The 46,174-nt window shown below is 41.5% G+C and carries 63 protein-coding genes and 1 pseudogene; 43 read left to right on the top strand and 21 right to left on the bottom strand.

Going from position 1 to position 46,174, the window contains the following annotated elements; genetic code table 11:
- The 7 genes from ACM2FC_RS20855 to rplI all read left to right on the top strand — a co-directional run.
- Positions 1 to 68 (top strand): EF-Tu C-terminal domain-related protein (locus ACM2FC_RS20855; RefSeq protein ID WP_465270803.1); only part of this gene is annotated, 68 nt, incomplete at its 5' end.
- Between the two features lie 194 nt (positions 69 to 262).
- On the top strand, positions 263 to 451 hold the full coding sequence (locus ACM2FC_RS20850; protein ID WP_498482969.1) for a (2Fe-2S)-binding protein: 189 nt from the start codon (positions 263 to 265) through the stop codon (positions 449 to 451).
- An 83-nt stretch (positions 452 to 534) separates the two neighbouring features.
- Positions 535 to 1,011 (top strand): bacterioferritin, encoded by a 477-nt coding sequence (gene bfr / locus ACM2FC_RS20845; RefSeq protein WP_498482963.1) that lies wholly within the window; start codon positions 535 to 537, stop codon positions 1,009 to 1,011.
- Between the two features lie 230 nt (positions 1,012 to 1,241).
- Positions 1,242 to 1,640 carry a 30S ribosomal protein S6 gene (rpsF, locus tag ACM2FC_RS20840; RefSeq protein ID WP_498482962.1) on the top strand — a complete coding sequence of 133 codons (399 nt, stop codon included), beginning with the start codon at positions 1,242 to 1,244 and terminating at the stop codon, positions 1,638 to 1,640.
- Positions 1,641 to 1,646: 6 nt separating this feature from the next.
- On the top strand, positions 1,647 to 1,949 hold the full coding sequence (gene priB / locus ACM2FC_RS20835) for a primosomal replication protein N (RefSeq protein WP_498482961.1): 303 nt from the start codon (positions 1,647 to 1,649) through the stop codon (positions 1,947 to 1,949).
- 16 nt (positions 1,950 to 1,965) lie between these two features.
- Positions 1,966 to 2,193, top strand: coding sequence for a 30S ribosomal protein S18 (rpsR, locus tag ACM2FC_RS20830; RefSeq protein WP_000090471.1), 228 nt, complete (start codon positions 1,966 to 1,968; stop codon positions 2,191 to 2,193).
- Between the two features lie 33 nt (positions 2,194 to 2,226).
- Positions 2,227 to 2,679 (top strand): 50S ribosomal protein L9, encoded by a 453-nt coding sequence (gene rplI / locus ACM2FC_RS20825; RefSeq protein WP_498482960.1) that lies wholly within the window; start codon positions 2,227 to 2,229, stop codon positions 2,677 to 2,679.
- Positions 2,680 to 2,752: 73 nt separating this feature from the next.
- On the opposite strand, the gene ACM2FC_RS20820 is transcribed toward rplI, so the two are convergent.
- Positions 2,753 to 3,517, bottom strand: a complete 765-nt coding sequence (locus ACM2FC_RS20820) for a DUF481 domain-containing protein (protein WP_498482959.1) — start codon at positions 3,515 to 3,517, stop codon at positions 2,753 to 2,755.
- A gap of 206 nt (positions 3,518 to 3,723) precedes the next feature.
- Between ACM2FC_RS20820 and ACM2FC_RS20815 the strand changes: the two genes are divergently transcribed.
- Both ACM2FC_RS20815 and alr read left to right on the top strand, forming a co-directional pair.
- A complete protein-coding gene (locus ACM2FC_RS20815; protein WP_498482957.1) occupies positions 3,724 to 5,133 on the top strand; it encodes a replicative DNA helicase in 1,410 nt (469 codons plus the stop codon).
- Positions 5,134 to 5,146: 13 nt separating this feature from the next.
- Positions 5,147 to 6,232 (top strand): alanine racemase, encoded by a 1,086-nt coding sequence (gene alr, locus ACM2FC_RS20810; RefSeq protein WP_498482968.1) that lies wholly within the window; start codon positions 5,147 to 5,149, stop codon positions 6,230 to 6,232.
- A 20-nt stretch (positions 6,233 to 6,252) separates the two neighbouring features.
- Here alr and ACM2FC_RS20805 read toward each other — a convergent pair whose 3' ends face one another.
- Positions 6,253 to 6,672, bottom strand: coding sequence for a secondary thiamine-phosphate synthase enzyme YjbQ (locus ACM2FC_RS20805; RefSeq protein ID WP_498482955.1), 420 nt, complete (start codon positions 6,670 to 6,672; stop codon positions 6,253 to 6,255).
- Between the two features lie 291 nt (positions 6,673 to 6,963).
- Here ACM2FC_RS20805 and pgi point away from each other — a divergent pair, with 291 nt between their 5' ends.
- The gene (gene pgi, locus ACM2FC_RS20800; RefSeq protein ID WP_498482954.1) at positions 6,964 to 8,616 is read left to right on the top strand and encodes a glucose-6-phosphate isomerase; all 1,653 of its coding nucleotides are present in this window, start codon (positions 6,964 to 6,966) and stop codon (positions 8,614 to 8,616) included.
- A gap of 56 nt (positions 8,617 to 8,672) precedes the next feature.
- Here the strand turns inward: pgi and ACM2FC_RS20795 are convergent, their stop codons facing one another.
- The 4 genes from ACM2FC_RS20795 to ACM2FC_RS20780 all read right to left on the bottom strand — a co-directional run bounded on the left by ACM2FC_RS20795 (position 8,673) and on the right by ACM2FC_RS20780 (position 11,110).
- Positions 8,673 to 9,134, bottom strand: coding sequence for a chemotaxis protein CheX (locus ACM2FC_RS20795; RefSeq protein ID WP_237363749.1), 462 nt, complete (start codon positions 9,132 to 9,134; stop codon positions 8,673 to 8,675).
- Between the two features lie 10 nt (positions 9,135 to 9,144).
- Positions 9,145 to 9,603 (bottom strand): zinc uptake transcriptional repressor Zur, encoded by a 459-nt coding sequence (zur, locus tag ACM2FC_RS20790; protein ID WP_498482953.1) that lies wholly within the window; start codon positions 9,601 to 9,603, stop codon positions 9,145 to 9,147.
- A 207-nt stretch (positions 9,604 to 9,810) separates the two neighbouring features.
- Positions 9,811 to 10,359 (bottom strand): hypothetical protein, encoded by a 549-nt coding sequence (locus ACM2FC_RS20785; protein WP_498482951.1) that lies wholly within the window; start codon positions 10,357 to 10,359, stop codon positions 9,811 to 9,813.
- Positions 10,360 to 10,513: 154 nt separating this feature from the next.
- Positions 10,514 to 11,110, bottom strand: coding sequence for an undecaprenyl-diphosphatase (locus ACM2FC_RS20780; RefSeq protein ID WP_498482950.1), 597 nt, complete (start codon positions 11,108 to 11,110; stop codon positions 10,514 to 10,516).
- Between the two features lie 92 nt (positions 11,111 to 11,202).
- On the opposite strand from ACM2FC_RS20780, the gene ACM2FC_RS20775 reads away from it, so the two are divergent.
- Positions 11,203 to 11,583: a hypothetical protein gene (locus ACM2FC_RS20775; RefSeq protein WP_498482949.1), complete on the top strand. Its 381-nt coding sequence runs from the start codon at positions 11,203 to 11,205 to the stop codon at positions 11,581 to 11,583.
- Between the two features lie 71 nt (positions 11,584 to 11,654).
- Here the strand turns inward: ACM2FC_RS20775 and ACM2FC_RS20770 are convergent, their stop codons facing one another.
- Entirely contained in the window at positions 11,655 to 12,131 is a 477-nt protein-coding gene (locus ACM2FC_RS20770) for a hypothetical protein (RefSeq protein WP_498482948.1), read from the bottom strand.
- Between the two features lie 471 nt (positions 12,132 to 12,602).
- Positions 12,603 to 13,235: an outer membrane protein gene (locus ACM2FC_RS20765; RefSeq protein ID WP_498482947.1), complete on the bottom strand. Its 633-nt coding sequence runs from the start codon at positions 13,233 to 13,235 to the stop codon at positions 12,603 to 12,605.
- 714 nt (positions 13,236 to 13,949) lie between these two features.
- On the opposite strand from ACM2FC_RS20765, the gene ACM2FC_RS20760 reads away from it, so the two are divergent.
- Together ACM2FC_RS20760 and ACM2FC_RS20755 are read left to right on the top strand one after the other, a co-directional pair.
- Entirely contained in the window at positions 13,950 to 15,926 is a 1,977-nt protein-coding gene (locus tag ACM2FC_RS20760) for a methyl-accepting chemotaxis protein (RefSeq protein WP_498482946.1), read from the top strand.
- A 166-nt stretch (positions 15,927 to 16,092) separates the two neighbouring features.
- Positions 16,093 to 16,878, top strand: a complete 786-nt coding sequence (locus ACM2FC_RS20755) for a substrate-binding periplasmic protein (protein WP_498482945.1) — start codon at positions 16,093 to 16,095, stop codon at positions 16,876 to 16,878.
- Positions 16,879 to 16,976: 98 nt separating this feature from the next.
- Here ACM2FC_RS20755 and ACM2FC_RS20750 read toward each other — a convergent pair whose 3' ends face one another.
- From ACM2FC_RS20750 to ACM2FC_RS20735, 4 genes are all read right to left on the bottom strand, one after another.
- Positions 16,977 to 17,777 (bottom strand): substrate-binding periplasmic protein, encoded by an 801-nt coding sequence (locus ACM2FC_RS20750; RefSeq protein ID WP_498482944.1) that lies wholly within the window; start codon positions 17,775 to 17,777, stop codon positions 16,977 to 16,979.
- Positions 17,778 to 18,182: 405 nt separating this feature from the next.
- On the bottom strand, positions 18,183 to 18,644 hold the full coding sequence (locus ACM2FC_RS20745; RefSeq protein ID WP_498482943.1) for a hypothetical protein: 462 nt from the start codon (positions 18,642 to 18,644) through the stop codon (positions 18,183 to 18,185).
- A 158-nt stretch (positions 18,645 to 18,802) separates the two neighbouring features.
- A complete protein-coding gene (locus tag ACM2FC_RS20740; protein ID WP_498482967.1) occupies positions 18,803 to 19,051 on the bottom strand; it encodes a S24 family peptidase in 249 nt (82 codons plus the stop codon).
- Between the two features lie 185 nt (positions 19,052 to 19,236).
- The gene (locus tag ACM2FC_RS20735) at positions 19,237 to 19,692 is read right to left on the bottom strand and encodes a hypothetical protein (protein ID WP_498482942.1); all 456 of its coding nucleotides are present in this window, start codon (positions 19,690 to 19,692) and stop codon (positions 19,237 to 19,239) included.
- 278 nt (positions 19,693 to 19,970) lie between these two features.
- On the opposite strand from ACM2FC_RS20735, the gene ACM2FC_RS20730 reads away from it, so the two are divergent.
- Complete coding sequence (locus ACM2FC_RS20730) at positions 19,971 to 20,699, top strand: hypothetical protein (protein WP_498482941.1); 729 nt, start codon at positions 19,971 to 19,973, stop codon at positions 20,697 to 20,699.
- Positions 20,700 to 20,709: 10 nt separating this feature from the next.
- On the opposite strand, the gene ACM2FC_RS20725 is transcribed toward ACM2FC_RS20730, so the two are convergent.
- On the bottom strand, positions 20,710 to 21,423 hold the full coding sequence (locus tag ACM2FC_RS20725) for a hypothetical protein (protein ID WP_498482940.1): 714 nt from the start codon (positions 21,421 to 21,423) through the stop codon (positions 20,710 to 20,712).
- 352 nt (positions 21,424 to 21,775) lie between these two features.
- Between ACM2FC_RS20725 and ACM2FC_RS20720 the strand changes: the two are divergent.
- Positions 21,776 to 21,868 (top strand): annotated as a pseudogene (locus ACM2FC_RS20720) (major capsid protein P2); the annotation flags it as partial.
- 389 nt (positions 21,869 to 22,257) lie between these two features.
- Here the strand turns inward: ACM2FC_RS20720 and ACM2FC_RS20715 are convergent.
- Positions 22,258 to 23,070 (bottom strand): substrate-binding periplasmic protein, encoded by an 813-nt coding sequence (locus tag ACM2FC_RS20715; RefSeq protein WP_498482939.1) that lies wholly within the window; start codon positions 23,068 to 23,070, stop codon positions 22,258 to 22,260.
- Between the two features lie 248 nt (positions 23,071 to 23,318).
- Between ACM2FC_RS20715 and ACM2FC_RS20710 the strand changes: the two genes are divergently transcribed.
- Positions 23,319 to 23,453 carry a hypothetical protein gene (locus ACM2FC_RS20710; protein ID WP_498482938.1) on the top strand — a complete coding sequence of 45 codons (135 nt, stop codon included), beginning with the start codon at positions 23,319 to 23,321 and terminating at the stop codon, positions 23,451 to 23,453.
- A gap of 4 nt (positions 23,454 to 23,457) precedes the next feature.
- Positions 23,458 to 23,580, top strand: coding sequence for a hypothetical protein (locus ACM2FC_RS20705; protein ID WP_498482937.1), 123 nt, complete (start codon positions 23,458 to 23,460; stop codon positions 23,578 to 23,580).
- A gap of 348 nt (positions 23,581 to 23,928) precedes the next feature.
- Here ACM2FC_RS20705 and ACM2FC_RS20700 read toward each other — a convergent pair whose 3' ends face one another.
- Together ACM2FC_RS20700 and ACM2FC_RS20695 are read right to left on the bottom strand one after the other, a co-directional pair.
- Entirely contained in the window at positions 23,929 to 24,669 is a 741-nt protein-coding gene (locus ACM2FC_RS20700) for a hypothetical protein (RefSeq protein ID WP_498482936.1), read from the bottom strand.
- A 3-nt stretch (positions 24,670 to 24,672) separates the two neighbouring features.
- The gene (locus ACM2FC_RS20695; RefSeq protein WP_498482935.1) at positions 24,673 to 25,278 is read right to left on the bottom strand and encodes a LexA family transcriptional regulator; all 606 of its coding nucleotides are present in this window, start codon (positions 25,276 to 25,278) and stop codon (positions 24,673 to 24,675) included.
- 134 nt (positions 25,279 to 25,412) lie between these two features.
- Here ACM2FC_RS20695 and ACM2FC_RS20690 point away from each other — a divergent pair, with 134 nt between their 5' ends.
- The 8 genes from ACM2FC_RS20690 to ACM2FC_RS20655 are packed head-to-tail and all read left to right on the top strand — an operon-like array spanning position 25,413 to position 29,959.
- Entirely contained in the window at positions 25,413 to 25,664 is a 252-nt protein-coding gene (locus ACM2FC_RS20690) for a pyocin activator PrtN family protein (protein WP_498482934.1), read from the top strand.
- 11 nt (positions 25,665 to 25,675) lie between these two features.
- Positions 25,676 to 25,867, top strand: coding sequence for a hypothetical protein (locus ACM2FC_RS20685; RefSeq protein WP_498482933.1), 192 nt, complete (start codon positions 25,676 to 25,678; stop codon positions 25,865 to 25,867).
- A gap of 2 nt (positions 25,868 to 25,869) precedes the next feature.
- Positions 25,870 to 27,672, top strand: a complete 1,803-nt coding sequence (locus tag ACM2FC_RS20680; protein WP_498482932.1) for a replication endonuclease — start codon at positions 25,870 to 25,872, stop codon at positions 27,670 to 27,672.
- 33 nt (positions 27,673 to 27,705) lie between these two features.
- On the top strand, positions 27,706 to 28,023 hold the full coding sequence (locus tag ACM2FC_RS20675) for a hypothetical protein (RefSeq protein WP_498482931.1): 318 nt from the start codon (positions 27,706 to 27,708) through the stop codon (positions 28,021 to 28,023).
- Entirely contained in the window at positions 28,016 to 28,504 is a 489-nt protein-coding gene (locus tag ACM2FC_RS20670) for a hypothetical protein (protein ID WP_498482930.1), read from the top strand. Before ACM2FC_RS20675 ends, ACM2FC_RS20670 begins: the two co-directional genes overlap by 8 nt.
- The gene (locus ACM2FC_RS20665) at positions 28,491 to 28,805 is read left to right on the top strand and encodes a hypothetical protein (RefSeq protein ID WP_498482929.1); all 315 of its coding nucleotides are present in this window, start codon (positions 28,491 to 28,493) and stop codon (positions 28,803 to 28,805) included. The genes ACM2FC_RS20670 and ACM2FC_RS20665 overlap by 14 nt, the downstream gene beginning before the upstream one ends.
- Entirely contained in the window at positions 28,792 to 29,247 is a 456-nt protein-coding gene (locus ACM2FC_RS20660) for a hypothetical protein (protein ID WP_498482928.1), read from the top strand. Before ACM2FC_RS20665 ends, ACM2FC_RS20660 begins: the two co-directional genes overlap by 14 nt.
- Positions 29,213 to 29,959 (top strand): hypothetical protein, encoded by a 747-nt coding sequence (locus tag ACM2FC_RS20655; protein ID WP_498482927.1) that lies wholly within the window; start codon positions 29,213 to 29,215, stop codon positions 29,957 to 29,959. The genes ACM2FC_RS20660 and ACM2FC_RS20655 overlap by 35 nt, the downstream gene beginning before the upstream one ends.
- A 21-nt stretch (positions 29,960 to 29,980) precedes the next feature.
- On the opposite strand, the gene ACM2FC_RS20650 is transcribed toward ACM2FC_RS20655, so the two are convergent.
- Genes ACM2FC_RS20650 through ACM2FC_RS20640 form a run of 3 tightly spaced genes read right to left on the bottom strand, consistent with a single transcriptional unit; the run spans position 29,981 to position 32,309 of the window.
- Positions 29,981 to 30,838 carry a hypothetical protein gene (locus tag ACM2FC_RS20650; protein WP_498482926.1) on the bottom strand — a complete coding sequence of 286 codons (858 nt, stop codon included), beginning with the start codon at positions 30,836 to 30,838 and terminating at the stop codon, positions 29,981 to 29,983.
- A complete protein-coding gene (locus ACM2FC_RS20645; RefSeq protein ID WP_498482925.1) occupies positions 30,832 to 31,239 on the bottom strand; it encodes a hypothetical protein in 408 nt (135 codons plus the stop codon). Before ACM2FC_RS20645 ends, ACM2FC_RS20650 begins: the two co-directional genes overlap by 7 nt.
- 5 nt (positions 31,240 to 31,244) lie before the next feature.
- Positions 31,245 to 32,309, bottom strand: a complete 1,065-nt coding sequence (locus ACM2FC_RS20640; RefSeq protein ID WP_498482924.1) for a hypothetical protein — start codon at positions 32,307 to 32,309, stop codon at positions 31,245 to 31,247.
- Positions 32,310 to 32,556: 247 nt separating this feature from the next.
- Between ACM2FC_RS20640 and ACM2FC_RS20635 the strand changes: the two genes are divergently transcribed.
- The 11 genes from ACM2FC_RS20635 (at position 32,557) to ACM2FC_RS20585 (ending at position 37,149) form a co-directional block, all read left to right on the top strand.
- Positions 32,557 to 32,685 (top strand): hypothetical protein, encoded by a 129-nt coding sequence (locus tag ACM2FC_RS20635; RefSeq protein WP_284676579.1) that lies wholly within the window; start codon positions 32,557 to 32,559, stop codon positions 32,683 to 32,685.
- A 9-nt stretch (positions 32,686 to 32,694) separates the two neighbouring features.
- Positions 32,695 to 33,522: a major capsid protein P2 gene (locus ACM2FC_RS20630; protein WP_498482923.1), complete on the top strand. Its 828-nt coding sequence runs from the start codon at positions 32,695 to 32,697 to the stop codon at positions 33,520 to 33,522.
- Positions 33,523 to 33,531: 9 nt separating this feature from the next.
- Positions 33,532 to 33,813, top strand: coding sequence for a hypothetical protein (locus ACM2FC_RS20625; RefSeq protein ID WP_498482922.1), 282 nt, complete (start codon positions 33,532 to 33,534; stop codon positions 33,811 to 33,813).
- Positions 33,814 to 33,818: 5 nt separating this feature from the next.
- Positions 33,819 to 33,953 (top strand): hypothetical protein, encoded by a 135-nt coding sequence (locus tag ACM2FC_RS20620; RefSeq protein WP_498482921.1) that lies wholly within the window; start codon positions 33,819 to 33,821, stop codon positions 33,951 to 33,953.
- A complete protein-coding gene (locus ACM2FC_RS20615; protein ID WP_250612828.1) occupies positions 33,950 to 34,150 on the top strand; it encodes a hypothetical protein in 201 nt (66 codons plus the stop codon). The genes ACM2FC_RS20620 and ACM2FC_RS20615 overlap by 4 nt, the downstream gene beginning before the upstream one ends.
- A complete protein-coding gene (locus ACM2FC_RS20610) occupies positions 34,147 to 34,518 on the top strand; it encodes a DNAase (RefSeq protein WP_498482920.1) in 372 nt (123 codons plus the stop codon). The genes ACM2FC_RS20615 and ACM2FC_RS20610 overlap by 4 nt, the downstream gene beginning before the upstream one ends.
- A 3-nt stretch (positions 34,519 to 34,521) precedes the next feature.
- A complete protein-coding gene (locus ACM2FC_RS20605) occupies positions 34,522 to 35,007 on the top strand; it encodes a chemotaxis protein (RefSeq protein WP_498482919.1) in 486 nt (161 codons plus the stop codon).
- Entirely contained in the window at positions 35,004 to 35,735 is a 732-nt protein-coding gene (locus ACM2FC_RS20600; RefSeq protein WP_498482918.1) for a hypothetical protein, read from the top strand. Before ACM2FC_RS20605 ends, ACM2FC_RS20600 begins: the two co-directional genes overlap by 4 nt.
- 4 nt (positions 35,736 to 35,739) lie before the next feature.
- On the top strand, positions 35,740 to 36,354 hold the full coding sequence (locus tag ACM2FC_RS20595) for a hypothetical protein (protein WP_498482917.1): 615 nt from the start codon (positions 35,740 to 35,742) through the stop codon (positions 36,352 to 36,354).
- A gap of 2 nt (positions 36,355 to 36,356) precedes the next feature.
- On the top strand, positions 36,357 to 36,836 hold the full coding sequence (locus ACM2FC_RS20590) for a structural protein (RefSeq protein ID WP_498482966.1): 480 nt from the start codon (positions 36,357 to 36,359) through the stop codon (positions 36,834 to 36,836).
- 91 nt (positions 36,837 to 36,927) lie between these two features.
- On the top strand, positions 36,928 to 37,149 hold the full coding sequence (locus tag ACM2FC_RS20585; RefSeq protein ID WP_498482916.1) for a hypothetical protein: 222 nt from the start codon (positions 36,928 to 36,930) through the stop codon (positions 37,147 to 37,149).
- A gap of 2 nt (positions 37,150 to 37,151) precedes the next feature.
- On the opposite strand, the gene ACM2FC_RS20580 is transcribed toward ACM2FC_RS20585, so the two are convergent.
- Together ACM2FC_RS20580 and ACM2FC_RS20575 are read right to left on the bottom strand one after the other, a co-directional pair.
- On the bottom strand, positions 37,152 to 37,616 hold the full coding sequence (locus ACM2FC_RS20580; RefSeq protein ID WP_498482915.1) for a hypothetical protein: 465 nt from the start codon (positions 37,614 to 37,616) through the stop codon (positions 37,152 to 37,154).
- Between the two features lie 11 nt (positions 37,617 to 37,627).
- Complete coding sequence (locus ACM2FC_RS20575) at positions 37,628 to 38,692, bottom strand: tyrosine-type recombinase/integrase (RefSeq protein WP_498482914.1); 1,065 nt, start codon at positions 38,690 to 38,692, stop codon at positions 37,628 to 37,630.
- 137 nt (positions 38,693 to 38,829) lie between these two features.
- Here ACM2FC_RS20575 and dusA point away from each other — a divergent pair, with 137 nt between their 5' ends.
- From dusA to ACM2FC_RS20540, 7 genes are all read left to right on the top strand, one after another.
- Positions 38,830 to 39,834 carry a tRNA dihydrouridine(20/20a) synthase DusA gene (gene dusA, locus ACM2FC_RS20570; RefSeq protein ID WP_498482913.1) on the top strand — a complete coding sequence of 335 codons (1,005 nt, stop codon included), beginning with the start codon at positions 38,830 to 38,832 and terminating at the stop codon, positions 39,832 to 39,834.
- 166 nt (positions 39,835 to 40,000) lie between these two features.
- Positions 40,001 to 40,201 (top strand): envelope stress response protein PspG, encoded by a 201-nt coding sequence (locus ACM2FC_RS20565; RefSeq protein ID WP_498482912.1) that lies wholly within the window; start codon positions 40,001 to 40,003, stop codon positions 40,199 to 40,201.
- 109 nt (positions 40,202 to 40,310) lie between these two features.
- Positions 40,311 to 40,985, top strand: coding sequence for a TIGR04219 family outer membrane beta-barrel protein (locus ACM2FC_RS20560; RefSeq protein WP_498482911.1), 675 nt, complete (start codon positions 40,311 to 40,313; stop codon positions 40,983 to 40,985).
- A gap of 140 nt (positions 40,986 to 41,125) precedes the next feature.
- On the top strand, positions 41,126 to 41,356 hold the full coding sequence (locus ACM2FC_RS20555; RefSeq protein ID WP_498482910.1) for a hypothetical protein: 231 nt from the start codon (positions 41,126 to 41,128) through the stop codon (positions 41,354 to 41,356).
- Positions 41,357 to 41,471: 115 nt separating this feature from the next.
- Entirely contained in the window at positions 41,472 to 43,343 is a 1,872-nt protein-coding gene (locus ACM2FC_RS20550) for an assimilatory sulfite reductase (NADPH) flavoprotein subunit (RefSeq protein ID WP_498482964.1), read from the top strand.
- A complete protein-coding gene (cysI, locus tag ACM2FC_RS20545; protein ID WP_498482908.1) occupies positions 43,344 to 45,068 on the top strand; it encodes an assimilatory sulfite reductase (NADPH) hemoprotein subunit in 1,725 nt (574 codons plus the stop codon).
- Complete coding sequence (locus ACM2FC_RS20540; protein WP_498482907.1) at positions 45,061 to 45,837, top strand: phosphoadenylyl-sulfate reductase; 777 nt, start codon at positions 45,061 to 45,063, stop codon at positions 45,835 to 45,837. The genes cysI and ACM2FC_RS20540 overlap by 8 nt, the downstream gene beginning before the upstream one ends.
- Positions 45,838 to 46,174: the final 337 nt, after the last annotated feature.

The following is a 46,174-nucleotide window of genomic DNA, read 5'->3' as shown; positions in this document are numbered from 1 at the left end:
TACGTTTCGCAATCCGCGAAGGTGGCCGTACTGTAGGTGCTGGTGTTGTTGCTAAGATCTTTGACTAATATTTAGTTGAAATCTGCGATATTCGCACTGAGAAAGGGAAGCGTTATGCTTCCCTTTCTTGTTTTTTCTCTTTTAACTTTATATAAGTTCAGTTTTTATAACAAAATAGTCTAAATAAGCATCATCTTGCAATTGCCAATGATAACAATTATCGTTTATATTACTTGTTGTATTTAAACGGTTAGGATTTATGATGGTTGTTTGTGTATGCCACGCTATTTCTGATAAAGAGATAAAAAAACTAGTGATAGAACATGGGGTAACAGACATCCGTGGAATTAAGAAGTGTACTGCTTTGGGTAGCCAATGTGGTAAATGTGTAAAACATACTAAAGAAATTCTGACCGACACCACAATAAATCACCTCAAACAAGCAATATAAGATCTCGTCATCATTTTGCCGCGTTGACTCACTACTATTTCCTTCTACAGTTAAATAAATAACAACAAAGGAAGAAGTCAGCGATGAAAGGCGATCCAATTATAATTCAACACCTTAATAAAGTACTTGCAAATGAACTGATTGCTATCAATCAGTACTTCTTACATGCGCGTATGTATAAAGACTGGGGTCTCAAGCACCTAGCCGACAAAGAATATCATGAGTCTATCGACGAGATGAAACACGCTGATGAACTGGTTGAACGCATCTTATTTTTAGAGGGGCTGCCAAACCTTCAAGATCTGGGCAAACTCATGATAGGCGAAGATACTAAGGAAATGTTGGAGTGCGATCTTAAATTAGAAATGATGGCTATTCCTGATTTAAGGGAAGCTATCGCCTACGCTGAAGATGTTAGAGATTACGTGTCTCGCGATCTATTCCAAAAAATTCTTGAAGATGAAGAAGAGCATGTAGATTGGCTAGAAACTCAACTAGGGCTAATCGAAATGACTGGCATCGAAAATTATATTCAAGCACAGTTTGTTGATGAAGAATAACTCTATACCAATTCCATCAATTATTTAAACCTTCTTTCCAAGGTCAGCTTTTGTTCAATAGCTGACCTTTTCTTCCTCTATAGCTTTGTATCCCTACATTTATCTTGATCTGACTGCACTAATTCTGTACTATTCGTCGTCCTTATTCTCGGTCACTTATTTTTAGTTCCTTGCTTCCTCTGGACGACCGAGCCAATTGTGGAAGCTGAATAATCCGTAAGGAGCAAATAATGCGTCATTACGAAATCGTATTCATGGTGCACCCAGATCAAAGCGAGCAAGTTGCTGGCATGATCGAGCGTTACACTGGTTCTATCACTGAAGCTGGCGGTACTATCCACCGTCTAGAAGACTGGGGTCGTCGTCAAATGGCTTACCCAATCAACAAGCTTCACAAAGCTCACTACGTTCTAATGAACGTTGAAGCTGACCAAGCTGTTATCGATGAACTAGAAACTGCTTTCCGTTTCAACGATGCAGTTCTACGTAACATGATTATGCGTACTAAAGCTGCTGTAACTGAGCAATCTATCATGCTTAAGCAAAAAGAAGAGCGTGCTCCTCGTCGCGAAGAGCGTGGTGAGCGTCAAGAGCGTTCTGAAGCTAAGCCAGAAGCAGCTGCTGAGTAATTTTCTATGACCAATCGAATGGAGCTCAGTGGTGTTATTACTAAGTCTCCCGTTCGAAGCCAAAGTCCCAGTGGGATAGAGCACTGCCAATTTTGGCTAGAGCATCGCTCCACGGTACTAGAAGCTGGATTGTCAAGGCAGGTGTACTGCCGTATGCCAGTGATAATCAGCGGGCAAAGGTCAAACGAATTAACTCAACAATTAGTGCAAGGCAGTAACATTTCGGTAAGTGGTTTTGTTGCTTATCAAACTGGTCGAAATGGTCAGTCAAAATTAGTGTTACACGCCGACAACTTTACTCAAATTTAAGATCAGGAGATAGCCCATGGCTCGTTTCTTCCGTCGTCGTAAATTCTGCCGTTTTACTGCAGAAGGCGTACAAGAGATTGATTACAAAGACGTAGCAACTCTTAAAAACTACATCACTGAAGCTGGTAAAATTGTACCTAGCCGTATCACTGGTACAAGCGCTAAGTATCAACGTCAACTAGCTCGCGCTATCAAGCGTGCTCGTTACCTAGCACTACTACCGTACACTGATAAGCATCAGTAATCGGCGAGTTTTATTAAGAAAGAGGATTAAACAATGCAAGTTATTCTACTTGATAAAATCGGTAACCTAGGTGGTCTTGGCGATTCTGTGAACGTTAAGTCTGGTTATGCTCGTAACTTCCTTATCCCTCAAGGTAAAGCAGTTATGGCTACTAAAGCTAACCTAGAAATGTTCGAAGCACGTCGTGCTGAGCTTGAAGCTAAAGTTGCTGAGCAACTAGCTGCTGCTGAAGCTCGTGCTGAGAAAGTTAACGCTCTAGAAGCAGTTGTTATCGCTTCTAAAGCTGGTGATGAAGGCAAACTATTCGGTTCTGTTGGTACTCGTGACATCGCTGACGCGATCACAGCTGCTGGCGTTGAAGTTGCTAAAAGCGAAGTTCGTCTACCAGAAGGTGCTCTACGTAACACTGGTGAATTCGAAATCAGCGTACAACTTCACTCAGAAGTATTTGCTACAGTTAACCTACAAGTGGTTGCTGCTGAATAATATCAGTTATAAGCATTTGAAAAGCGCTGGCTCAGGCCAGCGCTTTTTTTGTTTTGAAAAGTGTTCAGGCGCACTAGAAGCTAAAGACGAGATTGACACTAAAAGTGCTATCGGCTTTGGCTAATCCAGCGGGTACTCGGCTGTGATAATTTCGTGTGTGCGTGACTCTCAACGCAATGTTTTTTGTAATGTCGTGCGTAGCACTCAAAACAGTATCTAGACTGGTGTTGCTATGTCCAGTTACTACGGTAGCGTTTGCACTAAGTTTCAAGCTTTTTATTACTTGCCAACTTCCACTGACATTACTACGGAATATTGGTTCTTCAACTGTGGTTGGAAAGATGATATCACTGGAGCCTATTTCATCTAAATTAGGTTTCTGATAGCGATAACCCGGGCCCGCTTCCAGTTCTAGTTGATAAGTTTCTGTGTAGTAAACTTGATAACCTAAACCTGCTGAAAGTGTGTCGTCTCTATAGTAGGCGCTGTATTTCGAATCGACACCTTTAAAGCTGCCGTAAAAAAATGATTTAGGGCCGAGTTTATAATCGCTTTGCGCTTCATAGGTAGATTGTCTTTTATCTTCTACGCCATCATCGTAGTTTAAATAGTACGCCCAACTAGCTTTAGAGCGCCAGCGCCCCGAAGTGTATTCACCACCGAGTTTTGTATTCAGGGTTCGAGAGTTAGTATTACCTGAGCGAGCTTGATAGCCAAACTCAACACCAGTTTTCCAAGGGGAAGGAATTTCAATTTTCTTGTCTGGCGGCGCTACCTCATCTGCATGAACAATGGGTACAGCTAAAAGACCCAGACTAAGTAACCAATACTTTGCCACCGACTTTTCTTTCCTTAGGTTAATCAAATGTAGCATGCTAAAGGCATGCGGTTTAAACTTGGTCAAAACGAAGTTAAATATGGCACTATCTCGACCTTATAAAGTTAATGCAGTGCAACTTCGCATTTCATAAAGTCCATCTAGCTGATTACAATTTCCTGTTTCAAGCTATAATGGACGGTCACTAAAAGTTATTGAGCAAGGTCATGGCTGAATCCCAACAAGCAAGCAACAAAAAACGCAACATCTCAGATGCACAAGTCGATGCAATAAAAGTTCCACCTCACTCACTTGAAGCCGAGCAATCTGTAATTGGTGGTCTACTACTTGATAATGAGCGTTGGGACACAGTATCAGAACGTGTTTTAACACAAGACTTTTATAGTCGTCCACATCGATTAGTGTTTGATGCGGTTAAATCTATCCTAGAAGACAGCAAACCGCTGGATCTCATCACGCTATCTGAGTATTTAGAGCAAAGAGAGCAGTTGGATGACGTAGGTGGGTTTGCTTATCTCGCTGACCTTGCCAAGAATACGCCTAGTGCGGCTAACATCAATGCTTATGCCGATATTGTTGCAGAAAGAGCATTGGTGCGTAACTTGATTGGAGTAGCGAACGATATCGCCGACGCGGGATATGACCCTCAAGGAAGAACATCGGAAGATCTTCTTGATCTTGCCGAAAGCAAAGTATTCGCCATCGCTGAAGAGAGAACGAACGAAAATGAAGGTCCACAAAGTGTCGACAACATTTTGGAAAAAACTTTAGAGCGCATTGAGCTGCTGTATAAGTCTCCTCAAGATGGCGTGACTGGCGTTGATACAGGGTTTACCGATTTAAATAAAAAAACAGCAGGCTTACAGGGCTCTGATCTCGTCGTTGTTGCTGCAAGGCCATCGATGGGTAAAACCACTTTTGCGATGAACTTGTGTGAAAATGCGGCTATGGTTCAGGATAAACCTGTCCTCATTTTTTCACTAGAGATGCCTTCAGAGCAGATCATGATGAGGATGCTAGCTTCTCTTTCACGTGTTGACCAAACTAAAATCAGAACCGGCCAGCTTGATGATGAGGATTGGGCTCGCATTTCGTCAACGATGGGCATTCTGATGGAAAAGAAAAACATGTTCATTGATGACAGCTCAGGCTTAACACCAACCGAAGTGCGTTCTCGTGCTAGACGCATTGCTCGTGAGCACGGTGGATTGTCCATGATCATGGTCGACTACTTACAGTTGATGCGCGTTCCTTCACTTTCCGATAACCGTACTCTGGAAATCGCTGAGATTTCGCGCTCTTTGAAAGCGTTAGCTAAAGAACTTAACGTTCCCGTGGTTGCATTATCACAATTAAACCGTTCCCTCGAACAACGTGCTGACAAACGTCCGGTAAACTCAGATCTTCGTGAATCTGGTTCGATAGAGCAGGATGCCGACTTAATTATGTTTATCTATCGAGATGAAGTTTATAACCCAGAAAGTTCCTTAAAAGGTATCGCTGAAATTATCATTGGTAAGCAACGTAATGGCCCAATTGGCTCTGTGCGTTTGACGTTCCAAGGACACTTCTCCCGGTTTGATAACTATGCAGGCCCTGCGTTTGATGATGAGTAATGCAATGAGTTATATGAAGGCTGCGACCGCGACTATTGATTTAAAAGCGCTGCAGTTCAATTTAGATAAAATTAAACAACAGGCACCAGAGAGCAAAGTGATGGCAGTGGTTAAGGCGAATGCCTATGGCCATGGACTAAGGCATATTGCCACTCATGCCCTCAGCGCTGATGCTTTTGGTGTTGCCCGTATTGAAGAGGCGCTGCAACTGAGAGCCAGCGGTGTCGTCAAACCAATCTTATTGCTTGAAGGGTTTTATTCGCAAACGGACCTACCCGTACTTGTCACTAACAATATTCAAACAGTCGTCCATTGTGTGGAGCAGTTAGAAGCTTTAGAAAGAGCGCAACTTGAAATACCAGTTGTGGTTTGGCTCAAAGTAGATAGCGGAATGCACCGTCTCGGTGTTCGTCCTGAACAGTACGAAGAGTTCGTACAGCGTTTAAGTGATTGTAAAAATGTCGCTAAGCCGCTGCGTTTTATGAGTCACTTTGGTTGCGCTGATGAGCTTGATAAACCTGTCACTCAAGAGCAGATTGCGTTGTTTACTAGTTTAACGGATGACAGCCAAGGCGAAAAATCACTTGCTGCGTCTGCTGGACTGATCGCTTGGCAAGAGAGTCATTTCGATTGGGTTAGGCCTGGCATTATCATGTATGGCGTATCTCCATTTAGTGACAAAACCGCCATTGAGCTCGGATACAAGCCAGTAATGACACTCACCTCTCATCTTATTGCAGTGAGAACAGTAAAAGCTGGAGAAAGTGTTGGCTACGGTGCGGTATGGACCAGTGAGCGAGATACTAAGGTCGGTGTTATTGCCATTGGTTATGGTGATGGCTACCCACGAACCGCACCCAACGGTACTCCAGTGCTAGTAAACGGCCGAACAGTGCCTATCGCTGGTCGTGTCTCAATGGATATGTTAACCGTTGATCTTGGCCCCGATTCCGAAGATAAAGTGGGAGATGAAGCCATTCTTTGGGGACAGGCTCTACCCGCGGAAGAGGTCGCTATGCACATTGGTACTATTGCATATGAATTGGTTACCAAGCTTACCTCAAGAGTAGAAATGAATTACGTAGAAGAGGGCGAATAAGCCCTCCACTCAACTCACCATTACTCACCTTGGATAGTCGCAACAATTTGACGTTTTCCACCGTGGTAGCGGTGCTCAGCCAAATAAATTCCTTGCCACATACCTAGAGCCAGCCGACCTTCGGTGATTGGCACAGATATACTACATCCCAGTGTTGAACACTTGATATGAGCGGGCATATCGTCAGCACCTTCGTACGTATGCTGATAATAGGGAGCATTTTCTGGCACCGATTGGTTGAAGTGCGCCTCCATATCAGAGCGAACCGTTGGATCAGCATTTTCGTTGATAGTTAAACTTGCCGAAGTATGCTGAATAAATAGATGTAATATTCCAACAGAAATACGCTCTATTTCTGGTATCTGTTGTGAAATTTCATCTGTGATTAGATGAAAACCGCGTTTAAATGCAGGCAATTGAAGCTTTTTCTGAATCCACATGAGTTTTCTCGTCGTTCAATAATGGCAAACTAGGATTTACCACATAATTGTGATGTTATTTTGCTCACGTATCAGTGTAAAATACCATCGATTAATGTGATTTATCTCAATTACGTCACCATGTTCGTCATACATAATTGGCCGTTGAAAATAAATTACAAAGAACAGCTGCGTTTTTTTTCTTAGCGGCACATAATACAGTCTCTCAATTTGAAAGCAGGGTCCGCTGTTTGAAGCCTTTTGGCCTAGAACGAGCTAGATCTAGCCTACTGTAATACCGGGATAGTTACCATGTTGAAAAATATCAACCCAACGCAAACTCAAGCGTGGAAAGCACTAACAGAACATTTCGAATCAGCACAAGACATGGACCTTAAGTCCCTTTTTGCTGAAGATAGCCAACGTTTTGAAAAATTCTCAACAAATTTTGGCTCTGATATCTTAGTCGATTACTCAAAAAACTTGATCAACGAAGAGACGCTAAAGCACCTATTTAAATTAGCGAACGAAACTGAGCTGAAAAGTGCAATCAGCGCAATGTTTAACGGTGAAGCGATCAACCAAACAGAAGGTCGCGCTGTACTACACACGGCTTTACGTAATCGTAGCAATAAGCCTGTTGAAGTTGATGGCGAAGATGTGATGCCAGCCGTTAACGCAGTTCTTGAGAAGATCCAATCTTTCACAACTCGCGTAATTGAAGGTGACTGGAAAGGTTACACAGGCAAAGCGATCACTGACATTGTGAACATCGGTATCGGTGGTTCAGATCTTGGGCCTTACATGGTGACTGAAGCGCTAGCACCTTACAAAAACCACCTAAACCTGCATTTTGTCTCTAACGTTGATGGCACTCACATCGCTGAAACGCTTAAGAAAGTAAACCCAGAAACAACGCTATTCTTAATTGCTTCTAAGACGTTTACAACACAAGAAACAATGACGAACGCGCACTCTGCACGTGATTGGTTCCTAGAGTCTGCGAAAGACGAGTCAGAAGTCGCGAAGCACTTTGCTGCACTTTCGACGAACGCTAAATCTGTAGCTGAGTTCGGCATTGACACAAACAACATGTTTGAGTTCTGGGATTGGGTTGGTGGCCGTTATTCTTTATGGTCTGCAATTGGTCTTTCTATCGCACTAGCAGTAGGTTACGACAATTTTGTTGAGCTTCTAGAAGGTGCGCACGAAATGGATAACCACTTCGTTGAGACGGATCTTGAAGACAACATTCCAGTAATTTTGGCGCTAATTGGCCTATGGTACAACAACTTCCACGGTGCTGAGTCTGAAGCGATTCTACCTTACGATCAATACCTGCACCGTTTTGCCGCTTACTTCCAGCAAGGCAATATGGAGTCAAATGGCAAATACGTTGATCGCGATGGTAAAGCTGTGACTTACCAAACTGGCCCTATCATTTGGGGTGAGCCAGGAACTAATGGCCAGCATGCATTCTATCAGCTTATCCACCAAGGCACTAAACTGATCCCATGTGACTTCATTGCTCCTGCAATCAGCCATAACCCTATCTCTGATCATCACCCAAAACTGATGTCTAACTTCTTTGCTCAAACAGAAGCACTAGCGTTTGGTAAATCTGAAGAGACAGTAAAAGCTGAATTTGCTAAAGCAGGTAAGTCAGAGCAAGAAGTGGCGGATCTAGTGCCTTTCAAAGTATTTGAAGGTAACCGCCCAACTAACTCTATTCTTGTTAAACAAATTACGCCGCGTACACTCGGTAACCTTATCGCGATGTACGAGCACAAGATTTTTGTTCAAGGTGTGATTTGGAATATCTTTAGCTTTGACCAATGGGGTGTAGAGCTAGGTAAACAACTTGCAAACCAAATTCTGCCTGAGTTAGCTGGTGGAGAAGAAATCGCTAGCCACGATAGCTCAACGAACGGTTTGATTAACGCGTTTAAAGCTTACCGCGCATAAAAAGTACCAAACGAAAATAGGCCAGCAAATGCTGGCCTATTTTTATGTTCAATTTGCTACTCAAAGCAAATTTCGATAAACGCGTTTCCCCATTCTGAAGAAAAAGGCATGATAATGATGGAGCCTTCACACTTATGACGAATGGTGTGGCCTTTACCTGATACGATCATCGGAGTTGCCATATCAAAGTCGAACCCACTTTCAGACAAAATTCGTTTAGCGCCACCAGTAACCATATTAGTGATTTCACCTACCATATCGGTGACTTCTTCGTTCACGCCTGCTGGACGCTCTCCCAGCATGTTCTGCATAATCTGTAGAGCAAGGTTCTCATCGAAAGTGATGGACATTGAACCACGTGTTTTATCGCCAACCATTCCTATCAACCCAGACACATCTCCACGAGCGATTTCGTCTTTCTTTACTCGTGGTTTTTGCGGCTTAAGCTCCAAAGAGGCCATCGTTTTTAGCACATTCATCAACGACGCTAAAAACGGATTTACAAATTCAGCTCGCATATTATCTACTTCAGTCCTTTGTTTTCACACAACATGTCCGGCATACTCCATGAGACTCGATAACATGATTCGCTATATGAATTCCATGCTGCTCGGCATTTTTCGAAAGTAATGACACGAGATGATCATCTTGTATCTCAGTGACATTACCACATACATCACAAATTAGTAGGTGAGAGAAGTGCTTATGAGCGTTTCCAATACAGCATGAAATAAAACTATTCGTTGATTCCACGCGGTGAATGAAGCCTTGTTCGAGAAGGAAATCTAAAGCCCTATATACCGTTGGCGGTTTTGCCTGAGGTTCAGCTTTTTTCAATTCTTCTAGTAATTCGTAGGCAGTTGACGCTTTTTTAGAGGAGCAAATTAGCTCGAAAACTATCCTACGTTGTGGAGTAAACCTCACTCCACGGCTTGCACATATCTCTTCCACTTGTTGTATTTGTTGTTGGTCCAAACTTATCACCATAACTATTGGACTTATATAATAATATACTATTTATCGATAAAATTCGTTTAGAGATAAAGAATTTATTATTCAAGTCATATGAGTGTCCGTTGAGTTGATACAAATCTGCTAGGCAATAGACACTATAGAAACGCGGGTAACGATCATATGAATGTATCATAAAGGGGTCAATAGCCACCTGACATTTACTATGCTGAGCTAGAAAAACTAAATGTTGCTACTGACGACGTACGGAAAAATAGCGACAATGATTCCACATAAACCGACGACAAAGCCACCGATGGTATATCGCCGTTGCTGCTTTTGTTTTTTATGGCTTATTTCTATGGTTTCTTTTAGGTGAGTAGTGATGGGATCAAGTAGGTGTTCATTGCCTTTTAATAGCCCTCGCAACCTTTCTAAATGCGCACGAATTTCAGTTGGCAACCCCTCAAAAGGCTCTTCATCTTCAAATCGTTTAATGTATCCTTTTATCAAGTCTCGCTCATCGGATAATTCCTTATTTCCGCCTACAAGTATTTCTCGGTGGCAGTTCTTTATTACTCGAATGGCATCAGATAGACAGAGATCTCTTGTTGACGCAATATGCTTAATATCAGACCAGTCAGGCGTTGATTGCGTAACCGCATGTTTAAAATCTCTCTCGAATCGTGAAGCTGCTTGATGCTCTTTGTAGATTTCGAATACCTTCAGACACACGTTACTCAAAGCCACAACTGCAATAAACAATATGATAGCTGGAATCCATTCGAGCATAATCTATCCTTACCTATACTGAGACGAGAACTGTTCAACATTCAATTGAAATAGTAACTCAAGATTGCAAACTATGCTGAATTCAAGCATAAACAGGTGGAGTTGACTTGGGTGCAGCTCTCAATTGATTCGAGGCTAACTCAGCCCCGTAGAGTTACTGGCTAATTTTTGCTTTTGGACAAATAAGTCGTAGTGTTTTTTTGTAAAGATTGTTTAATAACTTAAAAACTGGCTCGACGATATACGACTGCTTGTCTTTGCAAAGAGTAGCTGCCGCTATAGCCACGACAAAAGCACCAACCATGTCAAACGGATAGTGGACGCCTAAATATATGCGCGCCCAAGCGACAGGTAATCCTAAGAAAATTAGGAGTATGCCAAGTCGTCGAGTTTGACGCGATATAGCAAAGCTAACAGCAACAGACCAAAATAAAGTAAGGTGATCGCTAGGAAACGAGGAGTCGTTTGAATGAGGTAAGAAGTTTGTCCCTAAATGGATGGCAAATGGACGAGGGTGGAACCAGACCAAGCCAAAAATCACGTTGATTAGAAGACCAAGAACAGCAGAAACTCCAGCCATAACAACCAGTTTTTTCATATCATTTTTGCCAATAATCCAACCTAAAATCAAAATGATGGGTACGAGTAAAATGAAATATTTGGCGAAAAATAAAGCAATCTCTAGTGAGGCTTGAGAAGGATGAGTCGGAGCGTTTAATAGTAAAAACAGTTTTTGATTTAAATTGTTCATAATTGACGTAATCGTATGATTGAAGAGCAGGGAACTTTAACAAATATCTTCAATCTATTTTTTATCATTTTTAATGAAAATTTTGTGAAAGTATGTTGAGCAGTGAAGAGAAAAAGCGAGGGATTGGGCTAACTATTTTTTTGACAGTTGGTACTCTCCTGAGCGTTCTAGCCTTGTTTCAAGGCATTTTTTATACCAGATTGTTGGTTAGACTAACGCATTTTATCGGTATTGACGGGCCAATAGAACAATCCTCTTTGTATCTTCTTTCAGCTATTGGTGCCATTGGGTTAGTGTTGTTTATCGGCATGTGGTTGTGGCAGAAGTGGGCGTTGTACCTCACTTATATCATGATGATTGTTATAGCTGGCTATAGTTATTTTTCTGGGGTATTTTCTATCTCTATTGCAGTTGTTGGTTTGGCTCTATGTACCCTTTTATTATTCATTTTCGGAAGCCGTAATTTTAAGTAGCTGATACGATTTATATTATATTTATTTATAGTAAAGCGACTCTTTATGTAAGAGTCGCTTTGAGTCTTAAATTAAACGATAGCGTATTTAGCTGGAATACACGTTACTGTTGTACCCGTGTATCTTACAGTAGTGCTGAAAGAAATATTAATTGTAGAGCCTTGTGTAGATGTATCTCTTTCTAATACAAACGCTAAGCCATTATTAGCAACTTTCACAATCTTATACCCACCACCTGTATTGTCGTTGTTTTTGACTTTTGAATTACCAGACTGAGTTGGACTCCAAGAACAAACGATGTATTTAGCGTAAGAAGTATTACCATTAACGTCATGAGCTACAGCGCTAATATCTAATGGAAGAGAACTATCACCCATATGTGTTTGTGTATCTGTACCTTGATAATAGGTAGAGCCATTGTCTGCTGTATAAGATTGAAGTGTCAGAGTGTTACTTAATGCGCCTAAATTATCATTTGCTAACGCTGATTGAGAGAAAACTAATGATCCTGCCAGTGCGATTGCAGTAAGTGTTAATTGCTTTTTCATATTATTAAATCTCTGGTTTATGGGACGCCGAGATTGTAATGAATATTTACACTATGTGTTTGTTTTAAAGTGTGATTTTTATTCGTTTGTGATTGTTGTCAAAATTATTGCCACTTTTTATCTATCAACCTTATTTAACCATTTGAATGTATTAAATAAATGTATCTTTAGGCTGTATTTTTAATGTTTTATTGATGTGGAGGATTTATAGGATTTTTATTTATAATGATTTTTGTTTTATGGTATCTACGAGAAATTAATCATTTTAAGAGGTTTCTTGATTAAAAATGAAAAAAGTGATTTTCTTGGGTTAATTATTAATTAATCACCTAGTTAATATTGGTTTAATATAATAATTATTTTCTCTAATTATTATATTAAATAAGACTTTCACCAGCGAATCGCTATAAACATGTGGACGTCGAGGGTTCGTCCGCTTAGCGAAAGTCTAATAATGTGCTAGTTCATTAATTATTTAAATGAATAGCTTGCGCCAACTAGGAATTCATTTACAACAGGAACGTATTTGCCGTCAGTATCAACTGTAGTATCACCGAAATAGTGAGTAAATGAAGTTTGGAAGCTTAGAGCATCTGTTATCGCGTAGTTAAGCCCAATACCTGCTAACGGTTTAATTTTATGGTCAGAGTATGAGTAGTTAAATGTAGGGTCTGAGTTTGTATTGGTAAATTTACTCATCATATAAGCAAATCCTGCTTTACCAAATACCGACCATTTGTTGGTGATATGATATGTCCCTACTCCAGCTAGGTCTAATGCAGAAGAGCTTATTTTATAAGTATCTGAAGCTGAATAGCTTCCATAAGAAGCCGAATAATTCCAAGTGCCGTTGCCAAAGTTTGAGTAACCAAGCTCTGCCCCAACATCCCATTTGTTATCCATTTGGTGAGTATAACCAACGGCGACTCTTCCTGAAAACTCTGATGCGGTATTATCTGTGCCAACCATTTCAGTCGGTGCTGTCTGCGCAGCAACACCTACACCACCAGAAACGTAAACATTATCTGCAAATGCGCTTGCAGTACCAGCAGCAGATAGTGCTGCAACGATAGCGATAAATTTCGCTGAGTTTAGCTTTTTCATATTTTAACCTTGCATATAGTTTCTTAATCTTCCTGATGAAATAACCACCTCCTTATTGGGGTAGTGAAAATTACAGTTGTTTAATTTTAATTACAATCAGAGTTTTGCTTCTGAAAATCATAGTCTTGGAATTTGTGTGCTTAATTAATGAACATTAAAATTAATCATTTTTGCGTAATCGATTGATTATTTTTTTGATTTTTGAGTAAAAGAGTTGGAGAAATTTTTTGTTTGGGGTGGGTTTTATGTATTTGGTAAATATGTTTGCATAAATAACAGTCTATGATTCTGATTATTATTTTTATCAATAATGAATATTTTTGTTAATTGTAGGATAATGAAGTTTGTTTTATATATATGAAATATTGCGATTATCTGTGTTACTTAATTTTAGAAATGCGTCTTATTTAAGCTAAGAAAATGATCGTAACTTTTATTAGCTACGTATGTTTGACAGTAATAGATAGGATGGGGGCATTGGTGGATTATGAGCAAAATTAGCCCTATTACTAATTTTCATCTATAACTATAAAGTGGTACTCGTTCGTGTTAGATTGCCTACCAAAAAGTTGATAATTGCACACGTCGAACTTTTGTAGGTCAGTACCATAATCTAATGAAGAAAACAGATAAACTCAGTTGGCGACCCATCCATAGAAATAGCTGTGAAATCAGTTAATTCAAGCGTTAACCTATTAACTATTAGGGTAGAAAATGAATGGAATCGCAAAAGTAATATCGGCCCACCTGTCCATAGTGGTACTGCTCCCTTGTGTCTTACTAGGAGGAATTATTTTCTATGACGTCTCTATATCCGCTCAACGCTTGAAAGATGCAAATAATGCTGAGTACAACGCATTTCTAAGTCACGCTATTTTAGCCGTTGTACATGAAACCCAGAAAGAGCGAGGAGCTTCTGCAGGCTTTCTCGGTTCAAAAGGACAAAAGTTCAAATCTGCTTTAGAAAAACAACGGCTGCTCACCGACACACTTATTGGAGAGCTGGAAAGCAAGCATTCACAATGGAATTTAAGCAATGAGATGCAACGAGAATATCGAGATTTTATGAGTTTATTTTCTCAGTTAGAGACGATACGGAATCAAGTCTCTAATCAGTCGATTACGTTACCAGACATGCTTAAGTACTACACAGGTATCAACCTTAAAGGGTTGCACATCGTCGTTACGGCTTCTCGTTTGAGCAATGACCACACTATTTCTAATCAACTTTTTTCTATTTACAATTTTTCTAGTGCAAAGGAATCGGCTGGGATAGAACGGGCAGTACTCGCGAATGTTATTTCAAATGATAGTATTTCCCCTTCTTTACGTATCAAGCACTCAGACTTGATGACCAAGCAGAAAGTATACCTCGATGAGGCGTTAGAAACTGCGCCTCCTGAAATGAAAACGATATTTGAAAATGCGCTAAACTCAAGCGCGATGCGTGAAGTCGAGGGCTATCGAGATCAAGTTTCGTCAAAAGACCAAGGCTTTGGGTTAGATGCAGAGCAGTGGTTTAAAGCGGCAACTGACCGTATTAACCTGTTGAAAAATGCGGAAGAGCAATCTCTTACTCTAGTAGACAATACGGCAATTCGCATTCAACAAAAAGCCCGAATGGTGTTAGTTATTGAAGTTGTCGTTTTTGTCGTTGGAGCCTTAGTCACGCTTGCTCTTTTTCTATCTATCCGTTTGCGAAACAATCAGTCAGCTTCGATTTCTGAAGGCATGAAGATCGCCATAGACGAGCGTAATTTAAATCACAATATTGAGGTTGTCAGTTCAGATGATTTAGGTCAGTCGGCACGTAATATCAACCGTTTGACGGCGCAATTTGGGAAGGATTTAGTGGAGTTCAGAGTCGTATCTCAAAACATAGTATCTTCAACTCAAGAGAGTTCAGCGGCCATTGAGCAAAGTAAAAGTAATTTGGTTGAACAGCAGCAGAAGATACGCAGTATTGCTACTGAGTCCGAACAAATGAACCTCCATCTGCAAGAAATTAATGAGTCTATGCATGAGAATGTACGGGCTGCTCAGTCAGTTTCAAAGGAATCTCTAGCAGGGCAAACGGTCGTATCCGATGCTTTGGTTGTGATTGAAAAAGCTGCTCAGGATATGGCAGAGTCGGCAGATAATGTTGATGAGCTAAATGAACGAGTTGGAAGTATATCTGAAATGGTCGAGATGATTCGTAGTATCGCTGATCAAACTAACTTACTTGCACTAAATGCGGCGATTGAAGCGGCGAGGGCTGGAGAACAAGGTAGAGGTTTTGCTGTTGTAGCCGATGAAGTGAGAAACTTGGCTAGTCGTACTCAAAAATCTACAGAAGAAATATCAACTCTAGTCAGTGAGCTTCAACACAGCTCTAAGCAGGCATCAGAAACCATCAATCATGGTAAAGCTAGTACGATAGAGGCGGCTCAAAAAGCGGATGACATAAAGCAAGCATTGAACAAGATCGTTGAGCAAGCAGAACAGGTCGAAGCCGTGAGTGAAAGTGTATCGCAGAAAACTCAAGCTCAAAGTGATTCCATCCGAGGAGTGAGTGAAAACCTAGACTCTATTTATGCCAAGGCAGCGGAGAACGCTGCGGGCTCGGAGCAACTGGCAATTTCGATGGCCAATATTGTGGATGAAACACAAGGTATGAAAGTGTTGGTTGAGAGGTATAAAGTCAGTTAAGTGTTATAGCCTGATCATTTTCTTCATTGAAAACGAGAATAAGATTTCGCTTCTCAGACTTTCTTATTCTAAGAAGAACATGGACTTTATTATTAGATACTGAAAAATAAATAGCGAGTTATTCTATATTTAATTGACGCTAGATATATAAATGTTCCCTTAAGTTATGAAGAAAATTATCTTCTTATACATGCTGCTATACACTTACTCTGTTCATTCTTCGTCAGTGAATGAAGTCAGTTGGTATACAGAAGAATACCCTCCTTGGAACTATACCGAAAATGGAGAGCTCAAAGGATATTATGTCGATGTTTTATTAGAGATTTGGAAGAAAGTCGGTATCGACAAATCAAAAAAAGATATCAGAGTCATTCCATGGGCTCGCGGCTATCACTATCTACAAACAGAGCCAAATACTGCGCTTTTCTCTATGGCTCGAACTGGAGAGCGAGAAAAACTGGGTATATTGTGGGTAGGGCCTTTAGAACGGAATAAACGCACCGCTATTGTTGCAAAAAAAGATAGGAATTACACATTTGACTCAATAGAGCAAGTGAACAAAGAGTTTAGTAAAGAAGGGGCTGGAGGGGTAAACAAAATTGGTTCGTTGAACAAAGGAGCAACAGGCCAGATTTTTTTGCAAATTGGAGGAGATGAAAAAGTATTACATCGCGTCAATACGGTCGATCAGCTGTTTGGTATGCTAGAAAGTAACAGAGTCGCTGCCATTACTTACAATTATGCCAATGCATTTTATGTAATGAAAAAACTTAAAATGGACTCTTCTCAATATGAAGTGGTGTTCTATTTAAGCCCACCTAAAACGGGTGGCTACTTTGGTTTCAATAAAGATACAGACCCAAAGCTAATTGAGAAATTTCAGCGCGCGTTAGATCAGCTCTGGGAAGAGGGCATTATTGAACGTCACTACCAAAAATATGTTCCTAGGTGAGTTCGTCAAGAATGCCTGAATTAGTTCACCTGACAGGTTTTTATTTCGACATTATTCGGAGATCTCGATCTTTTTAAAGTGAGTGACTTCAATGTGTGTTAATTCTTTCGAGAATCGTGATACTTTATTTTTTCTGCTATGTCATTAGTTAAATAATACTCTTTCACTGCCTTCATATACTTATCGTTGATTTTGTTGTATTTATCAGACCCTTTGCTAAACATGAGGTAAGCATGGGCCCTGTCTTCAACTTCGAATATCTTTTTAAATAAGCCTATATTTATGTTTTCTTTTTGCAGTAATAGTTTTAATTGAGGCTCGGAATAAAAAAAGTAATCACTTTTTTTTGAGATGACTCTTTTTATCACCTGCTTATGGTTGTTTAAATCTTTAACGTTCTTTTTCGGAAGTGAGGCTATAAACTCATCCACTACTTTTCCGTGACTATCTGATCGAACTCTAGCGACAGAGAACATTCTCATCTCCTCTAAGCTATTAACATTGAGTACCTTTTCGTTGCTTGTTGCTGAATAAGCATAAATCTTTGAAATATTGGTGAAGATGGGTTCGCTGGAAAAGTGAAATGATTTTTCTCGCTCTTTAGTTCTGTACGCTCCTAACACCATATCGATATTGCCTATTTCAACTTCTCTCAAGCAACGTTTCCACGGTAAGTCTTCTACAACAGTTGTCTTTATATTGTTCTCTTTTTCAAAGACAGCTAATTGCTCAATAAGAATGCCATCATATTGTGCATTGATTGGGTAAATCCATGGTTTCCCATCATAGTATGCACACCATGTGAACGTTTCATTCGCTTGAACAGATGGGCTAAACCAAGCAATGAATAGCGAAATAAATGTGCCTAATTTTATAGGCTTTACGGTGATTGAAAACATAGAACGCTCATCCTTGAGGCAGAAACTATGTGAAGTAGTATAGTAATTGTTCCAAGTATTTGTTGTTGTAGATAGGATTTTTACATCTCTTTTCTAAGCGTAAATTACTGTGTTAACAATTTTAAATTTAGAGGATTAGTAGAGGTGGCTGTAGAGCATCTATCAAGGAGAAAAGTGCTTATTAAAGCATGTGTTAGACCGTCAGAAAGCCTTTGGGTTACTGGTGGCTTTTCTATAGAGATAGGAAAGCGGTGAGAGCACTCGATACGCATAGAGCTAGTAATCACGGGCGATGTAGCAGACTTGGTACACATCGTAGAGGTTTAGGATCATAGGTGACCTTACTCCATCAACGGGTAGCGACCCAAATAGAGGGTCGCTAGCTAACTAGTCAGTAAAGTTGTCTTATTGTGGGTATACAGGTTTACAAGTAATTGTTGCTCCTGTATACCTCACTGGGACATGGAAGGATACATTGATTACATACGGAGATTGAGGCTGCGAACCGTTGATTAACTCCAAATTAAAGGTCGAGCCATCTTTTGCCACATCTTCAATTGTATAGCCGCCACCCGTATTATCATTGTCTTTAACGTATGAGTTATTACCTTTTGGAACCCAGCTGCACTCTATGGTGTTAGGTGTTGTACTACTATTGTCAATTATCTCTTTGAAATTGACTGGTAGAGAGGAGTCGCCTGTATGGGTCTGGTTATCTGTACCTGAGAATGTACCATCTCCATTTGCTTCTAGAGTTAAAGTATTTTTTAATGCCTGTACTGAACTTATATTTGCGGCATCTGCTGGTAATGCTAGAACCATTGATCCCGTGAGAGCAATCGCTGAAATAACTAATTTTTTGTTCACGTTAATATCCCCTTGAAAATTTTGAAAGAGGATATACTGTTTTTTGATTCCCTGTATTAGTACTAACTACCCATTTTTGCTTGATTAATTTAAATCAATACTTACTACTATGCTTGCATCAATATATATGAAAGAAGGGTATTACTACGGCAAATTTATTACATGCTTTTCCCAGACCAAACGACTTTCCCATTTATTTCAAAATCTGTGTTTTTGATATCGTCTTTGGTGAGCTTCCAAGCTTCATAAACAGGGTTGTCACTTACAACCTTAATTCCCTTAGGTAGGAATTGAGCACGTTTGACCATCAAATGATTGTCATACCTAAAGAGATGTACGCCATCAATTGAGAGCCCACCAACTCTATCGACTATCGCAATGCTTTGACTCTTTTGGATAGGGTTGATGCTGTCACCCTAAACGAGTATGAGGAATATATATTGTTTATAGTGGTGATTACTATTTATTCTTATATTAATGTGTTCTTATGAATTTCAAGATGGGATATATAGCTACCTTTCGGCATGTAATAATAAAGCGACCGCAAATAGTGGGTCGCTTTATCATTAGCTAGTAAAGTAACAATCTCTTATTAAGATGCAGGAGCACAAGTAACTGTTGCGCCTGTATATCTTACAGGGACACTGAAGGATACATTCATTACATATGGAGCTTGAGGTTGTGAACCATTGATTAACTCCATGTCAAAGGTAGAACCGTCTTTCGCTACGTTTTCAATTGTATAACCACCACCAGCGTTATCATTATCTTTAACGTATGAATTATTATCTATTGGAACCCAGCTGCATTTTATGGTGCTAGGTACTGCACTGCTTTGGTCAATTATGGCTGTGAAATCAACTGGTAGAGAGGAGTCACCAGTATGGGTCTGAGTATCTGTACCTGAGTACGTGCCGTCTCCATTTGATACTAAAACGACAGAATTATTTAATGCCTGAACTGAGTTTATATTTGCTGCATCTGCAGGTAAAGTTAGAGCCACTGAACCAGCTAAAGCAATTGCTGAAATAAGTACTTTCTTTTTCATTATTAGATCCTTAACGGATGATGAACGGTCAATGTTGTATCAAGTTTCATATACAACATAACATTCCGTTACATTTTCTCTCTAGGTAATTAATTCTCCATATTGACACTAAGTGATTGATTATATTGGTTGTTAATCAAGAAGGATTTTGATAGTAGGATTTAAATTATGGTTTGTATTTTTAGTTGATTGATATTTACATTCTTTATCCAGACCAAACAACTTCACCAATAACCTTGAAGTCAGTGCTTTTAATATCGCCTTTGGTGAGCTCGTCGATGAGTCGATACGATAATCCGGTTAACTCCACCCCGTCACATGATGCAGAGCATGTAATCTATGTGGCGGGAACAGGGGGCGGTAAAACCTCTGCAGTGAAGTATCTGGGGCTGGTGCCAAAAACTTCTCAAGCAGTATTTTTCGATCCCTATCGAAACTATGCTGGTGCTAAGTTCCAAGGCCAGATGTGCCATGGTACTAGCTCAAAAGCGGCTTTCGTTAAGGCTCTACTTGCTGCAAGAAAAAGAGGCAAATCATTCAAGCTTGCTTATATTCCGCCAGATGGCGCAACTAGCCATGAGTTAGAGTTTTTCAGTGTAGTGGTCTGGTCGATGGGTAACGGCCGAACATCAAAGCTGCATGTGGTGATTGAAGAGTTAGCAAGCTGCGTTGAAACCGCCGGAAAGCTAAAAGGTAAAGCGGGTGAGTTATTGCGTGGTGGTCGTCAGTATGGCCTAGTGATTCACTCCATTTTCCAGCGTGGGCAAGAGGTACCAAAAACCGTTACCGAGCAATCATCGACTTGGTGGATAGGCGCGGTTAACTCGATGTCTGATGCGAAATGGCTAGCGGATAAGAAAGGGCTCAATATCAATGATATTGCTGCCCTAACTTCAGCCAAAGTAAACAAGCAGAAAATTGGTAAGCCTATTGCTGAATATCTGCTTGTTAGGGATGGGATTGGGAATGTTGATAGCGCCTCTCTTAATTGTGCCTTAACTTACTGATTTAGCTTGCTTATCTTTTAGTGTAAGTATCTGGATCTATGTCTCCTAGATAAACTCTATTGTTATAAAGTGAAGACACACTGAGGCAGCAACCTCGCACTACACCGATATAAATTAGTGATGCAACCAGAGCGTAGTCAAATAAATATAGAAGCATATTTGTTGATAGTAATTGGGTTTCGTTGTTGTCTGGTATAAATAATTCAATGATTGAATTGTCAACAGACTTACCTACAATCGAGTTTACTACTATTGCAATTAAAAATAACAAAGCATACCTTTCCATCTTATTTTCTGACACCATTTTTTGTCTTTCACTCAAGTAAGCTTCATAAGCGACAGAATTATTATTTTTTACGGCAAAAATTCGGATCTCGTTTACTGAAAAATACCCATCAGAGCGCTTCTTTCTTGATGGGGTATTATTGTTAAACACATTGCGCAAGCTGTAAGGCAGGAGGAAGTAAAGCTGCATTAATGAGTATTGAATGATGCCTGTTATGAAAGTCATGAATAGACTAAATAAACATATGAAAATTAAAATATCCCCTATTGTTATAGACGACGTTATGAAGTTGATGTTTACTTTCAGCAAAGACATATTGTATCTATAAGCTAAAGAGCTATCGAGCATCAAAGTAAATGTGCCTAATAGAATAAAGTAATTAAAACTGTCCGCTTTATCTAATAAATTGTTTACTTCAGAAACATGTCTTGCTGACATACAATCCTCTATCCATCTATACATGACTTTACTCAATATATTGTTTTTTAAAGTACCTTTCTTGTATCTAGTTCTAAAAATAACTTTTGCTTATGACTCTACATTTAACCTATAGCTAGTTGAACAAACCTATAGGTTCCCCCTCCTTCCCAATCCCAAAAACTTAGCCTTTCATAACTCATGATGAATTTGTTCACGTTAATAAAGGCGAATCATGAGTAAAAGCAATAAAACGATGTAGATGACGGTGTTAGCAATGCTGCTTGTTATAGCAGTGATTAACAACATCTCGACATTGCAATCACTAAAAGAAGTGATCAGCGGCGACTCTGGCTGGTTCTAAGGGGGCGATATGGAAGCTTTAAATACGTTATTTAATCCACGCCCGAAAGAGCTCGATCCGGTCGAAGGTGTCGGATGGGGTAATCAGGCTACTTTGCGTCTGACCCTACCGAATGTAATCCTGTTCTTCCAAATGATCTACTTTCAACAAGGCAATTTACCACTGACTGTTGCAGCGAATCTAGCAAGGCAAAAAGTGGTGATTAAAGCGGGTGTTAGCAACTCAAAAAGCATTTGGGTTGCTGGTAACCTTCCTCTCGAGGCGGGAGGAAGGTTAGAGCTTTCGACACGCGCAGAGCTAGTAATTACGGGCGATGTAGCAGACTCGGTACACATTATAGAGGTTTAGAATCATGGGTGACCTTACTCTGCCAACGGGTAGCAACCGGAACAAAATAGAACACATTGCGCAGCATGTTAACTCGATGATTAGTGATGCAAGTGCTTCGTAACCTATCCATCTCATAGTTTTACCAAGGACAACAATTCTAGTCATTGCTGTTGGCTTTTGTGGTAATCGATGCGCTCCTGAATATTATTTTTTGATTTGTACTGTTTTATTGCTTCAATATATCTATCACCATACATTTCGTATCGATCAGTTTTTTTACTGAAAATCACGTAACCTGGTATATCTTCTTGGATTTTTAGAACTTGCTTAAAGGCGTTTTCATCAGAATTGGATTGCTCTAGTATGGATTTAAAACCAGACTCTGAGCTAAACAAATAGTCACTTCTACCCAAAAGAACTTTTTGAAGCTGCTGACTTGTCGTCGCTATATAGTGGACGTTATTTTTAGGAAGGGAGCCTACGAACTTATCGAGCAAGTTTCCTAGGCTATCGCCACGCACAACCGATACTGAAAAGTCTCGTAGCTGTTCTAGGTCATTAATGTTATGTAATTTTTTATTAGCAGAGCTAGTGTAAACGTATATGTTGGAAGTATTGTAAAATGCTGGCTCATCCAAATAATAAAATAGCTTTTCTCTTTCCGGGGTTTTGTATGCCCCTAGAATCATATCGACTTTTCCATTCTCTAGTTGTTTTTGGCATCGCTTCCAGCTTAGGTCGTCTTGTACTTCTGTATCGACATTATTTTTTTCAGCAAATATTTTTAGCTCATCGATAAGTATTCCTTGATACGTCCCTTCTACAGGGTATATCCAAGGGTTCCAATCATAATATGCGCACCAAGTTAGAGTTTCTTTAGCAACTGCACTTGAACTGAAAAGTAAGGCTGATAACGAAACGTGCGTGAGTAGTGAGGAGAAAGATCTTTGCAGGAGGAAAGTAAAAAAGCACATACTCTGATCCTTGAGCCACGAAACTATATATTGCTTGTGATTATAGTAGTGCAAAAGAATTAGCCTATCGAAACAATCCACTCGAGGATCTCAAAGTTAAGATCTTAGAGTTTATACTCAACAAGCTATATCCTTTGTTCAGACCGAACCACCCTCATCAATGGCCTCAAAACTGCACTTCTAGATCTTTCTTTTTTGAGTTCTTAAACAACATTTAAATAACCGAAAAGTTAAAAGGTAAAGCGGGTATGAGCAACTCAAAAAGCATTTGGGTTGCTGGTGACCTTCCTCTCGAGGTGGGAGAGCAGCTAGAACTTTTGACGCGAGCAGAGCTAGTAATGACGGGCGATGCAGCAGACTCGGTACACATTATAGAGGTTTAGGATCATGGGTGACCTTACTCTACCAACGGGTAGCAACCGGAACAAAATAGAACACATGGCGCAGCACGTTAACTCGATGATTAGCGGCGCAATTACCTTGCCCTTTGTGATTAAAGATAGTTCATAAATGAATTAGCACTTCTCTTTGCTCGCTGGATCATTTTTTCTTAATGTTTGTGATGAACAGTGTATAATCCGCGATCTTTTAAGAGGATCCCTTTGTAAAGACCAGAGTAACAACGATGAGGTATTTCAGTGTCTAGCTCTAAATCTACAAGCAAATTCGTCATGCAGCGTTTCTCAGTTGCGCCTATGCTCGATAGGTTTTAGTTTCTTGATTTAACAGGATTTGAAGGTGTTGAGGGGTACTAAAGGGGATCCAATATAGTCCTATTTATTTTGATTTTATTGGACGAATGCCTACTGGTATTAATGTATACATAGATGATAAACCCTTTCTGAATCTGTCCGAACATTATTGATAATCTGATGGGACAAGGCTTATTGTTGGTGAGTCCCTAAATTTTTTTATTGCACGGCACTTAAGAGTACGACCAGTTCCTAAAAGTATGTACAAGCGGTAGTGTCTGTTGGGATTATCTTTCGGCCAGTTTTTTGGCTTTTCAATTTGCAATTGTAAATGGTTGAATGAGTCTATTCTTAGTGGGTTATCTGATAGGTTAAGTATTTGCGTTCTCTCTTTGTTTTTTCCTATTAGATATAAACCGAGTATTATTTCACTTTTATCCTTTCTATTAATTATTACTAATCTTTTTTTGTTGTAATCATATCTATCCTCGTTAATCACAAATTCAATAAGATGTCTAAATTTTAAATGTGCGCCAATAGCACTAATCCCAATACCAAAAAGAGCGACTAGAACTACAAATATACTTCCAAGCGTTAATTTTTTCTCTTTGATAGTATTTAAAACTTCTTCATATTTTCTTACCCTCCAATCAGTTGAATATATATCTTCGGTGAGCTTGGATAGTTTGCCTAAGTCTATGTCATATGTTTCTGTACCTATGGTTAGATTTCTTTGTTTTTGTAGCAGATGGTTTAACTCCATTCTCGAATTTTCCAATTGACTCTGAATCTTTGAGAGCTCGGTGTTGTACCTTTCATTTTCAATATAAAGGCCTGAGGAAACTCCAATTATTCCAGACATAATAGAGATAAGAAGATAGTGGAATATTCTCTCAGCTACTTCCATAATCTACATCCTCTGCCCCGACCAAACCACTTCGCCAATAATCTCAAAATCAGCGCTCTTTATATCTTCTTTTGTTAGTTCCCAAGGTTCGTAAGCTGGATTATCACTAACGACTTTGATGCTTTTTGGTAGGAACTGAATGCGTTTGACCATTAGACGACTATCGTAGCGAAAGACGTAAATGCCATCAGTTGAGAAGCCATCAACACGGTTCACCATAACGATGCTTTGATTTTTTAAAGTAGGGATCATGCTGTCACCACGTATAGGCATTAGAAAAACATTGTTTGGATTGTACCCAAGCTCTTGCCGTATGAACTTCTCTTTAAATACGATTGAAGAGGATTCTTCTTCTTTCTCAACTAGTGCTCCCATTCCTGCACTGACTTCAATATCAAAGTATTTCAACTCTAGATAGCCCTTCGGAGATAGTGAGCCATTTTTTGCGATCTCGTTCGCTTTTATGAACATATCCTGAGGGATTTTATTTCTCATTCTCCACGTTTGAATTGTGGAAGGTGATACGCCCAAACACTTTGATAAATCTGTGTTTTTTGCAGTGTTAGTGAGTTTCTTTAGTTCAGCGATCTGATCGTCTATAGTGCTCATTAGTGGCTCCGGTATGTTCAAAGGTGTTGCAAAACTAGTTTAATATGCCAATAATGTCTCATGTGGTAGTTGAGACACTTTTGAGTTGATTATAGTTGCTCCTAATCAACTCTTCATAGTTGCATAGGTGATATATGAATACAAATTTTGCTTTGTTAGCACGTTTTGAGAGTCCGACCGTAGAATTGAAACTAGTCTGCCAAGAGTTTTTTGGTATCACGCCAAAAACGGCAGAGCAGAAAGCTAAGGCTTGCGACTTTCCGTTGCCTACATTCAAGCTGCGCGATTCAGAGCGTAGTCCTACCTTAATCAAAATCGAAGATCTCGCGGCGTATATCGACAAACGTCACCAACAAGCCAAACAAGACTGGCAATCCGTTCAGTAACTGGAGGAAGTATGCAGGTATCTAGTCCAATACATAAACTTTGTCCTGATATGCAGGGAATGGTGTGTCCAGATCCTAGAAAGCGTCAGCGTTCTATTTTTCTGATTCAGAAGCTACGTGAAAAACATGGGTTGAATAAACGTTCTAAGCGCAAAGCAAAGCCACTGAATTACTCATGCAACGAGTCTGATTGCTGGGAGTAACCATGGCCGATCGAGTTCTTGAAGTGGGAGAAGTATTGAAAGGGTCGGCGTTTACTCGTCGATTCTTTCCTAGGTTGCCGCCTATGGTACGTGCAGATATAAAACGTAAAGTCTCGGCGCGTATGAAGCGCGCAAACCCAACGAAACAGAACTTGATAAAAGCCGCTGAGGAAGCGGTTAAATTTGGTTTAGAGCGTGCAGCCTTTATCGAAGACAAGTTTTCTTTTGTCGATTCTAGATACAAAGCCAAAGCTGAGCCAATCAGTCACGACATCTTGATGCGTGACGATGCGGTCGAAAAGCTCTCCAAACTGTACGCCGATAAGTGCTCTATGTTATTGAGTGACGAAAGCCTAGCCGCGCAGTTCAGTAGTTACCTTGAAGCACTCGAGCATATCTACTATCAACAAAGTGAACAACTTCTCTTAATTCACGTAAACCCGCCACATATCAACTTTAAAAAGCGCGAAAAGAACCCAGATGAGCTTGAGCGTGATTTAGAGATCGCCGCGTTGAAAATGCAGTCCGAAGAGTGGATCGAAGGGCGGCTTTTGCAGTTGCGAGCCCAGTATATTGAATATTCACAAATTGCACTTGAGCGAGTGGGCGAATATCAGCACCAATCGCCGATCATCAGTGCAATATCGTTCTCAAACTGGAAGCGAAACCAACATGAAGCGAGCAAGTTTATTGAAGCAATGGCGATACTCAACAACGATTCGGGCGAAGTGTACGATCTGGCTGAAGTAGTGAAGCGCACAACGGCTAATCCAGAAAATCGCCGCATTGAAATGATGGTGCGTTGCCGTGGTTTTGAAGAGTGGGCGCAAGACCTAGGTTTTACGGCTTTGTTTATCACTTGGACGTTGCCAAGTAAGTACCACCGTATATCGAGTAAGTGGAATGGAGCGTCGGTAAAAGACGGCCACAATGCCTTGATGCACAAATGGGCGCTAGCTCGAGCACTGATTGCAAAAACAGATATTGAGTATTTCGGCTTTCGTGTCGCTGAACCTCATAAGGATGCAACCAGTCATGCTCACTATTTTCTATTTTGTTCTCACAAGGATAAAAATGAGGTCATATCGATACTAGAAGGCTGCGCGATCTCTGAAGATAGAGACGAACTTGGCAGCGATATATCACCTCGTTTTGACGTAAAAGAAGCCGATCCAAAGAAAGGCGGGGCGACTGCATACATGGCAAAGTACGTTTCTAAGAACATCAATGGTAATCACATGCCTGAAGGTGAGTCTAAGGATTCGGCTTTTCGTGCAAGGGCGTGGGCTTCCATCCACAAGATCCGCCAGTTTCAGCAATTTGGTGGCGAACCTGTATCCTTATGGCGAAATCTACGCCGAACTACACCAGAACAAACCAAGACCGATCCAGAACTAGAAGAACTGCGCCAAGCGGCGGATTCTTCCAAGTGGTCATTATTTTGTAAGCTCGCCCATCGTGCCAAAGTCGAATACGAAGAGAAGCAAAACCAATACGGTGAATCGGTCAAAAAGGTGATCGGTTTTTCTTGGTTGGGGCAGCTCATCAAAACCGCTAGCGAGTGCTATAGCATCGTGAAGAAAAAAGACGTGCAGCGTCTTCAAAATGCGCGGAGCGCATTACCTTGGAGCACTGAAAATAACTGTAACTCAAAGGTTGAAAACCTAAAGGCTGCGCTGACTCAAGCTACCGGTTGGAGCAGTGACGGGGTGAAATGTTTAATTCAACCTCTTATACAGGGGCGAAAAGTCCCAATAGATCGATATTGCACGTTATCCATTAGAAACGGGCGACTGATTACTTAAACAAACATCTAACGTCGTGAGACAGGGGACACCATGAAAAAACTATCAATCGAAGAATGCCAACGCGATTTGCTCGCCTTGGAAGCAGCCGATCAACTGACAGACAATGTTGAGCGAGAAATTGCTCGGTTTAAGTCGATGGGAACCAAAGACTTATTAGGTCAGGCTACCAAAATGCTGATTAGTGGCAACTTGTCACTTGAAGCGCTAGACCTACCGGCAAACTTCTTTGAACAACTTGAGCACCTAGTTCACCTCAATGCGGTGACTCGGCGCAAATACCGAGAATATGTGCAGACTAACCTAGACGAACTCTCACTCATTCAAGATGGTGAGGTGGTCGATGAGTAAGTACGATAATCCGGTTAGGGGTGCGGTTCAGTGTCCGGTTTGCCGCTCGGTTGCAACGGTTCATCATATCGGTGAGGGTAAGCTGATTGCTGCAGGTGAACCGCCAAAGAATAGCCGAAATATCGGTTTAAAGTACTACCGCTGTCCTAAATGTGGCAATAGCTCCATGAGTCGAAGCGTTAACGACTACATCGAAAAGAACATGGCAACCGATGAAACCGAGCTTAAGTTAACCGAACCAGTGGTTAGCGATTCGGTTGAAAAGGGCGATTCCAACCAATCTACAGAATCCAGTATTGACAAGGTTTCAAGCGGTAATCTAACCGAAAACAAAACCGAACCCAAGCCAGAAGAAAAGGCTTCACTCATCACGCCAAAGCGAGTGTTTATCGTATTAGGTGTGCTAGCCGCAGGGTTTTGGATTAGATATACGCTTTTCCCTAAAAAATCAGAGCAGGAGGTAAGTGATGGATCTGTTTAGTGAGCAAGAAGTCGTTGAGTCAGAGGTTGAGGATTGGGGGGATTTCTCCGGTTACCTATCAGTGTTAGAAGATGAACAAAAGGAAGAGCAACCATTTGACCATATTGATCTTAAAGATTTTGAGCGAGAAGTTGCTCGGATTGAGTCGCTGGAACTGGAACCAAAAGACCTATTGGAAGAGCTAAAAGAAATGCTTATTAGTTTTAACGTGCCAATTGAAGCACTCGGGCTTCCGGAAAATTTCTTCGAACAACTTGAGCAGTTAGCTAAAGATAGTGAGGTGAGCGATGGAGCTGCTTAGTGAACCAGAAGTAGTTGAATCTGAAGTTGACGATTGGGGCGACTTTTCCAGTTTTATCTCTGGGTTGGAAGCCGAAGAGAAAGCAGAAAACGAACCGGAGCAAACCGAAGAGCAAGAAGAAGGTATCAGCCCTGAAGCGTTCGAGGGGATCTTGGGGGTTATGTTTACCGTCGTAGAGAAAGCGACCTCAATCATTGCAGGAGTAGATTTTGCCTTTGATGCCAAAGGCAAAGCGGAGGTGACCAGTGCAGCGGTTCCAGTTTTATCGAAGCATGGAGGTCATATAGTTGGTTGGTTTGGTGGCTACATTGAAGAGGTTATGTTACTGATTGCGGTTCTTTGCTTAGTTCATGGAGCGAGGAGTCAGCTAAATGAGTTAAAGCAGCAGAAAATCGAGAGGGAGAAGGATGAAAAGCAAGTCCCAGCCGTTCAAGCTGCCTAATCCGGTTAACTCCAACCCGTCACACGATGCAGAACATGTCATCTATGTGGCGGGAACAGGCGGCGGTAAAACATCAGCAGTCAAATATTTAGGGCTAGTGCCAAAAACCTCTCAAGCGGTATTTTTCGATCCCTACCGAAACTATGCGGGTGCTAAATTTCAAGGCCAGATGTGCCATGGTACTAGCTCAAAAGCGGCTTTCGTTAAGGCTTTACTTGCTGCGAGAAAAAGAGGTAAGTCATTCAAGCTTGCCTATATCCCGCAAGATGGTGCAACTAGCCATGAGTTAGAGTTTTTCAGTGCGGTAGTGTGGTCGATGGGTAATGGCCGAGCATCTAAGCTGTATGTGGTGATTGAAGAGCTAGCAAGTTGTGTCGAAACAACCGGAAAGCTAAAAGGTAAAGCGGGTGAGTTATTGCGTGGTGGCCGTCAATATGGGCTAGTCATTCACTCTATTTTTCAGCGTGGGCAAGAGGTACCGAAAACCGTTACTGAGCAATCATCAACTTGGTGGATAGGCGCGGTTAACTCAATGTCAGATGCCAAGTGGTTAGCAGATAAGAAAGGGCTCAATATCAATGATATTGCAGCGCTCACTTCCGCCAAGGTTAATAAGCAGAAAATCGGCAAGCCTGTTGCTGAATATCTGCTTGTTAGAGATGGGATAGGAAATATTGAGCACAGTATATTGAATTGTGCAAATGGTTTCTAGCTGATAGTTTTTGATATATTTTCAACTGCTTTCTTCATTTAGTTTATCAAATTCATTTGAGTGTTCAAAAAAAGTATTTAGAGAACTCATCAGCCGCTCTACATTAAACGCTCCTGTATCTTTGTGAGACAGAAATTCTTCCTGAAGCGCTTGTTTAGCATAGAATAGTTTTTGCCCTTTCCCTATTCTTCCGGATTTGTCCAAAGGGTTGTGATATAAATTTACCCCGAAAAATTGAATATTTATATTAGAGCCGCTACTACTCATCATATGTTTTTGGGTGCCCATTTTGTTTTCTGGCTCGTACTTAAGAGATGTATATTTACTGTCTACAAGGTAGTCGCATACCTCATCGTATATTTGATGATTTTTTGCATACTCAACCCATTCCTTATTTTTTATGTATTCACACCATTTTTCAAACAGTTGAAGTGGCTTTTTCTTCTGGAAATAAATCAATAAACCAAAGTCTTTTTCGCTAGTAGCGTAACGAGTTAAAATTTGTAATAGTCCTTCAAAGATGTAGTTATTGTTTTTTCCCAATTTTGCTTCGATTAACCAAGAGTATTCATCATTTTGAACAGTTATATCTACTTTCCCTCTTGTGTTTGTCTCGGTGCTAGCATTTATAGAGTGCCCAGATAAAAGTCCCGCTACAAGAGAGTTTAATTCTTCTTCTCCTAGCGCATAGTACCTATTTCCATTTTTTTCTAGGATTCGTATGCACTTATTTAGAGCGAAATTGACAGAAGAAATAAACTCTTCGTAACTGCTGGGTTCGATAACATTCGTAAAGCCATCGATTATTTCATCAGCGCTGTTGCTAGAAAGGAACTCCTCGCAAGCAGGGTCGTCTGAAGAGTTATATTCCTCTACCATTCAAACTCCTGATACTCTGTATCTACTTTTCTAACAAAGTAAAACTTGAGCCCTTTCTTGGTGAAATCTTTTATGCAAACAGAATCTTCGGTTTGAAATACTTTATCTTTATTAGTTAAAGCTTTGTTGAAATCATTTTTTGAAATTTCTATTATTTCGTCATCATACGTAATATAGATGTATTTGGGCTCAAGAAGGGAAATTCTCGAACCACAAAAAAATCTAGCGACCATCATGCTGGATTCAGTATCAAGCTTCGTTATATTCTTGATTTTTGTCAGAGGGTAATAGTAGTCATCCTTTTCTACTTCAAGATAGGTAAGAAAAGTAAAAACTTTCGACTTCAGCCCTTCGGGGAAGTGTACTTTCTCTGTTATGTACTCAATGACATCAGCTTTCATCTTAATCAACAATTCGCTTCAATTATATGGTCTATCATTTCTGTTGCTTGGGTATTTCCAATGGGGTGTTCTAGTTTAATGTAGTCACATCTATTGTAGTCAGAGTGTGGGTCGCACTCTATGGTTAGCTTGGTTGTTACCAGTAGTTTTTTAGGAGTAGTTCTCGCTTTAAACTGAATAGAAACACCGACGCATTTTACCTGCTCAACTTTCTCTCCCGCTAAATGATAAGGCTGCTCTCTTAAACAGTTGTCAGTTTTTCGTTTGTTTGACCTAGGCATGAGGGTTCGATTGTTAACGCTAATAAATTTTGTGTCAACTACTGCTCCGTAGCCAGACTCTCCGTATAGAGATACGATCGCGTCCTGTAACTCTACAATTTTAAAGGGTTGTAGAGAGATTCCATTGCTACGTAAAATATCAAAAAATGCTTGCTTAAGTCTTTCAAACGACTCTGCAGTATCCTTTTTTAGGGTATCGGCCGAGATTCTTAGCTCTATTCTATTGCTCTTATGGGGGATAAATACAACTTCATATTTGTGAACGATTTGTTCGTCTACGATGTCGATGTTTCTTGGTATGCCATTATGATTCACGGTTACGGGAACTTTTACCTTTTGAACTTTGGGCGTACTGAAAAAAATAGCATAGCCACTTGCGTCGTTTTCTATAGCGGTAAGTACAGGGAAACCTGTGGTGGTTAGCTTTCCCTTGCATTCGAAGGGAAAGCATTGTGAGTATTGATTGGGTGACACCTTAAAAGAACTAAGTTTGTTTCTGAGAACTGTGAATATGTTACCGTCGCCACTAATAATCTGGATAGAGTGCCTGTTACACAAATGTAAATACCTTGCAGTTCTGCTGAGTTTGTCACCGATGTCTTTTATGATGAGATTTCCATTAATATCAAAGGCTTGTTTTTGAATGTCAATAGATGTGGCTTCCCAACTTATAGAGGTATTAAGCCCACAACTTATGAGTGGGATACGAGCGTATGTGCTTTTTGTAAAGCTTTCCATGTATGATAGTTTTTGTTCTATATCTAGCTTCTGACTTTGAGTAACGGACATCTAGGGGGCTCCAATTTTGTATAAATATAAATTAGCACTTTATAGGATGGATGGATGATAAACCTATCACGTAAAGTGATATAACTCTTTCTTCCAAGCATTTGGAGTCGATAAAGGTTAGCCTAACAAGGTAAAAAGCAAGCCTATAGGTTGCTCTACAACCTATAGCTTTCCCCTCCTTCCCAATCCCCAAAACTTAGCCTTTTATAACTTACGACGAATTTGTTCACGTTAATAAAGGCGAATCATGAGTAAAAGCAACAAAACGATGTTGATGACGGTGTTAGCAACGCTGCTGGTTATAGCAGTGATTAACAACATCTCGACATTGCAATCACTAAAAGAAGTGATCAGCGGCGACTCTGGCTGGTTTTAAGGGGGCGATATGGAAGCTTTAAATACGCTATTTAATCCACGCCCGAAAGAGCTTGATCCGGTTGAAGGTGTCGCATGGGGTAATCAGGCGACTTTACGTCTGGTGTCTGGCCCTACGTATCAAAACCTTGAGCTAGTCACTGACATTACCGATCCAGCAGACATTGAGCGGGTACGTATCACGTACAACGGTAAAGAAATCATTTCACTGTCAGGTCAAGACATGGTGGATTTACAAGAGCACCGTTCGAACTATGTGTCGGCAGGTCGCTATGTCATTCCGTTCTCTGACATGACCATGCGTACTAAGTTAGGCGTGCGTCAAGGTGAGTTGGTGACATTGCCAGGTGAAATCTGGTTTGTGTATATCCAGTTGGTTTCTAAAGTTGGAGATGCACCAAGTATTCGAGCTAGGGCGCATATTACCGAAGCGCAAACTCAGCGTGTGTTTATGCCAAGGCTCTATTCACTGACTTGGTTTGCTAGTGCCGCTGGCCGAACTCCTTTTGATTGGTCGGAGCGTTCACCGTATCTCAGCATCAAACGTATTCATTTCAAAGACTCGTCCATTATTCGAGCTCGAGTGCTGCGTGATGATCGCGAAGAGATGAATGTCAGCAAAGAAGACAACGCATTTGATTTGTCCTATGCAGGGCTTGAGCAAAACGATGGTTGGTTCTCTCTCGATTTTGTACGAACTGGGTTTGGCTCAGAAAGTAAGCTCAAGACTCAAGCGGTGCGAGCATTGCAATTTGAGCTCGAGAAAAGCGCATCGGGCAGTGTGCCATTGATTATTGAGGCCATTGAGCAAGTCGCTGTGCCTAAGCCCTCTGCGTAAGGGGGCAAGATGAGTTGGTTAGATTCATTAAGTGAGGCAGGTGGTGAGTTACTGGATTCGGTAACCAGTGCGGGTGGCTCTTGGATAACAGGCAGTGTTGAAAATGATTTATCAAAGCAACAAGCCAGCGATCCAGATGAAGCGCGTAAAAGCCAAGTTGAAGGACAAACTGCCGACGGTCAGCCGCTCGCGGTACCATCTCAAGGATTGTTTAGCAATCCAATGGTGCTCATGGGAGCGGCAATGGTATTTGGTTTGGTAGTCGTGCTGCTAGTGATGAAGCGGAGATAATCAAGATGCCTTTTTTACTTCCTGCAGTGTTTCTCGGTGGCGGTTTTCTTGGCTTTCAAGTTTCGGACGGCTCTAACAAGTTAATTGCTATCGGAGTGCTGTTAATTATCGGCTACATGCTGATTAAGGGGCGAGCATGATACCAGCAGTCGGAGGCGGGTTAACTAATAGCGGTTCAATGCCTATCTCGGGTGGGGATGCTGGACCATCGACGGCCAGCAGTGGCAACTACAGCGGTCAGACTATTGGTGCCATAAACATGGGCAGCCAAGGTATTAGCCCTTGGTTACTCGGTGCGGTGGTGCTTGCCATTGCTTATTGGATGCTAAAGAAATGATCGAGTGCGTCAGCCAATGCCCGAAAGCAGTCGAGCGGTTAAAAGTGGCCTTTCGAGCTTGTCCTGCAGATTTTGAATTACTGAAAAGTGAAGTCAAAGCAGGGCGGGTGAGTGTGTATCAATTGCAAGGTGATAACCACTGCCTGACTATTGCGGGAGAAGTGTTAGACGACTCCTATTACTTGTGGGGCGTGGTTGGTCATGGGGTAGTGAGTGGTATTCGAGAATTGACTCAATACGTGAGGCGAAGCGGACTCTCAAACATCTCAGCAGAGACCTATTTTGACGGTTTAGCTCGGTTAGTCAGGCCACTTAATACCAACGAACAAACCTTGCAGAAAACCACACGATTAGAAATGAGAGTGTAAATCATGGGTGGTAAATCAAGCTCAAGTAATAAAACACAATCGACCAATGTCAGCGGCCAAACGGCGATATCGGGTGACAACCTCGGTACGGCGATAAGTGGTGTTAATAACTCAACGGTGAATGTCACGGCCACCGATCACGGAGCCGTAAAGCATGCCTTTGAACTAGGTGGTGAGTTAGTCGAGCAAAGCGGCGAGATGTTTGAGCAAGCGCTTGAGCATGCCAATCAGGTCAATGTGAACTCAATGGACTTTGCCGAAAACGCACTTGAAGACATCTCTTCCAGTAACAGCGAAAACTTGCAGGTGATGGCAGGGCTTGCAGGTAACCAAGCCGAGCAGAATACCAAGAACCTCGATGCGTTGATGGACTTAGCCAAGTTTAACCAAGACGGCGGAGCGAGTGAGAACAAGCAGCAGCAAGTGATCATGATGGTGATTATCTCGGTAGTGCTAGGTGGCGTAGCAATCATGGCGGTGAAACGATGAAGTTAAGTTTAAAAGCTAATAATCCTATTCCCGTCAATATCGCGGGTAACTGGCTGTATCTTGAATCGGCTTCTCAAACGGTGGAGTTTGAAACCTCGCTCGGTGATCGGGTGTCAGTGAAAAAGCACTCGGTAGTCAAAAGCTCGCAAAGCGTTGGTCGGGTGTTGGTTTACTCCGATATTGACCAAGAAATCTCACTCGAATTTGGTTATGGGGATTTTGTCCCGCCAGCGAATATCGACGGGCAGAGCGTAGTCGTAAGTGCTATGCCAGCGCTAGAAATTGCAGATGGTCAATCTGTCTCGATTGATAGTTTACCGAAAGTCGAAATCGAAGACGGCCAAAGTCTAGCGGTGAGTAGCTTGCCTAGCGTAGAGATAGCCGCTGACCAATCCATCAAAGTCAGTGAGCTGCCAGCGGTTCAGGTTGCTGACAATCAGTCTGTAGAAGTGAGTCAGTTACCAGCCGTAGAAATCGCAGCAGATCAAGAAATTGCACAAAAAGTTAGCAACAGTATTTCTGCCCAGCAAGGCAACTTGCCACTGACCGTTGCAGAGAATCTAGCGAGGCAAAAAGTGGTGATAAAAGCGGGTGTTAGCAACTCAAAAAGTATTTGGGTTGCAGGTGACCTTCCTCTAGAAGCGGGAGAGCGGTTAGAACTTTCGACACGTGCAGAGCTAGTAATCACGGGCGATGCAGCAGACTCGGTACACATTATAGAGGTTTAGGATCATGGGTGACCTTACTCTACCGACGGGTAGCAACCGGAACAAAATTGAACACATTGCGCAACATGTTAACTCGATGATTGGTGGTGCAATTACCTTGCCCTTTGTGATTAAAGATAGTTCAGGAGTGATACAAGTGCCTGAACAAATTTTAATCTCGCAAGGTGTTGAACATATCGCCATTGCAGACGGCTCTATCTCAGGGGCGAAAACTATTTCATTGGCGAGGCTATCGAACCTGTATCCCTCGGCAGTGATATTTGGTGACGATCCAGTGCTGAACTTTTACGTCGATGCAGATGTATATGTGACAGGCAATCCGGCCGATGCGATGGGCGATAATGTGTATTGGACTAGCGATATGTTTGGAGGTGTAAAAGCACTGCCAAGACTGAATTATGGTGATGGTGGTTCTCGCTTAAAGCTGAGTGGTTTTTCGAACTATCAAATGAAGTCGCTAGATATGCCAGATAATGAGCATCCAATGCTTAACGAAGAGAGCAAGATACAACCGAGTAACGGTGCGTCATTTTCGATTAACAGTGCGAAAGGAATAGTGATGTTGTATGGCGAAGTTACAGCCTCTGCTCTTTCGATAGATTTTACGGCGCAAATGTAATGATGCCGATTCTAATAGCAGCAGTCATTTTATTGGTGTTGGGGGTAGCAATGAAAACAAGCGGTTTTTCGATTGGTGGTGCGCCGCGAGGCGTAAGGGCTAACAACCCACTCAATATTGAAAGTAATGCCAATAACAATTGGGTTGGCAAAGTTTCCCCTTCGGTAGATAGCCGCTTCGAAACCTTTCGAGCACCCGAATATGGTTTTCGGGCTGGTGCAATCCTTTTACGCGATAGTTATCAAGGCCGATACGGACTCGAAACGATAGAAGAGATCATCTACAAGTTTGCACCAAGTCATGAGAACGATTCGGACAACTACGCCAGCTTTGTAGCAAGCCAACTTGGTATCAATGCCAATGAACCGATTAACCTAAGCAGCGATGCTACGTTAGCTAAAATGCTGCATGCCATGTCAGTGATGGAAGTCGGTCGCTACTATTCGCTTGAACAAGCGCAAGAAGGGGTGCGGATGGCATGAATTCAGAAGACTGGAAAAGGGTAGCAATTACAGTGCTAGCGGCAGTACTGGCCGCATTTGCGATCAAGTACCTCAAACAATGGAAAGTGTTATGAAGAAGTTTATCAAAGAGAAAATGGGTATCGATCTCGACCAGCCTTCAACTAAAAAGGGCTTGGTGCTTATTAGTGCTGGTGTGGCATTAGCGGTTGGTCATCCTGACTTATTGACAGCGAATGTAACAGCAAAAGGAATTGAGTATGGTGGCATCATCGGTACCACTCTCCCAATCCTAATTGGTGTTTGGGAGATGGTTAGGGATGAGTTTAAGTAGCTCTATTGACCATATAAAAAGCGATGCCGTAGACTTCGCGCGTCATCATATTCATCCTCTTTAGCAATAAATACGTTCAGTGTATTTGCTGCATCAGCTGCGTTGTGTTCACATACTAACTTAAAACCTGCAAGTGATATATCTTCATCATTTAACGTAAAGCTTTCAGGAAGCGGTGTTTTCGAAACATCATAAAAAAGAGTGTGTACCAATAATTTGAAGTGCTCCAAAGCTTGCGGAAGAATATCACTTTCTGAAATGTTTAAAGACAGCAGGAGTAATGAGGCTTCGTCTGGTTCAGTACCATAGATGTAATAAGTTGCTAAATGCCTATCCATATTGTCTTCAGGGATGATTCGCACGTAATCAGAGTGCTTGCATTTACCGAAAGAAAGGTTACTTGTTCGGTTTACACTGAAACCTCGTGTAAGTAATGAAGCCGTTACGTCGCTATATGCCCAACCCATAATAATTCTCCTTAATTTTTATCGTGTAATTTATTTGGATACAGTTGTGTATAAACTTGCCAAAGTATATTCAAGTTCCTATGCCCAGTAACTTGAGCAACCTCTTCTATTGAGTAACCTTTCTCAAAAAGTCGGCTTGCTCCTTCACGGCGCAGATCGTGGTAGCGTAGATCCGCAATACCTAGCTCATTACGTACCCTTTGAAAGCCTGCAGTCACGCTGCGAGAATTATACGGGAAGATGTACGAATTATGTTTGCTCTGCCTCATAGCAATATCAAACGATTCACCAAGTAGTGGTACAATCATGTGGTTGCCTTCTTTTTTTCGAGGGTCTTTTCTATTGCGGACTAACACGGTTTTGTTCTTCTCGTCCAGATCTTCCCAGCGAATTGTGCAGACTTCGCCAATACGCATACAAGTTAAAATGCTGAACTCGAGTATATCGAGGTAAGGGATACGAGTAGGGCCATTGGCACGAAAACTTTGTCTTTTGCGAAGCGCTTCTCTTAATAGCTCTAGCTCTTCGTCTGAAGGTCGGCGGGTTCTTTTTTGGCTTTTGCCGATTAACTTCATATCGGTCAGAACGGGAACGGCCTCTTCGAAAATCGCAAAGTTGGCAATTACCCTAAATACGGGTTTGGCTTTTTTCATTACAGAACGCAGGTACGCAACATCGTGATTGATAGTAGCGGGCTTTGCTCCTGCACTCTTGCGGATTCGGCAGTGTTCTATGAGATCGGCAGTCTCCAAAGAGTTAGAATCAATATTGGCAATATCGCAGTCTCGAAGCATTTTGATTACATATTGCTTAGTGCGCCCTGAGTTATCCCATAAGTCCCTGTCATTCATATACATATCGAGCAGTTCCCCTAGGGGGACGGTCTTGGCTTTTAGTACCCCTTGAGATTCGAGTTCAGCAACACGGTTCTTACCAAAAGTGCGAGCTAGATCTTTTTTTCTGAATGTTTTGGATTCTCGGTGTATAATCCGCGAGTTTTTCTTAACGATAATCGTCGTTTTGTATCGAAGTTCGCCGCTTTTGAGTTTACGAGTTTCTATTGAATACGATGCCATATTGCTCTACTCCTTGAAGGATGTTGGGTACCAGTCCTACTCAAAAAGGGGGACTATAGGGGTACCATAGGGCGAAATCTGGCAAAATTCTAGGAAATTGGCGGAAATTTTTGAAGTGAAAAAGTTGAGGTTTTACAGTGTCTAATCAAGAATCTACAAGCAAATTCGTCATGCAGCGTTTCTCAGTTGCGCCTATGCTCGATTGGACTGATCGTCACTGTCGTTACTTCCATCGTTTGCTTTCTTCCGAGGCGCTGTTGTATACCGAAATGGTGACAACGGGTGCGATCATTCACGGCAAAGGTGACTTTCTAAAATACAGTGAACAAGAACATCCGGTTGCGCTGCAATTGGGTGGCTCAAACCCGAAAGATTTGGCGCACTGTGCAAAGTTGGCTCAAGAACGTGGTTACGATGAAGTAAACCTAAATGTCGGTTGCCCGTCTGATCGCGTGCAAAACGGTCGTTTCGGTGCCTGCTTAATGGCTGAGCCTGAGCTGGTGGCTGAATGTGTGGCTGAGATGAAAAGCGTTGTCGATATTCCAGTCACAGTGAAAACGCGCATTGGTATCGACGAGCAAGACTCGTACGAGTTTTTGACGGATTTCATTACAAAAGTGTCAGAAAAAGGTGGTTGTCAGCAGTTTACTATCCACGCACGCAAAGCATGGCTTACCGGATTAAGCCCAAAAGAAAACCGGGAAATTCCGCCGTTAGATTATGATCGTGCTTATCAAATTAAGCGCGATTTTCCGAATCTAGTGGTTGCGGTAAATGGTGGTGTCAAAACTTTGGACGACAGTCTTGAGCATTTAAATAACTTGGACGGCGTGATGATAGGCCGAGAAGCGTACCAAAATCCCTATATGCTGGCTGAGGTTGATCAAAAGCTGTTTGGCTCTGAAGCACCAATCAAAAAGCGCTCTCAAGTGGTTGAAGAGATGTATCCGTATATCGAACAACAACTTGCTAATGGCTCTTATCTTGGTCATATCACCCGCCATATGATCGGTTTGTTCCAGAGTATGCCTGGTGCACGTCAATGGAGACGCTATATCAGTGAGAATGCTCATAAACCTGGCGCTGGAATCGAAGTCGTTGAAGCGGCTTTGGCGAAGATTCCCAAAGAGCTAAATGTGTAAAATTTACCGAAAATAGGTGGTAATTTTTACCAAGAGTTCTGTTTAGCGAGAGTCTTTTAAGCTCTCGCTTTTTTATCTTTATTAAATACAGATAATTAGAAATATTTTCGTTCAGTTGGCTTGGTTTATGCAGTTTGTAATATATTAGTTTTTAGGAGGTGATTCGATGTTTGAAATTGTCTTTGTTTTAATTTTTGGTGCAACCTTAGTCGTTACGGGAATTACGGCAGTGACCATATTCGCGGCGATGGGCGTTGCACTGGCGGTTACATTAGTGTTGGCACTTATTGGTGTCGCTTTCAAAATGCTGCCATGGTTAATATTAGTGGTCGTCGGAGTCGTGGTTTTCAATAAGATTCGTGCCTAGCTCACGTTCGTTAACTGCCTGATTAAACATTATTTGCTAAATAGAATATGTTACTATCCTATGCATGGTGAGCTGATGTAGCTCGCTTTTTATATTGGAGCCTTCACACATGGATAGAGTAGCATTCGCGGCCTTCGCAAGTGCGGTCGTTTCTTTAGCAGTCGTTCCTTCAGCTTTCGCAGATTCCCCTTACTCGGTGAAAACGGGTGTTGATATGTGGTGGGGAAGTACCAAAGTAGATAATACCCGTCGAGGATGGGTCGATGCTCCTAGTGCTTATATCGCATTTCACCCAAGTCGTTCAGCTTTGCCAGATATTAGTTATCGCTACACCGCTGTTGATGGTGGTGACTTTGGCGCATTCGATAAACATGACCTCTCTTTTTATTACAATGTTGTTTCCCATGAATTGATGACTTGGGATATCGGCTTAACCACAACGCAATTCACCGATTCACGATATAGAACGGTCAACTCGACCACAGAATACGATTTCAATGATCTTACGGTTAATCTCTACTCTTATGCTGAGATAAATATTCCTGATACGGAGTTGCACATTATGGGGCAGTTTGAAGTAGGGAATATGAATGGCATAAAATCGACGGACTTTATTGCGGGCCTACGTTATGAAATTCCATTTGACTCTATGTCTCTATCTATAAGAGGGGGATATCGAGTGATTGATCTTGAGTTTAGTGATTTAGCACCCGCTTCAGAAGGTTTAGGCCAGTCGATAGTGTTTGTTGATGGATATTTTCTTGGAACCGAGATCAGATTCTAAGTTTCTCTATTTTATTTAAATTCTTTAGCTAGAGGTTGGGCATTGGATATAACTTTTCGTCATATTTAAGATAGATAAGTAGATATTTCAGCAATTTGAACCATGCTTTATAGGCAAGTGTAATTTTGTTGGTAGTAGATATGACGATTACTGAGCTTAGAAATCTCTATCGAGAGAATAAACTCGTCGAAGCAATCATTGAGCCTTCTGCTGAAGAAGGGAACTGGATTGTAGAGTTCCGCCACACCAGAGGTGGCTTTGTATTACTCACTGATGTGCACGGCGAAGAATGCCATTACGAAGACTTAGACGTAGCATCGAAATCAGCTATGGCCGTCGGTTTTAAACAAGTCCGTATTGAATCTAAATAGGTGGGATAGAAGCGACTCTATCCCATCTTTCCTTTCTTAACTTCCAAAAAGTTATAAAACATTACGTTCTATTCTTTCTAGTTATGATGATGAATGTTTAAGCTTATCCCACGCAATAATGAGGGATGTAGTGGTCATGTCTGTTTCACCAAAAATGTCATCTGGGAATAATGAACCTAATGAGGTCAATGGCTTAAGCCTGCCTATCAATGACGAAAAGCTTAGTCAACTTCAAAATTCTGTTGGTGAACTATCGCCACAGCAACTTGCATGGGTGAGTGGATACCTTTGGGGGCTTAGCCAAACGCAACAGTCGTTAGCTTCTCCATCAGCATTATCGACCGTCGCTCCCACAGCAGTGGCTGGCTCGGATAAGAAACTCACTATTATTTTCGCTTCCCAAACAGGTAATGCAAAAGGCGTCGCAGAAGGCTTAGAAAAGCAAGCTGTGGCGAGAGGGATTGCCGTTGAGCTTTTTGATGCCAGTGATGTAAAAGGCAAATCTCTAGCGAAAATGTCTCATGTAATTATTGTTGCTTCGACAAATGGTGAGGGAGAAGCACCAGATAATGCAATTGAACTGCACGAGTTCTTGCAATCTAAAAAAGCGCCAAAGCTAAACAATTTGCAATACGGTGTGATTGGTCTTGGTGATTCGAGTTATGAGTTCTTCTGCCAGACAGGTAAAGATTTCGACGCATTTCTATCCAAGCTCGGCGCGACAGCCTTTATTGAAAGAGTGGACTGCGATGTTGATTACGATGCTAATGCTGAAGAGTGGACGAAACAGGCGTTAGAAATAGTGCAAGAGCAATTAGCGGCGGAGCCAGCAGATGTGGTTCAACTACCTGTTAACCAAGCTAGCACAGCTGCGCAATACACTAAGCACAATCCTTATACCGCAACTCTATTAACTAATCAGAAGATCACAGGTCGTGATTCGAGTAAAGACGTTCGACATATAGAAATCGACCTGGATGATTCAGGCATTGTCTATCAGCCGGGTGATTCTCTTGGTGTTTGGTATGAAAACAGCTCAGAGCTTGCCAATGAAATACTCTCTCAGGTTGGCCTTTCTGGAGTAGAAAGTGTTGAGGTTGATGGCGAGAGCTTATCTATCCATAGTGCGTTGGTTCGACACTATGAGATTACAGCATCTAACCCCCAATTTATCGCTAAATATGCAGAAGCCTCAGGCAGCAAGAAGTTGTTAAAGCTTGCCGAAGATAAAGCTGCGCTGCGTGAATACAGCGCCAAGACTCAAATACTTGATGTGTTATCTGCGAAGAAAGCCAAGTTAACGGCTGAGCAATTGGTATCAATGTTAAGAAGGTTAACTCCTCGTTTGTATTCTATTGCGTCAAGCCAAGCAGAAGTGGAAGAAGAAGTTCATCTCACCGTTGGCGTGGTGGAGTATGCCCAAGGTGAAGCTACTCGATTTGGTGGTGCTTCCGGCTATCTAAGCCAAAGGTTAGAAGAAGGCGCTAATGTTCGTGTGTTTGTTGAAAGCAATAATCACTTCAAACTTCCTGACAACGATGATACTCCAATTATCATGATTGGCCCCGGTACAGGCATTGCTCCTTTTAGAAGCTTTATTCAAGAGCGTGAAAGCCGAGGTGCGTCTGGTTCTAACTGGTTATTTTTCGGTGATCGCAGCTTTACACAAGATTTCCTCTATCAAACAGAATGGCAACGGGCTTTGAAATCAGGTTTGCTGACCAAAATGGATGTGGCGTTTAGTCGTGACCAAGAAGAGAAAATCTACGTTCAGCATCGCTTGTTAGAACAAGCGCAAGAGCTGTGGAAGTGGATTGAGCAAGGGGCGCATATCTACATCTGTGGTGATGCAGATCAAATGGCGAAAGATGTCCATCAAGCATTTATCGACATCGCTATAGACCAAGGTGGCTTATCCGCAGATCAAGCCAGTGAGTTTTTCAATGATCTTCGTAAGACTAAACGTTATCAGAAGGATGTTTACTAAATGAGCAAGCAAGAGCAACAAGAAGTACTAGGCGAAATCCTTGGTCCACTTTCTGAAAACGAGCGTATTAAAAGAGAAAGTAATTTCTTGCGCGGAACGATCTCTGAAGATCTAAAAGACACGATTACTGGAGGGTTCACTTCCGATAACTTTCAGTTGATTCGTTTCCACGGTATGTATCAGCAAGATGATCGTGATATTCGAGCGGAGAGGACTAAGCAAAAGTTAGAGCCTTTGCATAATGTCATGCTGCGCGCTCGTATGCCGGGCGGAGTGATCACCCCTGAACAGTGGTTAGCAATCGATAAGTTTGCTACAGAAAAATCGCTTTACGGCAGTATTCGCCTAACTACTAGGCAGACGTTTCAGTTTCACGGTGTATTGAAACCGAATATTAAGTTGATGCATCAGAAATTAAACAGCATTGGTATAGATTCAATTGCGACTGCTGGTGATGTGAACCGGAATGTATTGTGTACATCAAACCCGGTTGAATCAGAACTTCATCAACAAGCTTATGAATGGGCAGCGAAGATCAGCGAACACTTACTGCCGAAAACCCGAGCTTATGCAGAAATATGGTTGGATGGTGAAAAACTAGAAGAGACCGATCAAGAGCCGATTTTGGGTAGCAACTATCTACCGAGGAAGTTCAAAACCACAGTTGTGATTCCGCCTCTAAATGATGTAGATGTTCATGCCAATGACTTGAATTTTGTCGCTATTGCTGAACAAGGACAATTAGTTGGATTTAATGTCTTAGTGGGTGGGGGCTTAGCCATGACACATGGTGATAAGTCAACCTATCCAAGGTGTGCAGATGATTTTGGTTTTATCCCGTTGGCGAAAACGCTAGATGTTGCGGCGGCTGTTGTTGCTACCCAGCGTGATTGGGGAAATCGTTCTAATCGTAAAAACGCAAAAACGAAGTACACCCTAGACAGAGTGGGTATCGATGTTTTCAAAGCGGAAGTAGAAAAGCGAGCGGGTGTGACTTTCGAGAAAAGTAAGCCATACAAGTTTACCGAGCGCGGTGACCGAATTGGTTGGGTTGAAGGAATTGATGGTCTGCACCATTTGACTCTATTTATCGAAAATGGCCGCTTATTGGATTTTCCCGACAAACCACTTAAATCTGGCGTGGCGGAAATAGCGAAAATCCACAAAGGTGATTTCCGCATGACGGCGAACCAGAACTTAATAGTGGCTGGCGTTCCTGCCAAGCAAGTTAAAAAGATAGAACAGATAGCACGAGCGCATAAATTAATTGATGACGGAAACAGCGTACAGCGTCAAAACTCGATGGCGTGTGTCTCTTTTCCAACGTGCCCGTTAGCGATGGCAGAAGCCGAACGTTTTCTACCTGAGTTTGTTACCAGCATTGAAGAAATTTTAAATGCTCATAATTTGCCAAAGGAAGAAAGCATTATTACCCGAGTCACGGGGTGTCCAAATGGTTGTGGCCGGGCGATGCTGGCCGAAATTGGTTTGGTAGGTAAAGCTCCGGGTCGCTATAACCTTCATTTAGGAGGTAATAAAGAAGGCACCCGGGTTCCGAAAATGTATAAAGAGAACATCAGTGTCGAGCAGATTCTACAAGATATCGATTCTTTAGTGAGTCGTTGGTCAAGTGAACGAGAAGACGATGAAGCGTTTGGTGACTTTGTTATCCGCGCAGGTGTGATTGACGAAGTCAAAGTATCAAAGAGGGATTTCCATGATTAACACAATTGAATCCTCACCAAGTTTAGATGAACTGCTGTCATTAACTAAGGCACAAAGAATTCTCGCGCTCGCCCAATTGAATGCTGAGCTAGAAAGTTTGCCTGCGGTTAAAAGAGTTGAGTGGGCTCTTAAGAACTTAAAAGGTAGTCATGCTGTTTCTTCTAGTTTTGGAGTTCAGTCAGCGGTCATGCTGCATTTGTTAACTCAAGTGAAGCCCGATATACCTGTTATCTTGACAGACACAGGATATTTATTCCCCGAAACCTACCAGTTTATCGATCAGTTAACGGACCAACTAGAACTTAACTTAAAAGTGTACCGCTCCGAGTTTAGTTCGAATTGGCAAGAGGCGAGATATGGTAAGTTGTGGGAACAAGGCGTAGAAGGCATCGAACGCTACAATAAGCTTAACAAAGTAGAACCGATGAGAAGAGCCCTAGATGACTTGCGAGTAGGAACATGGTTTTCTGGTCTACGCAGGGAACAATCGCCTTCTAGAGCGAGTTTGCCCATCTTATCTATTCAGAATGGTGTGTTTAAGTTTTTGCCTATTATTGATTGGTCTGAACAACATATAGAAAATTACCTAAATAAATACAACCTTTCTTACCATCCTCTAAAAGAAGAAGGTTATGTTTCACTAGGTGATACGCACACCACACGAAAGTGGCAGCCTGGTATGAAAGAAGAAGATACTCGATTTTTTGGATTAAAAAGAGAATGTGGGCTACATGAAGACGATGGTGAGCAGGACGGTTCGGGAATATAGTTGTACTCATCGTTCAATTTACCTCTTTCTATAAAGCTGCGTATGCAGCTTTTCTTTTTCTATTAAGATCTAGATTTGTTCAAAAACATAAAAATGTGAATAAATCTGTGGATAAGTTGTACTTTATCTATGAGTAAAAGTGAATAAATCAACTGTTGAGTGGAAATGCGCCAACTAAGCGTTATTTCTTAATTTTTTTATAAATAATGCTTGCCAACGAGATGGGGATCTCTATAATGCCACCTCGCTGACACGGGATAGCTTCAAACAAAGCAATCAACGAGTTAGCAAGGTCTCCTAGCTAAGCCAAGTGCTTAAAAAAGTTTTGAAAAAGTGG

Source organism: Vibrio sp. A37 (assembly GCF_059777565.1).
The sequence above is the reverse complement of the archived record's forward strand: the minus strand, read 5'-3'. Positions and strand labels throughout refer to the sequence as shown.

What these genes read in the sequence shown, in the direction of transcription:
- ACM2FC_RS20785 (WP_498482951.1), bottom strand. Translation starts at nt 10,359, where the DNA reads ATGCTCGAATGGATTCCAGCTATCATATTGTTTATTGCAGTTGTGGCT.
- ACM2FC_RS20565 (WP_498482912.1), top strand. Translation starts at nt 40,001, where the DNA reads ATGTTTGAAATTGTCTTTGTTTTAATTTTTGGTGCAACCTTAGTCGTT.
- rplI (WP_498482960.1), top strand. Translation starts at nt 2,227, where the DNA reads ATGCAAGTTATTCTACTTGATAAAATCGGTAACCTAGGTGGTCTTGGC.
- ACM2FC_RS20560 (WP_498482911.1), top strand. Translation starts at nt 40,311, where the DNA reads ATGGATAGAGTAGCATTCGCGGCCTTCGCAAGTGCGGTCGTTTCTTTA.
- ACM2FC_RS20575 (WP_498482914.1), bottom strand. Translation starts at nt 38,692, where the DNA reads ATGGCATCGTATTCAATAGAAACTCGTAAACTCAAAAGCGGCGAACTT.
- ACM2FC_RS20540 (WP_498482907.1), top strand. Translation starts at nt 45,061, where the DNA reads ATGATTAACACAATTGAATCCTCACCAAGTTTAGATGAACTGCTGTCA.
- rpsF (WP_498482962.1), top strand. Translation starts at nt 1,242, where the DNA reads ATGCGTCATTACGAAATCGTATTCATGGTGCACCCAGATCAAAGCGAG.
- ACM2FC_RS20735 (WP_498482942.1), bottom strand. Translation starts at nt 19,692, where the DNA reads ATGAAAAAGAAAGTACTTATTTCAGCAATTGCTTTAGCTGGTTCAGTG.
- ACM2FC_RS20690 (WP_498482934.1), top strand. Translation starts at nt 25,413, where the DNA reads ATGAATACAAATTTTGCTTTGTTAGCACGTTTTGAGAGTCCGACCGTA.
- ACM2FC_RS20705 (WP_498482937.1), top strand. Translation starts at nt 23,458, where the DNA reads ATGGGTGACCTTACTCTACCAACGGGTAGCAACCGGAACAAAATAGAA.
- ACM2FC_RS20670 (WP_498482930.1), top strand. Translation starts at nt 28,016, where the DNA reads ATGAGTAAGTACGATAATCCGGTTAGGGGTGCGGTTCAGTGTCCGGTT.
- ACM2FC_RS20730 (WP_498482941.1), top strand. Translation starts at nt 19,971, where the DNA reads ATGAGTCGATACGATAATCCGGTTAACTCCACCCCGTCACATGATGCA.
- rpsR (WP_000090471.1), top strand. Translation starts at nt 1,966, where the DNA reads ATGGCTCGTTTCTTCCGTCGTCGTAAATTCTGCCGTTTTACTGCAGAA.
- alr (WP_498482968.1), top strand. Translation starts at nt 5,147, where the DNA reads ATGAAGGCTGCGACCGCGACTATTGATTTAAAAGCGCTGCAGTTCAAT.
- ACM2FC_RS20585 (WP_498482916.1), top strand. Translation starts at nt 36,928, where the DNA reads ATGAAGAAGTTTATCAAAGAGAAAATGGGTATCGATCTCGACCAGCCT.
- ACM2FC_RS20620 (WP_498482921.1), top strand. Translation starts at nt 33,819, where the DNA reads ATGCCTTTTTTACTTCCTGCAGTGTTTCTCGGTGGCGGTTTTCTTGGC.
- ACM2FC_RS20715 (WP_498482939.1), bottom strand. Translation starts at nt 23,070, where the DNA reads ATGTGCTTTTTTACTTTCCTCCTGCAAAGATCTTTCTCCTCACTACTC.
- ACM2FC_RS20650 (WP_498482926.1), bottom strand. Translation starts at nt 30,838, where the DNA reads ATGGTAGAGGAATATAACTCTTCAGACGACCCTGCTTGCGAGGAGTTC.
- ACM2FC_RS20675 (WP_498482931.1), top strand. Translation starts at nt 27,706, where the DNA reads ATGAAAAAACTATCAATCGAAGAATGCCAACGCGATTTGCTCGCCTTG.
- ACM2FC_RS20815 (WP_498482957.1), top strand. Translation starts at nt 3,724, where the DNA reads ATGGCTGAATCCCAACAAGCAAGCAACAAAAAACGCAACATCTCAGAT.
- ACM2FC_RS20590 (WP_498482966.1), top strand. Translation starts at nt 36,357, where the DNA reads ATGCCGATTCTAATAGCAGCAGTCATTTTATTGGTGTTGGGGGTAGCA.
- ACM2FC_RS20710 (WP_498482938.1), top strand. Translation starts at nt 23,319, where the DNA reads ATGAGCAACTCAAAAAGCATTTGGGTTGCTGGTGACCTTCCTCTCGAG.
- ACM2FC_RS20760 (WP_498482946.1), top strand. Translation starts at nt 13,950, where the DNA reads ATGAATGGAATCGCAAAAGTAATATCGGCCCACCTGTCCATAGTGGTA.
- ACM2FC_RS20685 (WP_498482933.1), top strand. Translation starts at nt 25,676, where the DNA reads ATGCAGGTATCTAGTCCAATACATAAACTTTGTCCTGATATGCAGGGA.
- ACM2FC_RS20850 (WP_498482969.1), top strand. Translation starts at nt 263, where the DNA reads ATGGTTGTTTGTGTATGCCACGCTATTTCTGATAAAGAGATAAAAAAA.
- ACM2FC_RS20555 (WP_498482910.1), top strand. Translation starts at nt 41,126, where the DNA reads ATGACGATTACTGAGCTTAGAAATCTCTATCGAGAGAATAAACTCGTC.
- ACM2FC_RS20680 (WP_498482932.1), top strand. Translation starts at nt 25,870, where the DNA reads ATGGCCGATCGAGTTCTTGAAGTGGGAGAAGTATTGAAAGGGTCGGCG.
- ACM2FC_RS20695 (WP_498482935.1), bottom strand. Translation starts at nt 25,278, where the DNA reads ATGAGCACTATAGACGATCAGATCGCTGAACTAAAGAAACTCACTAAC.
- bfr (WP_498482963.1), top strand. Translation starts at nt 535, where the DNA reads ATGAAAGGCGATCCAATTATAATTCAACACCTTAATAAAGTACTTGCA.
- ACM2FC_RS20640 (WP_498482924.1), bottom strand. Translation starts at nt 32,309, where the DNA reads ATGTCCGTTACTCAAAGTCAGAAGCTAGATATAGAACAAAAACTATCA.
- ACM2FC_RS20655 (WP_498482927.1), top strand. Translation starts at nt 29,213, where the DNA reads ATGAAAAGCAAGTCCCAGCCGTTCAAGCTGCCTAATCCGGTTAACTCC.
- ACM2FC_RS20635 (WP_284676579.1), top strand. Translation starts at nt 32,557, where the DNA reads ATGAGTAAAAGCAACAAAACGATGTTGATGACGGTGTTAGCAACGCTG.
- ACM2FC_RS20725 (WP_498482940.1), bottom strand. Translation starts at nt 21,423, where the DNA reads ATGTCAGCAAGACATGTTTCTGAAGTAAACAATTTATTAGATAAAGCG.
- ACM2FC_RS20775 (WP_498482949.1), top strand. Translation starts at nt 11,203, where the DNA reads ATGTTGAGCAGTGAAGAGAAAAAGCGAGGGATTGGGCTAACTATTTTT.
- ACM2FC_RS20765 (WP_498482947.1), bottom strand. Translation starts at nt 13,235, where the DNA reads ATGAAAAAGCTAAACTCAGCGAAATTTATCGCTATCGTTGCAGCACTA.
- ACM2FC_RS20700 (WP_498482936.1), bottom strand. Translation starts at nt 24,669, where the DNA reads ATGGAAGTAGCTGAGAGAATATTCCACTATCTTCTTATCTCTATTATG.
- ACM2FC_RS20805 (WP_498482955.1), bottom strand. Translation starts at nt 6,672, where the DNA reads ATGTGGATTCAGAAAAAGCTTCAATTGCCTGCATTTAAACGCGGTTTT.
- ACM2FC_RS20595 (WP_498482917.1), top strand. Translation starts at nt 35,740, where the DNA reads ATGGGTGACCTTACTCTACCGACGGGTAGCAACCGGAACAAAATTGAA.
- ACM2FC_RS20600 (WP_498482918.1), top strand. Translation starts at nt 35,004, where the DNA reads ATGAAGTTAAGTTTAAAAGCTAATAATCCTATTCCCGTCAATATCGCG.
- zur (WP_498482953.1), bottom strand. Translation starts at nt 9,603, where the DNA reads ATGGTGATAAGTTTGGACCAACAACAAATACAACAAGTGGAAGAGATA.
- ACM2FC_RS20645 (WP_498482925.1), bottom strand. Translation starts at nt 31,239, where the DNA reads ATGAAAGCTGATGTCATTGAGTACATAACAGAGAAAGTACACTTCCCC.
- ACM2FC_RS20665 (WP_498482929.1), top strand. Translation starts at nt 28,491, where the DNA reads ATGGATCTGTTTAGTGAGCAAGAAGTCGTTGAGTCAGAGGTTGAGGAT.
- ACM2FC_RS20780 (WP_498482950.1), bottom strand. Translation starts at nt 11,110, where the DNA reads ATGAACAATTTAAATCAAAAACTGTTTTTACTATTAAACGCTCCGACT.
- ACM2FC_RS20580 (WP_498482915.1), bottom strand. Translation starts at nt 37,616, where the DNA reads ATGGGTTGGGCATATAGCGACGTAACGGCTTCATTACTTACACGAGGT.
- ACM2FC_RS20795 (WP_237363749.1), bottom strand. Translation starts at nt 9,134, where the DNA reads ATGCGAGCTGAATTTGTAAATCCGTTTTTAGCGTCGTTGATGAATGTG.
- ACM2FC_RS20755 (WP_498482945.1), top strand. Translation starts at nt 16,093, where the DNA reads ATGAAGAAAATTATCTTCTTATACATGCTGCTATACACTTACTCTGTT.
- priB (WP_498482961.1), top strand. Translation starts at nt 1,647, where the DNA reads ATGACCAATCGAATGGAGCTCAGTGGTGTTATTACTAAGTCTCCCGTT.
- ACM2FC_RS20615 (WP_250612828.1), top strand. Translation starts at nt 33,950, where the DNA reads ATGATACCAGCAGTCGGAGGCGGGTTAACTAATAGCGGTTCAATGCCT.
- ACM2FC_RS20770 (WP_498482948.1), bottom strand. Translation starts at nt 12,131, where the DNA reads ATGAAAAAGCAATTAACACTTACTGCAATCGCACTGGCAGGATCATTA.
- ACM2FC_RS20660 (WP_498482928.1), top strand. Translation starts at nt 28,792, where the DNA reads ATGGAGCTGCTTAGTGAACCAGAAGTAGTTGAATCTGAAGTTGACGAT.
- ACM2FC_RS20750 (WP_498482944.1), bottom strand. Translation starts at nt 17,777, where the DNA reads ATGTTTTCAATCACCGTAAAGCCTATAAAATTAGGCACATTTATTTCG.
- ACM2FC_RS20610 (WP_498482920.1), top strand. Translation starts at nt 34,147, where the DNA reads ATGATCGAGTGCGTCAGCCAATGCCCGAAAGCAGTCGAGCGGTTAAAA.
- cysI (WP_498482908.1), top strand. Translation starts at nt 43,344, where the DNA reads ATGAGCAAGCAAGAGCAACAAGAAGTACTAGGCGAAATCCTTGGTCCA.
- ACM2FC_RS20630 (WP_498482923.1), top strand. Translation starts at nt 32,695, where the DNA reads ATGGAAGCTTTAAATACGCTATTTAATCCACGCCCGAAAGAGCTTGAT.
- pgi (WP_498482954.1), top strand. Translation starts at nt 6,964, where the DNA reads ATGTTGAAAAATATCAACCCAACGCAAACTCAAGCGTGGAAAGCACTA.
- ACM2FC_RS20625 (WP_498482922.1), top strand. Translation starts at nt 33,532, where the DNA reads ATGAGTTGGTTAGATTCATTAAGTGAGGCAGGTGGTGAGTTACTGGAT.
- ACM2FC_RS20605 (WP_498482919.1), top strand. Translation starts at nt 34,522, where the DNA reads ATGGGTGGTAAATCAAGCTCAAGTAATAAAACACAATCGACCAATGTC.